At 59.2% G+C, this 50,600-nt stretch carries 46 protein-coding genes and 1 pseudogene; 22 read left to right on the top strand and 25 right to left on the bottom strand.

All coding sequences use genetic code 11. The annotated features are described in order from the left end of the window. Positions 1-154 precede the first annotated feature (154 nt). The 4 genes from KGA83_RS19790 to KGA83_RS19775 all read right to left on the bottom strand — a co-directional run bounded on the left by KGA83_RS19790 (position 155) and on the right by KGA83_RS19775 (position 6,799). Entirely contained in the window at positions 155-3,001 is a 2,847-nt protein-coding gene (locus KGA83_RS19790) for a valine--tRNA ligase (RefSeq protein WP_108214979.1), read from the bottom strand. Positions 3,002-3,169: 168 nt separating this feature from the next. Beyond that, the gene (locus KGA83_RS19785; RefSeq protein WP_223530594.1) at positions 3,170-4,486 is read right to left on the bottom strand and encodes an MFS transporter; all 1,317 of its coding nucleotides are present in this window, start codon (positions 4,484-4,486) and stop codon (positions 3,170-3,172) included. Positions 4,487-4,741: 255 nt separating this feature from the next. After that, positions 4,742-5,974: a transporter associated domain-containing protein gene (locus tag KGA83_RS19780; protein WP_108214981.1), complete on the bottom strand. Its 1,233-nt coding sequence runs from the start codon at positions 5,972-5,974 to the stop codon at positions 4,742-4,744. Between the two features lie 12 nt (positions 5,975-5,986). Beyond that, on the bottom strand, positions 5,987-6,799 hold the full coding sequence (locus KGA83_RS19775) for an inner membrane protein YpjD (RefSeq protein WP_108214982.1): 813 nt from the start codon (positions 6,797-6,799) through the stop codon (positions 5,987-5,989). A gap of 210 nt (positions 6,800-7,009) precedes the next feature. Between KGA83_RS19775 and ffh the strand changes: the two genes are divergently transcribed. The 11 genes from ffh (at position 7,010) to KGA83_RS19720 (ending at position 17,398) form a co-directional block, all read left to right on the top strand. Next, a complete protein-coding gene (gene ffh, locus KGA83_RS19770; protein ID WP_056726162.1) occupies positions 7,010-8,386 on the top strand; it encodes a signal recognition particle protein in 1,377 nt (458 codons plus the stop codon). Between the two features lie 250 nt (positions 8,387-8,636). Then, complete coding sequence (rpsP, locus tag KGA83_RS19765; RefSeq protein WP_108214983.1) at positions 8,637-8,888, top strand: 30S ribosomal protein S16; 252 nt, start codon at positions 8,637-8,639, stop codon at positions 8,886-8,888. Positions 8,889-8,893: 5 nt separating this feature from the next. After that, positions 8,894-9,430, top strand: coding sequence for a ribosome maturation factor RimM (gene rimM, locus KGA83_RS19760; RefSeq protein WP_046041991.1), 537 nt, complete (start codon positions 8,894-8,896; stop codon positions 9,428-9,430). Position 9,431: 1 nt separating this feature from the next. Next, positions 9,432-10,184 (top strand): tRNA (guanosine(37)-N1)-methyltransferase TrmD, encoded by a 753-nt coding sequence (gene trmD, locus KGA83_RS19755; protein WP_007941398.1) that lies wholly within the window; start codon positions 9,432-9,434, stop codon positions 10,182-10,184. Between the two features lie 45 nt (positions 10,185-10,229). Beyond that, on the top strand, positions 10,230-10,580 hold the full coding sequence (gene rplS, locus KGA83_RS19750) for a 50S ribosomal protein L19 (RefSeq protein WP_003175895.1): 351 nt from the start codon (positions 10,230-10,232) through the stop codon (positions 10,578-10,580). A 99-nt stretch (positions 10,581-10,679) separates the two neighbouring features. Further along, positions 10,680-11,576, top strand: coding sequence for a site-specific tyrosine recombinase XerD (gene xerD, locus KGA83_RS19745; protein WP_108214984.1), 897 nt, complete (start codon positions 10,680-10,682; stop codon positions 11,574-11,576). Between the two features lie 254 nt (positions 11,577-11,830). Beyond that, positions 11,831-12,562 (top strand): bifunctional protein-disulfide isomerase/oxidoreductase DsbC, encoded by a 732-nt coding sequence (gene dsbC / locus KGA83_RS19740; protein ID WP_108214985.1) that lies wholly within the window; start codon positions 11,831-11,833, stop codon positions 12,560-12,562. A 132-nt stretch (positions 12,563-12,694) separates the two neighbouring features. Beyond that, positions 12,695-13,999, top strand: coding sequence for a homoserine dehydrogenase (locus tag KGA83_RS19735; RefSeq protein ID WP_223530592.1), 1,305 nt, complete (start codon positions 12,695-12,697; stop codon positions 13,997-13,999). A 66-nt stretch (positions 14,000-14,065) separates the two neighbouring features. Next, entirely contained in the window at positions 14,066-15,475 is a 1,410-nt protein-coding gene (gene thrC, locus KGA83_RS19730) for a threonine synthase (protein WP_223530590.1), read from the top strand. Positions 15,476-15,594: 119 nt separating this feature from the next. Then, positions 15,595-16,950 (top strand): transporter substrate-binding domain-containing protein, encoded by a 1,356-nt coding sequence (locus tag KGA83_RS19725; protein ID WP_223530588.1) that lies wholly within the window; start codon positions 15,595-15,597, stop codon positions 16,948-16,950. 160 nt (positions 16,951-17,110) lie between these two features. Continuing rightward, positions 17,111-17,398, top strand: a complete 288-nt coding sequence (locus KGA83_RS19720; protein WP_223530587.1) for a DUF3509 domain-containing protein — start codon at positions 17,111-17,113, stop codon at positions 17,396-17,398. 170 nt (positions 17,399-17,568) lie between these two features. Here KGA83_RS19720 and KGA83_RS19715 read toward each other — a convergent pair. After that, a pseudogene (locus KGA83_RS19715) lies at positions 17,569-17,763 on the bottom strand (hypothetical protein); the annotation flags it as partial. A 4-nt stretch (positions 17,764-17,767) separates the two neighbouring features. Continuing rightward, entirely contained in the window at positions 17,768-18,967 is a 1,200-nt protein-coding gene (locus tag KGA83_RS19710; RefSeq protein WP_108215465.1) for a CaiB/BaiF CoA transferase family protein, read from the bottom strand. A gap of 147 nt (positions 18,968-19,114) precedes the next feature. Here KGA83_RS19710 and KGA83_RS19705 point away from each other — a divergent pair, with 147 nt between their 5' ends. From KGA83_RS19705 to KGA83_RS19695, 3 genes are all read left to right on the top strand, one after another. After that, a complete protein-coding gene (locus KGA83_RS19705; protein WP_108214990.1) occupies positions 19,115-19,657 on the top strand; it encodes a YaeQ family protein in 543 nt (180 codons plus the stop codon). A gap of 66 nt (positions 19,658-19,723) precedes the next feature. Then, entirely contained in the window at positions 19,724-21,433 is a 1,710-nt protein-coding gene (recJ, locus tag KGA83_RS19700; protein WP_115947387.1) for a single-stranded-DNA-specific exonuclease RecJ, read from the top strand. A 280-nt stretch (positions 21,434-21,713) separates the two neighbouring features. Then, positions 21,714-22,820: an NADH:flavin oxidoreductase/NADH oxidase gene (locus tag KGA83_RS19695; RefSeq protein ID WP_223530585.1), complete on the top strand. Its 1,107-nt coding sequence runs from the start codon at positions 21,714-21,716 to the stop codon at positions 22,818-22,820. Between the two features lie 66 nt (positions 22,821-22,886). Here KGA83_RS19695 and glpD read toward each other — a convergent pair whose 3' ends face one another. From glpD to KGA83_RS19675, 4 genes are all read right to left on the bottom strand, one after another. Then, positions 22,887-24,425, bottom strand: a complete 1,539-nt coding sequence (glpD, locus tag KGA83_RS19690) for a glycerol-3-phosphate dehydrogenase (RefSeq protein WP_223530583.1) — start codon at positions 24,423-24,425, stop codon at positions 22,887-22,889. A gap of 247 nt (positions 24,426-24,672) precedes the next feature. Beyond that, entirely contained in the window at positions 24,673-25,428 is a 756-nt protein-coding gene (locus KGA83_RS19685) for a DeoR/GlpR family transcriptional regulator (protein ID WP_108214993.1), read from the bottom strand. Positions 25,429-25,523: 95 nt separating this feature from the next. Then, a complete protein-coding gene (gene glpK / locus KGA83_RS19680) occupies positions 25,524-27,029 on the bottom strand; it encodes a glycerol kinase GlpK (protein ID WP_108214994.1) in 1,506 nt (501 codons plus the stop codon). A gap of 74 nt (positions 27,030-27,103) precedes the next feature. Further along, on the bottom strand, positions 27,104-27,955 hold the full coding sequence (locus KGA83_RS19675) for an MIP/aquaporin family protein (protein ID WP_108214995.1): 852 nt from the start codon (positions 27,953-27,955) through the stop codon (positions 27,104-27,106). Between the two features lie 348 nt (positions 27,956-28,303). On the opposite strand from KGA83_RS19675, the gene ybaK reads away from it, so the two are divergent. Further along, the gene (gene ybaK, locus KGA83_RS19670) at positions 28,304-28,774 is read left to right on the top strand and encodes a Cys-tRNA(Pro) deacylase (RefSeq protein ID WP_007971306.1); all 471 of its coding nucleotides are present in this window, start codon (positions 28,304-28,306) and stop codon (positions 28,772-28,774) included. A gap of 106 nt (positions 28,775-28,880) precedes the next feature. Continuing rightward, entirely contained in the window at positions 28,881-29,663 is a 783-nt protein-coding gene (locus KGA83_RS19665; RefSeq protein WP_108214996.1) for a PhzF family phenazine biosynthesis protein, read from the top strand. A 139-nt stretch (positions 29,664-29,802) separates the two neighbouring features. Here KGA83_RS19665 and KGA83_RS19660 read toward each other — a convergent pair whose 3' ends face one another. Beyond that, positions 29,803-30,912 carry an ABC transporter ATP-binding protein gene (locus KGA83_RS19660; RefSeq protein ID WP_108214997.1) on the bottom strand — a complete coding sequence of 370 codons (1,110 nt, stop codon included), beginning with the start codon at positions 30,910-30,912 and terminating at the stop codon, positions 29,803-29,805. Further along, positions 30,909-31,829, bottom strand: coding sequence for an ornithine carbamoyltransferase (argF, locus tag KGA83_RS19655; protein WP_108214998.1), 921 nt, complete (start codon positions 31,827-31,829; stop codon positions 30,909-30,911). The genes KGA83_RS19660 and argF overlap by 4 nt, the downstream gene beginning before the upstream one ends. Before the next feature lie 574 nt (positions 31,830-32,403). On the opposite strand from argF, the gene KGA83_RS19650 reads away from it, so the two are divergent. After that, complete coding sequence (locus KGA83_RS19650) at positions 32,404-34,512, top strand: molybdopterin oxidoreductase family protein (RefSeq protein ID WP_223530581.1); 2,109 nt, start codon at positions 32,404-32,406, stop codon at positions 34,510-34,512. Between the two features lie 97 nt (positions 34,513-34,609). Further along, positions 34,610-34,948: a Grx4 family monothiol glutaredoxin gene (gene grxD, locus KGA83_RS19645; RefSeq protein ID WP_108215000.1), complete on the top strand. Its 339-nt coding sequence runs from the start codon at positions 34,610-34,612 to the stop codon at positions 34,946-34,948. Positions 34,949-35,170: 222 nt separating this feature from the next. Here grxD and bfr read toward each other — a convergent pair whose 3' ends face one another. Both bfr and KGA83_RS19635 read right to left on the bottom strand, forming a co-directional pair. Continuing rightward, positions 35,171-35,644 (bottom strand): bacterioferritin, encoded by a 474-nt coding sequence (gene bfr / locus KGA83_RS19640; protein WP_108215001.1) that lies wholly within the window; start codon positions 35,642-35,644, stop codon positions 35,171-35,173. Between the two features lie 198 nt (positions 35,645-35,842). Next, the gene (locus tag KGA83_RS19635; protein ID WP_008053520.1) at positions 35,843-36,061 is read right to left on the bottom strand and encodes a bacterioferritin-associated ferredoxin; all 219 of its coding nucleotides are present in this window, start codon (positions 36,059-36,061) and stop codon (positions 35,843-35,845) included. Positions 36,062-36,372: 311 nt separating this feature from the next. On the opposite strand from KGA83_RS19635, the gene KGA83_RS19630 reads away from it, so the two are divergent. After that, positions 36,373-36,975 carry a peroxiredoxin gene (locus KGA83_RS19630; RefSeq protein WP_160385564.1) on the top strand — a complete coding sequence of 201 codons (603 nt, stop codon included), beginning with the start codon at positions 36,373-36,375 and terminating at the stop codon, positions 36,973-36,975. Positions 36,976-37,169: 194 nt separating this feature from the next. Here KGA83_RS19630 and rnt read toward each other — a convergent pair whose 3' ends face one another. Further along, positions 37,170-37,847: a ribonuclease T gene (rnt, locus tag KGA83_RS19625; RefSeq protein ID WP_046043606.1), complete on the bottom strand. Its 678-nt coding sequence runs from the start codon at positions 37,845-37,847 to the stop codon at positions 37,170-37,172. Continuing rightward, a complete protein-coding gene (gene pyrC / locus KGA83_RS19620; RefSeq protein ID WP_223530579.1) occupies positions 37,844-38,890 on the bottom strand; it encodes a dihydroorotase in 1,047 nt (348 codons plus the stop codon). Before pyrC ends, rnt begins: the two co-directional genes overlap by 4 nt. A 159-nt stretch (positions 38,891-39,049) precedes the next feature. On the opposite strand from pyrC, the gene KGA83_RS19615 reads away from it, so the two are divergent. Continuing rightward, positions 39,050-39,955 carry a flagellar protein MotY gene (locus tag KGA83_RS19615; protein ID WP_223530577.1) on the top strand — a complete coding sequence of 302 codons (906 nt, stop codon included), beginning with the start codon at positions 39,050-39,052 and terminating at the stop codon, positions 39,953-39,955. Between the two features lie 129 nt (positions 39,956-40,084). Further along, the gene (locus tag KGA83_RS19610; protein WP_108215004.1) at positions 40,085-41,302 is read left to right on the top strand and encodes an argininosuccinate synthase; all 1,218 of its coding nucleotides are present in this window, start codon (positions 40,085-40,087) and stop codon (positions 41,300-41,302) included. 149 nt (positions 41,303-41,451) lie between these two features. On the opposite strand, the gene KGA83_RS19605 is transcribed toward KGA83_RS19610, so the two are convergent. Then, positions 41,452-42,162 carry a hypothetical protein gene (locus KGA83_RS19605; protein ID WP_108215005.1) on the bottom strand — a complete coding sequence of 237 codons (711 nt, stop codon included), beginning with the start codon at positions 42,160-42,162 and terminating at the stop codon, positions 41,452-41,454. Between the two features lie 480 nt (positions 42,163-42,642). On the opposite strand from KGA83_RS19605, the gene KGA83_RS19600 reads away from it, so the two are divergent. Next, positions 42,643-43,269, top strand: coding sequence for a response regulator transcription factor (locus tag KGA83_RS19600; protein ID WP_008053528.1), 627 nt, complete (start codon positions 42,643-42,645; stop codon positions 43,267-43,269). A gap of 80 nt (positions 43,270-43,349) precedes the next feature. Here the strand turns inward: KGA83_RS19600 and KGA83_RS19595 are convergent, their stop codons facing one another. From KGA83_RS19595 to metG, 8 genes are all read right to left on the bottom strand, one after another. Beyond that, positions 43,350-43,529 (bottom strand): PA3496 family putative envelope integrity protein, encoded by a 180-nt coding sequence (locus KGA83_RS19595; protein ID WP_007972325.1) that lies wholly within the window; start codon positions 43,527-43,529, stop codon positions 43,350-43,352. Between the two features lie 106 nt (positions 43,530-43,635). Next, positions 43,636-44,274 carry an endonuclease III gene (nth, locus tag KGA83_RS19590; RefSeq protein ID WP_108215006.1) on the bottom strand — a complete coding sequence of 213 codons (639 nt, stop codon included), beginning with the start codon at positions 44,272-44,274 and terminating at the stop codon, positions 43,636-43,638. Positions 44,275-44,299: 25 nt separating this feature from the next. After that, entirely contained in the window at positions 44,300-44,884 is a 585-nt protein-coding gene (locus KGA83_RS19585) for an Rnf-Nqr domain containing protein (protein WP_223530575.1), read from the bottom strand. Further along, on the bottom strand, positions 44,877-45,488 hold the full coding sequence (locus KGA83_RS19580) for an RnfABCDGE type electron transport complex subunit G (RefSeq protein ID WP_108215008.1): 612 nt from the start codon (positions 45,486-45,488) through the stop codon (positions 44,877-44,879). Before KGA83_RS19580 ends, KGA83_RS19585 begins: the two co-directional genes overlap by 8 nt. After that, the gene (locus KGA83_RS19575) at positions 45,485-46,471 is read right to left on the bottom strand and encodes an RnfABCDGE type electron transport complex subunit D (protein WP_108215009.1); all 987 of its coding nucleotides are present in this window, start codon (positions 46,469-46,471) and stop codon (positions 45,485-45,487) included. Before KGA83_RS19575 ends, KGA83_RS19580 begins: the two co-directional genes overlap by 4 nt. Further along, positions 46,458-47,471 carry an electron transport complex subunit RsxB gene (gene rsxB, locus KGA83_RS19570; protein WP_108215010.1) on the bottom strand — a complete coding sequence of 338 codons (1,014 nt, stop codon included), beginning with the start codon at positions 47,469-47,471 and terminating at the stop codon, positions 46,458-46,460. Before rsxB ends, KGA83_RS19575 begins: the two co-directional genes overlap by 14 nt. Further along, on the bottom strand, positions 47,468-48,037 hold the full coding sequence (locus KGA83_RS19565) for an electron transport complex protein RnfA (protein WP_223530573.1): 570 nt from the start codon (positions 48,035-48,037) through the stop codon (positions 47,468-47,470). The genes rsxB and KGA83_RS19565 overlap by 4 nt, the downstream gene beginning before the upstream one ends. A 240-nt stretch (positions 48,038-48,277) precedes the next feature. Further along, complete coding sequence (gene metG, locus KGA83_RS19560; RefSeq protein WP_108215012.1) at positions 48,278-50,329, bottom strand: methionine--tRNA ligase; 2,052 nt, start codon at positions 50,327-50,329, stop codon at positions 48,278-48,280. Positions 50,330-50,600 lie beyond the last annotated feature (271 nt).

The raw sequence follows: 50,600 nt of genomic DNA, 5'->3' as shown, positions 1-50,600 counted from the left end.
CGTAGGAGCTGCCGCAGGCTGCGATCTTTTGATCCTGTTTTTTAAGCAAAGTCAAAAGATCGCAGCCTGCGGCAGCTCCTACAGGGGATTTGTTGTGTTTTTGGATAAAAAAAGGGAGACCACTTGGGTCTCCCTTCTTCATTGCGATCTGCCGTTACAGGCTGGCAATCCGCGCATGCTGCTCGGCCAGCTTGCCCAGGGCCTGTTCGGCCTCGGCCAGTTTGGCGCGTTCTTTGTCGATGACTTCGGCTGGCGCCTTGTCAACGAAGCCTGCATTGGACAGCTTGCCGCCGACACGTTGCACTTCACCTTGCAAACGCTGGATTTCCTTGTCCAGACGCGCCAGTTCCGCACCTTTGTCGATCAGACCGGCCATTGGCACCAGCACTTCCATCTCGCCGACCAGCGCGGTAGCGGACAGCGGCGCTTCTTCGCCAGCCGCCAGTACGGTGATCGATTCGAGGCGCGCCAGCTTCTTCAGCAAGGCTTCGTTCTCGGTCAGGCGACGCTGATCCTCGGCGCTGACGTTCTTCAGGAACAGCGGCAGGGGTTTGCCCGGGCCGATGTTCATTTCGCCACGGATGTTGCGGGTGCCGAGCATCAGGCCCTTGAGCCATTCGATGTCATCTTCGGCCGCCTGATCGATGCGTGTTTCATTGGCCACTGGCCAAGGTTGCAGCATGATCGTCTTGCCATCGATGCCGGCCAGCGGCGCAATGCGCTGCCAGATTTCTTCGGTGATGAACGGCATGAACGGATGCGCCAGACGCAGGGCGACTTCCAGTACACGCACCAGGGTGCGACGGGTGCCGCGCTGGCGTTCGACCGGTGCATTTTCGTCCCATAGCACAGGTTTGGACAGTTCCAGGTACCAGTCGCAATACTGGTTCCAGATGAACTCGTACAAGGCTTGCGCAGCCAGGTCGAAACGGAACTGGTCGAGCTGGCGGGTCACTTCGGCTTCGGTGCGTTGCAGCTGCGAAATGATCCAGCGATCGGCCAGCGACAGCTCGTAGGCTTCGCCGTTCTGGCCACAGTCTTCGCCCTTGTCCAGCACGTAGCGCGCCGCGTTCCAGATCTTGTTGCAGAAGTTGCGATAGCCTTCGACGCGGCCCATGTCGAACTTGATGTCTCGACCGGTGGACGCCAGCGAGCAGAAGGTGAAGCGCAGGGCGTCGGTGCCGTAGCTGGCGATGCCTTCGGCGAACTCGTCGCGGGTCTGCTTCTCGATCTTCTTCGCCAGTTTCGGCTGCATCATGCCGGAGGTGCGTTTCTGTACCAGCGCTTCGAGTTCGATGCCGTCGATGATGTCCAGCGGGTCGAGGACGTTGCCCTTGGACTTGGACATCTTCTGGCCCTGGCCGTCACGCACCAGGCCGTGAACGTACACGGTCTTGAATGGAACCTGCGGCGTGCCGTCTTCGTTTTTCACCAAATGCATGGTGAGCATGATCATCCGGGCAACCCAGAAGAAAATGATGTCGAAGCCAGTCACCAGGACGTCGGTGGAGTGGAACTTCTTCAGGAATTCGGTTTTTTCCGGCCAGCCGAGGGTGGAGAACGTCCACAGGCCCGAGCTGAACCAGGTGTCGAGAACGTCGTTGTCCTGTTGCAGCGCAACGTCCGGGCCGAGGTTGTGCTTGGCACGCACTTCGGCTTCGTCGCGACCGACATAGACCTTGCCCGACTCGTCGTACCAGGCCGGAATCCGGTGGCCCCACCACAGCTGGCGGCTGATGCACCAATCCTGGATGTCGCGCATCCACGAGAAGTACATGTTTTCGTACTGTTTCGGCACGAACTGGATACGGCCGTCTTCAACGGCGGCGATCGCAGGCTCGGCCAAAGGTTTGGTGGACACGTACCACTGGTCGGTCAGCCACGGCTCGATGACGGTGCCGGAGCGGTCGCCTTTCGGTACTTTCAGGGCGTGATCGTCAACGCTGACCAGCAGGCCGGCAGCGTCGAACGCGGCCACGATCTGCTTGCGCGCTTCGAAGCGGTCGAGGCCGGCGTATTCGGCCGGGATCTTGCCGTCGATGGTTTCGTTCAGTGTGCCGTCGAGGTTGAACACCTGGCACGCTGGAAGAACGGCTGCGTTCTTGTCGAAGATGTTCAGCAGCGGCAGGTTGTGGCGCTTGCCGACTTCGTAGTCGTTGAAGTCGTGGGCCGGGGTGATTTTCACGCAGCCGGTGCCGAATTCAGGGTCGCAGTAATCGTCGGCAACGATCGGGATGCGGCGGCCGACCAGCGGCAGCTCGACAAATTTGCCGATCAGGGCTTTGTAGCGTTCATCGTTCGGGTTAACGGCCACGGCGGAGTCGCCGAGCATGGTTTCCGGGCGAGTGGTCGCGACGATCAGGAAATCGTTGCCTTCAGCGGTCCTGGCGCCGTCGGCCAGTGGGTATTTCAGGTTCCACAGGAAACCTTTCTCGTCGTGGTTTTCCACTTCAAGGTCGGAAATCGCCGTGTGCAGCTTGGTGTCCCAGTTGACCAGGCGCTTGCCGCGGTAGATCAGGCCATCTTCGTGCAGGCGTACGAAAGCCTCTTTAACGGCTTCCGAGAGACCGTCGTCCATGGTGAAGCGCTCGCGGCTCCAATCTACGGACGAACCGAGGCGACGGATCTGACGGCTGATGTTGCCGCCAGATTCATCCTTCCACTCCCAGACTTTCTCGAGGAATTTCTCGCGGCCCAGGTCATGGCGGCTCTGGCCCTTGGCTTCGAGCTGACGCTCTACCAGCATCTGCGTGGCGATACCGGCGTGGTCGGTACCCGGCTGCCACAGGGTGTTGCGACCCTGCATGCGGCGGAAACGGATCAGGGCGTCCATGATCGCGTTGTTGAAACCGTGCCCCATGTGCAGGCTGCCGGTGACGTTCGGCGGCGGGATCATGATGGTGTAGGACTCGCCCGCGCCTTGCGGGGCGAAGTAATTCTCTGACTCCCAGGTGTTGTACCAGGAAGTTTCAATGGCGTGCGGCTGGTAGGTCTTATCCATGCGCGGCGGGACCCTATTGGCATTTATTCAGGAAAAGCCGGGAAGTATAGCGGGGATGAGCCGATGCGCGTAGAGCGAGGTGACAATGGGTGGAGGGAAAGTTGTGGCAAATCGACCCACAGGGATACATCTCCCTGTGGGAGCGAGCCTGCTCGCGATGGCGATCTGTCAGGCGACACGATTCAAATCGTTATGTCGAGTTTCTTTCAGACACAGCACGGCAATCAAACTCAACACCGCTGCCCCGGACACGTACCCGCCGACATAACTCAAACCACCCATTGCAACTAGCTTCTGCGCGAAGAACGGTGCCGCCGAAGCACCGACGATGCCGCCCAGGTTGTAGGCCGCCGAGGCGCCGGTGTAGCGCACGTGGGTGGGGAACAGCTCCGGCAGCAGCGCACCCATCGGCGCAAACGTCACGCCCATCAGAAACAGCTCGATGCACAGGAACAGTGCCACACCCCATGTCGAGCCTTGGGTCAGCAGCGGCTCCATGAGGAACCCTGACAGGATCGCCAGCACGCCACCGATGATCAGCACCGGTTTGCGCCCGTAACGGTCACTGGCCCAGGCCGACAGTGGGGTGGCGGCTGCCATGAACAGCACGGCGAAGCACAGCAGCCCGAGGAAGGTTTCACGGCTGTAGCCGAGCGTTGCCACGCCGTAACTCAAGGAAAACACGGTGGAGATGTAAAACAGCGCGTAACACACCACCATCGCGCCGGCTCCCAGCAAGACGGGAGCCCAGTATTGGCCGAACAATTCGAACAGGGGGATCTTCACCCGCTCCTGACGCGCCATGGCGTTGGCGAACACCGGGGTCTCATGCAGCTTGAGGCGCACGTACAGGCCGACCATCACCAGCGCGGCGCTGAGCAGGAATGGAATACGCCAGCCCCATGAGCGGAATTGTTCATCGTCCAACAGCACGGCCAAGGTCAGGAACAGACCGTTGGCCGCGAGAAAACCGATGGAAGGGCCGAGTTGCGGGAACATGCCGAACCACGCGCGCTTGTCTTTGGGTGCGTTCTCCGTGGCCAGCAACGCCGCGCCACCCCATTCGCCGCCCAGCCCCAAGCCTTGGCCGAAGCGCAGGACACACAGCAGGATCGGTGCCCAGGCCCCAATGCTGTCGTACCCGGGCAGTACGCCGATCAGTGTGGTGCACACGCCCATCAGCAGCAGCGAGGCAACCAGGGTCGATTTGCGACCGATACGGTCGCCAAAGTGGCCGAACAGTGCCGAGCCAAGTGGTCGTGCAAGGAACGCGATGCCGAACGTTAGAAACGCCGAAAGCATCTGGGCGGTGCCGGATGTCTGTGGAAAGAACACCGGGCCGATCACCAGCGCAGCGGCGGTGGCGTAAACGTAGAAGTCGTAGAACTCGATGGCTGTGCCGATAAAGCTCGCGGTAGCCACGCGGGTGGCGGAGTTCGTCGGTTGCGCAGGCGTGGAGTCGCTGTAAGTCGTGCTGGTCGTCATGCGGTTATCCCTGACAGTCATGTGCCCCAGTGGAGCGAATTATTATGGTCGAGAACCCAGGGATGTGGGTGAGGGCGCGGTCGCTGTTTCAGGTAGGAACAGTCGTCGGTTTGCTGCGGTTCTTGCCGATGGTCGGGCCGGAAGCTGCGAAGTGCGGGGTAAGCACGGGGCCGGCGAGGCTTGGGTAAGCGGTTCGATTATAGGAAGGTGGCTAACGATCGAACAAGAGGGCTTGCGAGGACATTGTGGCGAGTTTTAGATAACCACAGGCATCGAGCTGGTCTGCCAGATCAGCACCCGCGTGACACGGTTGTCCTCGGTCTCGAGAATTTCCAGGCGGTAGCGGCCGATCTTCAGGCACACCGCGCTTTCGGGAATGGTTTCCAAGGCCTCGGTGACCAAACCGTTCAGGGTTTTCGGGCCATCGCTGGGCAAGTGCCAGCCGAGGCTCTTGTTCAGATCGCGAATGGAGGCTGCTCCGTCGATCACCAGGCGTCCGTCGGTTTGCGGATGAATGTGCGGATTGTCCACGCTGTGCTGGCTTTCGAACTCACCGACGATTTCTTCGAGAATGTCTTCCAGGGTGACGATGCCCAGCACTTCGCCGTATTCGTCGACCACCATGCCCAGGCGCCGCTGCTGCTTATGGAAATTGAGCAGTTGCAACTGCAACGGGGTGCTTTCCGGCACGAAGTACGGCTCGTGACTGGCCGCCAGCAACGCTTCCCGGGTCAGGCTCGCATCGGGCAGCAAGTGCAGGATGTGCCGGGTGTTGAGGATGGCTTCGACCTGGTTGATATCACTGTGGAACACCGGCAGGCGAGTACGTCTGTTGTGGCGTAATTGCTCGATGATTTCTTCGATGGGGTCATCGAGATTGATGCCGTCCACATCGCTGCGCGGTACCAGGATGTCATTGACGGTAATGTTGTCCAGCGCGTGGATGCCTGGCAGCGGGTGAGAGCGGCTTACGGTTTCGGAGGGCGCATGCCGCTCCGTCAGCGCTTCGTCCTCACTTTGTTGCACTACTTTGGCTTTACGGGCGAATGGTCGCGCCAGCAACTGACTGATGCTATTGAGCAGCCATGCCGCGGGATAGATGATTTTCAGCGGCACCCGCAGCAGGTTGTTGCCCTGGGTCAGGATCGCATCCGGATAGCGAGCGGCGAGGGCGCGTGGCAAGTAATCGGAAAACACCAGCAAAATGGCACCCGCCCCGAGGCAAGCGAGCCACGGGCCGTTCTCGGCCCAGGTGAAAATGGCCAGCAAGGTGCTGATGACTACTACGAGTGCACGGCAGAGGGTATTGCAAAAAATCAGGCTGGCCAGGGGGAAGCTGAGTTTCGCCACCGGTTTGTCGCTGGAACGCGTTGCGATGCGCTGGGCCAGTAAGTGCTGGTGCGCCGCTTCGATGGCGGTAAACAGCCCCGACCATAAAATCAGCAGGGTCACTACCGCGAGCATCGGCCCTATGGGCAAGTCGTCCATTAATGCCGCCCGTCAGATATGCAGGATGTATTCACGAACCAGCTTGCTGCCGAAATACGCCAGCATCAGCAGGCAAAAACCGGCCAGGGTCCAGCGAATCGCTTTGTGTCCGCGCCAGCCGAGGCGATTGCGTCCCCACAGCAGCACGCTGAAAACGACCCAGGCCAGGCAGGCCAGCAGGGTTTTGTGTACCAGATGCTGGGCGAACAGGTTTTCGACGAACAGCCAGCCGGAAATCAGCGACAGCGACAACAGCGTCCAGCCGGCCCAGAGGAAGCCGAACAGCAGGCTTTCCATGGTTTGCAGTGGCGGGAAGTTCTTGATCAGCCCGGATGGATGCTTGTGCTTGAGCTGATGGTCTTGAACCAGCAGCAGCAAGGCCTGGAACACCGCGATAGTGAACATGCCGTAGGCCAGAATCGACAGCAGGATGTGGGCGAGGATGCCCGGCTCCTCATCGATGACCTGCACAGTACCGGCCGGCGCGAAATGCGCCAGCGACACGGTCAAGGCCCCAAGCGGGAACAGCAGGATCAGCAGGTTCTCTACCGGAATCCGCGAGCAGGCCAGCAGGGTCAATGCGATGACCGCTACGGCAATCAGGCTGGCGGCACTGAAGAAGTCCAGAGCCAGGCCGGTCGGGGTCAGCAGGTGGGTGAGCAGGCTGACGCTGTGGGCCAATACGGCGAGCACGCCGAGCATGACCAGCAGGCGTTTGTTGACCTTGGCGCCGGACGCCAGGCGAGTGCCCTGGTAAATGGTCGCAGCGGCGTACAAGCAGGCGGCGGCGAGGGTAGTTAGCAAGCTGGGTGACAAGGGGAGCATAAATCCTGTTAGGCAAGCCCGAAAGTCGCTGAGTTTGGCATAGAACCCCCGCCACACGAAAGTCCGCGCAACCCGACAGCGAGGTGTCCGCCGGCCACAGTCTTCGCTATAATCCGCGACCTGCCCACGCCGCAGGCTCGCCGAGCACACGTTTAGTCCGGTCCGGGCCGCCATTATCCCGGTCTACACAGGGCCTGAAAGGATCGCGCAATGTTTGAAAACTTAACCGACCGTCTCTCGCAGACGCTGCGCCATGTCACCGGCAAGGCCAAGCTGACTGAAGACAACATCAAAGACACCCTGCGCGAAGTGCGCATGGCGTTGCTCGAAGCCGACGTCGCCCTGCCGGTGGTCAAGGACTTCGTCAATTCGGTCAAGGAACGTGCCGTCGGTACCGAGGTGTCGCGCAGCCTGACGCCGGGCCAGGCCTTCGTGAAGATCGTCCAGGCCGAACTTGAAAGCCTGATGGGCGCGGCCAACGAAGACTTGAACCTGAGCGCCGTGCCGCCAGCGGTCATCCTGATGGCCGGTTTGCAGGGCGCTGGTAAAACCACCACCGCCGGCAAACTCGCGCGCTTCCTTAAAGAGCGCAAGAAAAAGTCGGTCATGGTCGTGTCCGCCGACGTTTACCGTCCCGCGGCGATCAAGCAGCTGGAAATGCTCGCCGGTGAAGTCGGCGTTACCTTCTTCCCGTCCGACCTGAGCCAGAAGCCGGTCGAGATCGCGCAAGCGGCTATCAAGGAAGCGAAACTCAAATTCATCGACGTGGTCATCGTCGATACCGCCGGTCGCCTGCACATCGATGAAGAGATGATGGGCGAGATCAAGGCACTGCATGCCGCGATCAACCCGGTCGAAACCCTGTTCGTAGTCGACGCCATGACCGGCCAGGACGCCGCCAATACGGCCAAGGCCTTTGGCGATGCTCTGCCGCTGACCGGTGTGATCCTGACCAAGGTCGACGGCGACGCACGTGGCGGTGCCGCTCTGTCGGTGCGTGCGATCACCGGCAAGCCGATCAAGTTCATCGGTATGGGCGAGAAGAGCGAAGCGCTCGATCCGTTCCACCCTGAGCGTATCGCCTCGCGCATCCTCGGCATGGGCGATGTGCTCAGCCTGATCGAGCAGGCGGAAGCGACGCTCGACAAGGACAAAGCCGACAAGCTTGCTAAAAAGTTGAAGAAGGGCAAGGGCTTCGATCTCGAAGACTTCCGCGATCAGCTGCAACAAATGAAGAACATGGGCGGCCTCGGCGGCCTGATGGACAAGCTGCCGAACATGGGCGGCGTGAATCTGGCGCAGATGGGCAACGCCCAGGGCGCGGCAGAGAAACAATTCAAGCAGATGGAAGCCATCATCAACTCCATGACCCCGGCCGAGCGCCGCGACCCTGAGATGATCAGCGGTTCGCGCAAGCGCCGGATCGCCATGGGTTCCGGCACCCAGGTGCAGGACATCGGCCGCTTGATCAAGCAGCACAAGCAGATGCAGAAGATGATGAAGAAATTCTCCGCGAAAGGCGGAATGGCCAAGATGATGCGCGGCATGGGCGGTATGTTGCCCGGCGGCGGCATGCCGAAAATGTAAAGAATCCGCGCCGGTCGTCGTACCGGCGCAGCCCCACACGGACGTGGGATACACAGCAAACCCGCACTTGGCGGGAGCTGATCGGCCGTTTTCAACGACGGCTCTATAGCAAATCTGCATGGCGGCCGATAGACCGCCGGAAAAAGTCATTTGCAAAAGTCCGGATATTCCTTAGAATATGCGGCCTTTCGGGCACCCATGCCCGCTGTGCCTTTAGATTTGCAGCACCGACTACAGGAACGATGTTCACATGCTAACAATCCGTCTTGCCCTTGGCGGCTCCAAAAAGCGCCCGTTTTACCACTTGACCGTAACCGACAGCCGCAACCCGCGCGACGGTTCGCACAAGGAACAGGTTGGCTACTTCAACCCTGTTGCTCGTGGTCAGGAAGTTCGTCTGTCCGTGAACCAAGAGCGCGTAGCCTACTGGCTGAGCGTTGGTGCACAACCTTCTGAGCGCGTTGCTCAGTTGTTGAAGGAAACTGCTAAGGCTGCGGCCTGAGCAATATGAACGCGACGCCAGCCATTGCTGATGATTTGATCGTTATCGGCAAGATTTATTCTGTTCACGGCGTTCGCGGCGAAGTGAAGGTGTACTCCTTTACTGATCCGATCAAGAACCTGCTGGATTACAAAACCTGGACGCTCAAGCGTGACGGCAATGTAAAGCAGGTAGAGCTGGTCAGCGGACGCGGGAACGACAAGTTCCTGGTCGCAAAGCTCAAGGATCTCGATGATCGTGAAGAGGCTCGTCTTCTGGCCGGTTATGAGATCTGCGTGCCGCGCAACCTGTTCCCTGAACTCACCGACGGCGAGTACTACTGGTACCAGCTGGAAGGTCTCAAGGTCATCGACACTCTCGGACAACTGTTCGGGAAAATCGATCACCTGCTGGAGACCGGCTCGAACGATGTCATGGTGGTCAAGCCTTGCGCTGGCAGCCTGGATGATCGCGAACGCCTGTTGCCCTATACCGAGCAATGCGTGTTGGCCATCGACCTGGCAGCAGGCGAGATGAAGGTGGATTGGGACGCGGATTTCTAACGTGGCTAACTTGCGCGTAGAAGTGATCAGTCTGTTTCCCGAGATGTTCTCTGCCATCAGCGAGTACGGCATCACCAGTCGGGCGGTGAAACAGGGGCTCTTGCAGCTCACCTGTTGGAATCCGCGAGACTACACGACGGATCGACATCACACTGTGGACGATCGCCCGTTTGGCGGTGGTCCGGGCATGGTGATGAAGATCAAGCCCCTGGAAGATGCTCTGGTTCAGGCCAAGGCAGCAGCCGGGGAGGCGGCGAAGGTAATTTACCTGTCCCCCCAAGGCCGTCAACTGACTCAGTCGGCGGTACGCGAGTTGGCGAATCTGGATGCATTGATCCTGATTGCCGGCCGCTATGAAGGCATTGACGAGCGTTTTATTGATGCTCATGTCGATGAAGAGTGGTCGATTGGCGACTATGTACTGTCTGGCGGCGAGCTGCCGGCGATGGTCCTGATCGATGCGGTTACACGACTGCTGCCTGGAGCTTTAGGGCATGCGGACTCCGCGGAGGAAGATTCCTTTACGGATGGTTTGCTGGATTGCCCGCACTACACCCGACCGGAGGTGTATGCGGATCAGCGTGTTCCCGACGTATTGCTAAGTGGCAATCACGCGCACATCCGGCGTTGGCGTTTGCAGCAGTCCCTTGGTCGGACCTATGAACGACGCGCCGATCTTCTGGAAAGCCGCTCGCTTTCTGGAGAAGAGAAGAAGCTGCTCGAGGAATACATCCGCGAGCGGGACGATAGTTAACAACGTATCGATGGTAGATCCGACGATTTACCTTAGGAGCACAGCATGACTAACAAAATCATCCTTGCACTCGAAGCAGAGCAGATGACCAAAGAGATCCCTACCTTTGCCCCGGGCGACACCATTGTCGTTCAGGTGAAAGTGAAGGAAGGCGACCGTTCGCGTCTGCAAGCGTTCGAAGGTGTTGTTATCGCCAAGCGTAACCGCGGCGTAAACAGTGCATTCACCGTTCGTAAAATCTCCAACGGTGTTGGCGTAGAGCGTACTTTCCAGACCTACTCCCCGCAAATCGACAGCATGGCTGTCAAGCGTCGCGGTGACGTACGTAAAGCCAAGCTGTACTACCTGCGCGACCTGTCGGGTAAAGCAGCTCGCATCAAGGAAAAACTGGCTTAAGTCCAGCTTCCGATGCAAAAAAAGGCAGCCTGCGGGCTGCTTTTTTGTTGCCCGCGATTTATCTTCCCTGGCCGTATTGCCGGTCTTGCCTGAGCCTTTATGCCTGCCATTGATCATCCCCTGATTGACCAGTTTCTCGATGCTCTTTGGCTGGAGAAAGGTCTCTCCGATAACACTCGAGATGCCTATCGCAGTGACCTCGCGCTGTTCAACGGTTGGTTGCAGGAGAATGGGCTGGAGTTGATCAGCGCCGGGCGCGAGTTGATTCTCGACCACCTGGCCTGGCGCCTGGAGCAAAACTACAAGCCCCGTTCCACTGCGCGATTTCTCTCGGGTGTGCGTGGCTTTTATCGCTACTTGCTACGGGAAAAGTTGATTGCAGTCGATCCGACGTTACGCGTCGATATGCCGCAACTTGGCAGGCCGTTGCCAAAATCCTTGTCGGAAGCAGACGTGGAAGCGCTGCTGAAGGCGCCGGATCTGAGCGAAGCCATCGGTCAGCGCGACCGCGCCATGCTCGAAGTGCTTTACGCTTGCGGCTTGCGGGTGACCGAGCTGATCAGCCTCACCCTGGAACAGGTCAATTTGCGCCAGGGCGTGTTGCGAGTGATGGGCAAGGGCAGCAAGGAGCGACTGGTGCCAATGGGCGAGGAGGCGATTGTCTGGGTCGAGCGCTACATGCGTGATGCGCGCGGTGAACTGCTGGGCGGGCGTCCCAGCGATGTGTTGTTTCCGAGTCAGCGTGGCGAACAGATGACCAGGCAAACCTTCTGGCACCGGATCAAGCACCAGGCCAAGGTGGCCGGGATCGGCAAGTCGCTGTCGCCGCACACCTTGCGTCATGCCTTCGCCACACACCTGCTCAACCACGGTGCAGACCTGCGAGTGGTGCAGATGCTGTTGGGGCATAGCGACTTGTCGACGACCCAGATCTACACCCATGTTGCCCGTGCACGGTTGCAGGATCTGCATGCCAGGCACCATCCCAGAGGCTAACGCAAAACCTGTGGGAGCGAGCCTGCTCGCGAAGAGGCCGGCATATCCAATATTAATGACGCCTGACACACCGCATTCGCGAGCAGGCTCGCTCCCACAGGGGATTGTGTCGCGACAAATGTCTTGCATCAGGTGCATTCGGCCATGCGGACCTTATGTGATAGGCTGGACCGGTTTGCACGATGGGCGGTTATGACCCGGTGTTTCGGCACGGGCGTTCTGATCGTCCCATATGTTCGCCTTCAGGAGTTCTCATGCGTCTGACCCAGATTTTCGCCGCCGCAGCCATTGCGTTGGTCAGCACCTTTGCCGTCGCCGATGACGCGGCAGACAAAGCCATTCGTAAAAGCCTGGAAAGCCTCCAGCTCGAAGTGCCAGTGGAAAGCATCACCGCCAGCCCGTTGCCCGGCCTGTACGAAGTCAAGCTCAAAGGCAGCCGCGTGCTGTATGCCAGTGCCGACGGCCAGTACGTGGTTCAGGGCTACCTGTTCGATCTCAAGGACGGCAAGCCGGTCAACCTGACCGAGAAGACCGAGCGCCTGGGGATCTCCAAGTTGATCAACGACATCCCGGTTGCCGAAACCGTTGTCTACCCGGCCATTGGTGAAACCAAGTCGCACATCACCGTATTCACCGACACCACCTGCCCGTACTGCCACAAGCTCCACGCCGAAGTGCCTGAGCTGAACAAGCGCGGCATCGAAGTGCGTTACGTCGCGTTCCCGCGCCAGGGCCTGGGCTCGCCGGGTGACGAACAGCTGCAAGCGGTGTGGTGCTCGAAAGACAAGAAAGCGGCCATGGACAAAATGGTCGACGGCAAGGAAATCAAGGCCGCCAAGTGCGATAACCCGGTTTCCAAACAGTTCGCGCTCGGCCAGTCGATCGGCGTGAACGGCACACCGGCCATCGTTTTGGCCGACGGTCAGGTCATTCCGGGCTACCAGCCTGCGCCACAAGTCGCCAAACTGGCACTGGGCGTGAAGTAATTCGCATCGTCACGGCAAGCCTTGACGATCATGGTCCGGTAGCGACATTCGCCGGGCCATCAATAGAGAGCCGCGAGTCTGCGGTTGTTTTCACGGCCGGCCTCGAGTCGGCCGTTTTATGGGGAGTTCACAGTGAATCCGGTCAAAGTAGGCATCTGTGGGTTAGGGACCGTCGGTGGCGGTACCTTCAACGTACTTCAGCGCAACGCCGAGGAAATTGCTCGTCGTGCCGGGCGTGGGATCGAAGTGGCACAAATTGCCATGCGCACGCCAAAGCCTCAGTTCCAAACGACCGGTATTGCGATTACCAACGATGTCTTCGAAGTGGCCACGAACCCTGAGATCGACATCGTCATAGAGCTGATGGGCGGCTACACCGTTGCCCGCGAGCTGGTACTCAAGGCCATCGAGAATGGCAAGCATGTGGTCACCGCGAACAAGGCACTTATCGCCGTTCACGGTAATGAAATTTTCGCCAAGGCCCGCGAGAAGGGCGTGATCGTTGCGTTCGAAGCAGCGGTAGCCGGTGGTATTCCAGTGATCAAGGCGATCCGCGAAGGCCTGTCGGCCAACCGCATCAACTGGGTGGCCGGCATCATCAACGGCACCGGCAACTTCATCCTGACGGAAATGCGCGAGAAGGGTCGTACCTTCGAAGACGTATTGGCCGAAGCCCAGGCACTGGGTTACGCCGAAGCCGATCCGACCTTCGACGTCGAGGGTATCGACGCCGCTCACAAGCTGACGATCCTGGCGTCCATCGCGTTCGGTATCCCGCTGCAATTCGACAAGGCCTACACCGAAGGCATCACCAAGCTGACCACCGCCGACGTCGACTACGCCGAAGCGCTGGGCTACCGCATCAAGCACCTGGGCGTGGCGCGCAGCACCGCGGCCGGTATCGAACTGCGCGTGCACCCGACGCTGATCCCGGCCGATCGCCTGATCGCCAACGTCAACGGCGTGATGAACGCGGTGATGGTCAACGGCGATGCTGCCGGTTCGACCCTGTTCTACGGCGCTGGCGCCGGCATGGAGCCGACCGCTTCGTCGGTGATCGCCGACCTGGTGGACGTGGTCCGCGCCATGACTTCCGACCCGGAAAACCGCGTACCGCACCTGGCGTTCCAGCCGGATTCGCTGTCGGCTCACCCGATCCTGCCGATCGAAGCCTGCGAAAGCGCCTACTACCTGCGTATTCAGGCCAAGGACCATCCGGGCGTACTGGCTCAGGTCGCGAGCATCCTCTCGGAGCGCGGCATCAACATCGAGTCGATCATGCAGAAGGAAGCCGAGGAGCACGACGGCCTGGTGCCGATGATCCTGCTGACCCACCGTGTGCTGGAGCAGCACATCAACGATGCCATCGCTGCTTTGGAAGCCTTGGCGGGTGTGGTCGGTCCGGTTGTACGGATCCGTGTCGAGCACCTGAACTAAGCCGATATCGTTGACCGGGCTCGCTTGCGGGCCCGGCACTACGAACACTGTCCATTGGAGTCAGTCATGCGTTACATCAGTACCCGCGGCCAGGCACCGGCCCTGAATTTCGAAGACGTCCTGCTGGCAGGTCTTGCCACCGACGGCGGTCTGTACGTCCCGGAAAACCTGCCACGATTCACCCAGGAAGAAATCGCTTCCTGGGCCGGCCTGCTGTATCACGAACTGGCTTTTCGCGTCATGCGCCCGTTCGTCACCGGCAGCATTCCGGATGCCGAGTTCAAGAAAATCCTTGAAGAAACCTACGGCGTATTTGCCCACAGCGCCGTTGCGCCGCTGCGTCAGCTGAACGGCAATGAATGGGTGCTGGAGCTGTTCCACGGCCCGACCCTGGCGTTCAAGGACTTCGCCCTGCAACTGCTCGGTCGTTTGCTCGACTACGTGCTGGAAAAGCGCGGCGAGCGCGTGGTGATCGTCGGCGCCACCTCCGGTGACACCGGCTCGGCCGCCATCGAAGGCTGCAAGCACTGCGAAAACGTCGACATCTTCATCCTGCACCCGCACAACCGGGTGTCCGAAGTGCAGCGTCGGCAGATGACCACCATCTTCGGTGAGAACATCCACAACATCGCCATCGAAGGCAACTTCGATGACTGCCAGGAAATGGTCAAGGCGAGCTTCGCCGACCAGGGTTTCCTCAAGGGCACGCGCCTGGTGGCGGTGAATTCGATCAACTGGGCGCGGATCATGGCCCAGATCGTTTACTACTTCCACGCATCTCTGCAACTGGGCGGCCCGGCACGTTCGGTGTCGTTCTCGGTGCCGACTGGCAACTTCGGCGACATCTTCGCCGGTTACCTGGCGCGCAACATGGGCCTGCCGATCAACCAGTTGATCGTCGCCACCAACCGCAACGACATCCTGCACCGCTTCATGAGCGGCAATCAGTACGTCAAGGAAACCCTGCACGCCACGCTGTCGCCGTCCATGGACATCATGGTGTCGTCGAACTTCGAGCGCTTGCTGTTCGACCTGCATGGTCGCAACGGCGCGTCCATCGCCGGGCTGATGGATTCGTTCAAGCAGGGCGGCGGTTTCAGCGTCGAGCCAGAGCGCTGGACCGAAGCCCGCAAGTTGTTCGACTCGCTGGCCGTGGATGACGCGCAAACCTGCGAAACCATCGCCGAAGTCTACGAGCAGACTGGCGAAGTGCTGGATCCACACACGGCCATCGGCGTGAAAGCTGCGCGGGAATGCCGTCGCAGCCTGGACATTCCAATGGTGATCCTGGGCACCGCCCATCCGGTTAAATTCCCGGACGCCGTGGAAAAAGCCGGCGTAGGAAAAGAGCTCGAGCTGCCTGCACATCTTTCTGATTTGTTTGAACGAGACGAACGTTGCACCGTATTGCCAAATGACCTGAAGGCCGTGCAGGCCTTTGTCAGTCAGCATGGCAATCGCGGCAAGCCGCTGTAACCGGTCAGCGCTGTAACATTTTGAAGCCCGTCTCCTGACGGGCTTTTTCATTTCTGCGTGCACACTTGTCGTGTTATCGCCGCGAAGGGACAGGCGAATGGATCACCAAGGACGTGGGAATGCTGTTTACAAGTGTGTTCAAGCCAGCCGCACGCTGGCTGTTTTTATTCGGCATGCTGGGAATCGCCGAATGGGGAGGGGCGAACCCTGCATCGATTCCGGAACGCGGGATGTCTGCCCCCCGCTCAAAGGTCGTGCTCAATGACCAGGAGTTGCAATGGATGGCCAGCCATCCACGGGTCGTGGTCACGGCACTGGAATATCCGTTGTACCTGTTCAAGGATGAACATGGCCAATGGACGGGCTTGAACAGTGACCTGCTCAAGCGCATCAGTGACATGACGGGGTTGCAGTTCGTTTACGAACAGTCTTTTTCCACCGATCAGATGCTGGCCCATCTGGAAAGCGGCGCGGCGAATTTGAGTACGACCCTGGCGATGAATGACGAACGCAAGGTATTTCTCGATTTCAGCCATGCGTTCGGCGGTGCCGGATGGGTCTTTGTCGGGCAGGCTGGGACGCCGCCGGTGCAGTCGCTGGAGGATATGGCGAAGCGGGTACTGGTGCTGCCGACCCGGCATGCACTGGAAGCGGTGATCCGTCGTGATTATCCGTCCATCGAATTGCGTTCGGTTAAAACCTACGCCGAAGCCCGTGCCTGGGTTGAAAGCGACGAAGCCTACGTCACCATCGAAAACGAAATCGGCGCCCAGCATTTTCCGTCGGGTCGGCTGCAGATCGGGGCTGTGGTGCCGGGCAAATGGGATGCGGATTATCTGACGTTGCGCAAAGGTCAGCCACAGTTGCTGAGTATCCTCAACAAGGCACTTGAGGCGTTTCCTGCGCAGGAGCTGCGCGACCTTCGCCTGAAGTGGTTCGGCGGCGCTACCGTGTCACAGCCGCCAGGCCTCTGGCAGCGGATTGACCAGTGGGTCTGCTGGGGGATGTTTGTGCTCAGCCTGTTCGGCCTGTTGTCCCTGCTCTGGAATCGGCGGTTGGCGGTGGTGGTCAGGCAGCGGGTCGAGGCCCAAAGCAGTCTTCGCGATCAGCTCGCCTTCCAGCATGCCCTGATGGATGCCATGCCTGACCCGATGTTTGTCCGTGATCTGCAAGGGCGCTTGATCATGTGCAACAAAAGTTATGAGGACGCTTTGTCGACACGTTTTGACCGGATGCAGGGGCGGCAGTTGATCGAGGTCGACGTCATGCCCAGGCAAACCGCGGAACTGCTGCACGCCGAGTTTCTGGCGCAGTTGAGTACGCGCAGGACGCGCTTCTTCGAGCGTCAATTGATGTTCAAGGACGGCGTCAGGGATATCTACCAGTGGACGGTGCCGTTTTACACGGCGGATGGCCAGCTACGAGGATTGTTGGGGGGCTGGGCCGACATCGCCCGACGTACTCGACAGACGTGATGGTTGCGTTTTTTCTCTGTCATGTTCGACGTGCATGCTCTCTTGACTGGGCTGCAGGTTCGCTTGCGGTCAGTATCCAGAACTTTCTTCTCGGGCCAGCGGTCATCTTTTTCAGGCATGCCCCAGGCACGTTGTTTCGGACTATTGAGTGGTGATCGGGATGGAAAGTATCAGTTTGTTGCTCGGTGAGGCGCTGAGCCCGTATCAGGTCACGTTGACCCCGTCAGGCATTCGTGGCGAATGTCGGGTAACCCTGAAGAATGCTATCGGCGCGACGGTGGTCGAGCGCGAGGTCAATCAGGTCCAATTGGATGACAAACGGCTACTGACGGATGTGGTCGACGGTTTGCATCGCGACGTGCTGATCGCTGAAGGACGCCTTGAGCCTTGTGTCATCGCGGCATTGCGTAATGCGGCGCAGGACAAGCTTCTGGCCAGCCGCAATTGAAGGGATTTTTGTGGGAACCTTCCCGCGCCCAGGTCAGTCAGACTTTATAACAGCAGGATCAAGCATTGTGCTCCGGTGCTTGTAGCTTGCTGCTACTGGTCTCCAGGTAGACCACGTTTAACCCCGGGTCGTCTCCCCACTTCCCGGGGTTTCTTTTTGCCCGGGATTTGTCAGGGTTGCGCCAGATTGTCAAAAAACGCCTTGGTGTCTTTCAGGTAATCGCTGCGACTCTCTGGATCCAGCCAGGCGGCGTAGGCCTCGTCAAGGCGTTCACGGGGAAGGGGGCGCAGCACCTGGTTGATCTCGACAATGGCCTGCCGGCCCTTTGGCGTGTCGGTGCAGCCGATATAACCGGACAGGTATTGCAGTTCAGATGGCTCCGTCTTTGCGCAACTCTGCGATCTGTACCGCGTCATAGCCAAGTTCCTGGAGTACCTGTGCGTTGTGCTCACCCAGTTGTGGCCCGACCCATTCACATTCACCGGGTGTCTCCGAGAGTTTCGGCACAATGCCCGGCATCTTGAAGTCTTTGCCATCCGGCAGCTTGGCCTGCAGGAACATTTCCCGCGCCAGGTACTGAGGGTCATTGAACATGTCTTCGGCGCTGAAGATCCGGCTGGCCGGCACCTCGGCCTGATTGAGCCGCGCCAGCACCGTGTCCAGCGGCAACGAGTTGACCCAGCGATCGATGACGCCATAAATCTCGTCGCGTCGGGCATCGCGGCCATCGTTGCTGGCCAGCAGAGGATCGTTGGCCAGGTCTTCCCGGTCAATGATGAACATGAAACGTTTGAAAATCGCGTCGCCATTGGCGCCGATCTGCACGTGCTTGCCATCGGCGCTGGTGTGGATCGAGGAGGGGGTGATGCCCGGCATGATGTTGCCCGTGCGTTCGCGAATGAAGCCGAACACGTCGAACTCAGGGACCATGCTTTCCATCATCGCGAAGATGGCTTCGTACAGCGCCACGTCCACCACTTGCCCCTGGCCACCGTTGACCTCGCGATGACGCAGGGCCATCAGTGCGCCGATCACGCCCCAGAGCGCGGCAATCGAGTCGCCGATGGAAATGCCGGTGCGCACCGGTGGCCGGTCTTCGAAGCCGGTGATGTAGCGCAGACCGCCCATGGATTCACCGACCGCACCAAAGCCGGGCTGATCTTTCATCGGACCGGTCTGGCCGAAACCCGACAGCCGCACCATGACCAGTTTCGGGTTCAAGGCGTGCAGGACGTCCCAGCCCAGGCCGAGTTTCTCCAGGACGCCGGGACGAAAGTTTTCGATCAGAATGTCTGCTTCACCCAGCAGCTGTTTCAGGATCGCCTGACCGTCGGGGTGTTTGAGATTGAGGGTCAGGGACTTTTTATTGCGGGCCTGGACGAACCACCACAACGAAGTGCCTTCATACAACTTGCGCCATTTGCGCAATGGGTCACCGCCGTCCGGAGACTCAACCTTGATCACATCGGCACCGAATTCAGCGCAGATACGCGAAGCAAACGGGCCGGCAATCAAGGTACCCAATTCGATGACTTTCAGACCGGAAAGCGGTTTGGCGGTGAGCGGCATGCGGGATCCTGCAGGACAAAGGATGAGCGAGTACAGCGTTTTAACATAGCCGACTGTCAGGCGCTTCAGGTTGATCACCTTCAATTCGTGGATTGCCTTGCGCATCGGTTAGACTTGCCGCCTTTCCTCGTATCAAGAAGCCCGTTCATGGCCCAGCCGTCCACGACCTACAAGTTTGAACTGAACCTCACCGACCTTGACCGCAGCGTCTATGAGAGCGTGAAGCAGACCATCGCCCGTCACCCTTCGGAAACCGAAGAGCGCATGACCGTGCGCCTGCTAGCCTACGCCCTCTGGTACAACGAGCAGCTGTCGTTTGGCCGTGGTCTGTCGGAAGTGGATGAACCTGCCTTGTGGGAAAAAAGCCTGGATGACCGCGTCCTGCACTGGATCGAAGTCGGCCAGCCCGATGCCGAGCGCCTGACCTGGTGCTCGCGCCGCACTGAACGTACCAGCCTGCTGGCCTATGGCAGCCTGCGCGTGTGGGAAGGCAAAGTGGTGCCGGCGGTGAAAAACCTGAAGAACGTCAACATCGCTGCCGTGCCCCAGGAAGTCCTGGAAATCCTGGCCAAAGACATGCCCCGCGTTATCAAGTGGGACGTGATGATCAGCGAAGGGACGATCTTCGTCACCGACGACCGTGGACAGCACGAAGTCCAGTTGCAGTGGCTGGCCGGTGAGCGCGGCTGATTTTTCGCCGCTTTAGCGCATCACCCGGTTTTATCCTACGTATTGAAGAGAAGCATCTTTCACCCCATGCGCATCGAACCTCGCCTGCTGCCCGACACCCTGCCATTCCTCGGTGATATTCCGCCCCTGCTGACCCGCCTGTACGCGGCGCGGGGTGTGCAATCCGAGGCAGAACTGGACAAGAGCCTGGCGCGGTTGATTCCGTTCCAGCAGCTCAAGGGCATCGATGCCGCCGTGGATCTGCTGGTGGCGGCGCTCGAACAGCGTCAGCGCATTCTGATCGTCGGCGACTTCGATGCCGACGGCGCGACGGCCAGTACCGTGGGCACGCTGGGCCTGCGTTTGCTGGGCGCGGCGCATGTCGATTATCTGGTGCCAAACCGTTTCGACTACGGCTACGGCCTGACACCGGAGATCGTCGAAGTGGCGCTTGAGCGTCAGCCGCATTTGCTGATCACCGTCGACAACGGCATCTCCAGCGTCGAAGGCGTGGCTGCGGCGAAAAAGGCCGGGCTCAAGGTGCTCGTCACCGACCACCACTTGCCCGGTGACGAGCTGCCGCTGGCCGATGCCATCGTCAATCCGAACCAGCCCGGTTGCGAGTTTCCGAGCAAGGCGCTGGCCGGTGTCGGGGTGATTTTCTATGTGCTGATGGCCCTGCGTGCGCGGTTGCGCGAACTTGGCTGGTACACGAGCAAGCCGCAGCCGAATATCGGCGAACTGCTCGATCTGGTGGCCTTGGGCAGCGTGGCCGACGTGGTGCCGCTGGATGCCAACAACCGGATTCTGGTGCATCAGGGCCTGGAACGGATTCGCGCCGGACGTGCCCGACCGGGGATCAAAGCGATCCTCGAAGTGGCCAAGCGTGACCACACACGCATCACTTCCACCGACCTGGGCTTCATCGTCGGCCCGCGCCTGAACGCGGCGGGGCGCCTGGATGACATGAGTCTGGGCATCGAATGCCTGCTGACCGACGACGCCGGTCTGGCCCGTGAAATGGCTGCTCAATTGGACGGCATGAACCAGGATCGCAAATCCATCGAGCAGGGCATGCAGCGCGAAGCGCTGGCGCAGCTCAAGGATCTGCCGGTGGAGTCGATGCCGTTCGGCTTGTGCCTGTTCGATCCCGAGTGGCATCAGGGCGTCATCGGTATCCTCGCATCACGGATGAAGGAGCGCTATTTCCGCCCGACCATCGCCTTTGCCGATGCCGGAGATGGCCTGCTCAAGGGCTCGGGGCGTTCGGTCCAGGGCTTTCACATCCGCGACGCCCTGAGCGTGGTGGCGGCGCAGCATCCGAATCTGATCACCAAGTACGGCGGCCACGCGATGGCGGCCGGCCTGACGCTGCCGGAAGCGAATTTCCCCTTGTTCGCCGAAGCCTTTGACGCTGAAGTGCGCCGGCAGATGCGCGAAGAAGACCTGACTGGCCGCCTGTTGTCGGACGGCACCCTGGCGGTGGAAGAGTTCCACCTGGAACTGGCCCGTGCCCTGCGGCATGCCGGTCCTTGGGGGCAGCACTTCCCGGAACCGTTGTTTCATGGGGTGTTCCAGTTGGTCGAGCAGCGGGTCGTGGGCGAACGGCACCTTAAAGTCGTGCTGAAAAGTGAATGTGGTTCGGTGAAACTCGACGGCATTGCCTTCGGGATCGACCGCGACATCTGGCCGAATCCGACCATCAAGTGGGTGGAACTGGCCTACAAGCTCGACCTCAACGAGTTTCGTGGCAACGAGACGGTCCAGCTGATGATTGCCCACATCGAACCGCGTTGATCCGACACCTGTAGGAGCGAGCTCGCTCGCGATGGGCGTGAACGATGGCGCTGGGGACCTGATACCCCGCGGTGTCCTGTCGTCCATCGCGAGCGAGCTCGCTCCTACAAGGGGGCGACATCTCTCGATGTCGACTAGGCTCTAAACACTGCTTGATTTTAGCCTTGTGACGTCTTGTCGAATTTTTTGCCCGCGGGGGCGGGTGCTGTACCTTTTTCCTGTCACTCGTCGACTATTCAAACAGAACCTGGAGCCTGCCCACTGATTCGAGAGGTGCCCCATGAGTCTGCTGCTTGAACCCTTTACCCTTCGCCAATTGACCCTGCCCAACCGCATCGCGGTATCGCCGATGTGCCAGTACTCCAGCACCGACGGTCTGGCCAATGACTGGCACCTGGTCCACCTCGGCAGCCGTGCTGTCGGCGGGGCCGGGCTGGTGTTTACCGAAGCCACGGCGGTCACCGCCGACGGGCGTATCACCGCTCAGGACCTCGGTCTGTGGAATGACGAGCAGATCGAACCCCTGCAACGCATCACCCGCTTCATCAACGCCCAGGGCGCCGTTGCCGGCATTCAACTGGCCCATGCCGGGCGCAAGGCCAGTACCTATCGGCCATGGCTGGGCAAGCATGGCAGCGTCAAACCCGACGAGGGCGGCTGGGTGCCGGTCGGACCTTCACCGATTGCATTCGACCCACAGCACACCCAACCCAGACAACTCGATGACGGCGAGATCGCCAAGGTCATCCAGGCCTTTGTCGATGCGGCAAAGCGCTCGCTAAAGGCCGGTTTCAAGGTGGTAGAAGTGCACGCCGCCCATGGTTACCTGCTGCATCAGTTCCTGTCGCCATTGAGCAATCAGCGGCGCGATCAATATGGCGGTTCATTCGAAAATCGCATTCGGCTGGTGTTGCAGGTCACCGAAGCGGTGCGTGCGGTGTGGCCTGAAGAATTTCCGGTGTTTGTCCGGGTATCGGCCACCGACTGGGTGGAGGACGGCTGGAACCCCGATGAAACCGTGGAACTCGCCCGTCGCCTCAAGGCCCAGGGAGTGGACCTGATCGACGTCTCGTCGGGCGGGACGGCGGTGAATGCCGAAATTCCCACAGGCCCTGGTTACCAGACCCGCTTCGCCGAACGTGTGCGCAAGGAGTCGGGCATGGCCACCGGCACGGTTGGCATGATCACCGAGCCGGCACAGGCCGAGCACATCCTGCGCACCTGTCAGGCGGACATCATCTTCCTGGCCCGTGAGTTGTTGCGCGACCCGTACTGGGCGCTGCATGCAGATGACGATCTGGGCGGGCACAAGGCCGTGTGGCCGGCGCAGTATCAGCGGGCGACTCACCGTGAGCAGCCGATTCACGAATCGGATTTGCGTGACTGAAATCCATCGATACGAAAAAGCCCCTGAATCGCGAGATTCAGGGGCTTTTGTTTGTGCCGTGATCGATCAGGCCGCTTCGATCTTGCTGCGGTTCTGTTCGACCTTGTTCAGGTAGTCCTTGAGCTTTTCCTGTTCGGCCGCCGTCGTGAACAAGCCGAGCTTGCTGCGACGCCAGAGGATGTCGTGGGCGCTGGTGGCCCATTCTTCGCTGCACAGATAGTCGACTTCACGGGTGTAGAGACCGCCGCCGATGTGCTCGCCCATATCGCTGAGGTCCTGTACGCCTTCGAGCATGCGCCAGGTGCGGCTGCCGTAGGTGGTGGCCCAGCGGCGAGCGATCTCGCTCGGTACCCAGTCGAATATGTCGCGGATACGCGAGCTCAAGGCCAGCGGGGTGGTCATGTCTTCACCGCCCGGCAGCGTGGCGCTGGCGGTCCAGCTTGGCTTGATGTGCTTGAAGTACGGTGCCAGTTGTGTCAGTGCCGACTCGGCCAGTTTGCGATAGGTGGTGAGCTTGCCGCCGAACACCGACAGCAACGGCGCCTCTTCGCCGGTGCCAGACAGCGCCAGGGTGTAATCACGGGTCACGGCGGACGGGTTGTCGGATTCGTCGTTGCACAGTGGGCGCACGCCGGAATAGCTGTGCAGGATGTCGTCGCGACTGATTTGCTTTTTGAAATGGGCGTTGACCACGTTCAACAGGTAATCGGTTTCGCCGTCGGTAATTGCCACCTTCGCCGGATCGCCGGTGTACTCGCGGTCGGTGGTACCGATCAGGGTGAAGTGATTCAGATACGGAATGGTGAACACGATGCGCTGATCTTCGTTCTGCAGGATGTGCGCGTGCTCTCCTTCGTACAGTTTCGGCACGATCAGGTGGCTGCCCTGGATCAGGCGGATGCCGTATGGCGATTCCATCTTCAGGTCATCGCGAATGAACCTGGCGACCCATGGCCCGGCCGCGTTCACCAATGCTTTGGCGCGGATCGAAAACAGGCTGCCATTGGCGCGCTCCAGATGCAGGTGCCACAGGCCCTTGGTACGGCGAGCGCTGACGCAGCGGGTCTGGGTGTGAACGTGGGCGCCTTGTTCCCGGGCGGCCATGGCGTTCAACACCACCAGGCGCGCGTCGTCGACCCAGCAATCGGAGTATTCGAAGCCCTTGGTGATCTCGCTTTTGAGCGCGCTGTCGGGGCCGAACTTCAGGCTTTTCGAACCTTCCAGCTGCTCGCGCTTGCCCAGGTTGTCATAGAGAAACAGGCCGGCGCGAATCATCCACGCCGGGCGCAGGTGCGGGCGGTGCGGCAATACGAAACGCATTTGCTTGACGATGTGCGGAGCCTTGGCCAGCAGTACTTCACGTTCGGCCAAGGCTTCACGCACCAGGCGGAATTCGTAATGTTCGAGGTAGCGCAGGCCACCGTGAATCAGCTTGCTGCTGGCCGACGAGGTATGGCTGGCCAGGTCATCCTTTTCGCAAAGGAACACCGAGAGACCGCGACCGGCGGCATCCGCGGCAATTCCCACGCCATTGATCCCGCCACCGATGACGGCGATATCGTAAACCTCGGCGAGAGGGGGCATGGACAAGTTGGAATTGGGCATCGGCTCGGCCTCGGAATTCTTTGAAGTTCTGTATTTGAATTCGAACATTAATGTTCATTTTCGAAAATACTAGCCCATAAAGAAGCGCACAGCCAGTCAGCTTCGATTGAAAATACTCATCGAAGGGCCGTTAAAGGAAAATATACGAACATAAAAGCAAAAGATCGCAGCCTTCGGCAGCTCCTACGGATGCACTCAAACCTGTAGGAGCTGCCGAAGGCTGCGATCTTTTAAGACTGGAAAGGGCTTAAACGACTTCCAGCCGAACCTTGTGCTGGTTCAGCAGTTGCGCCAGCGCCGGGGAAGGCTGCTGATCGGTGACCAGGCAATCGACGAGGCTGATCGGCCCCAGGCGAATCATGGCGTTGCGTCCGAATTTGCTGGAGTCGGCCGCGAGGATCACTTGTCGGGCATTGGCGATGATCGCCTGGGATACCCGCACTTCCTGATAATCGAAGTCCAGCAGGCTGCCGTCCTCATCGATACCACTGATGCCGACCAGGGCGAAATCGACCTTGAACTGGTTGATGAAGTCGACACTGGCCTGACCGACCACGCCGCCGTCACGCCGTACATTGCCACCGGTCAGCAGCACGTCGAAGTCGTCCTTGGCGCTGAGCATCGAAGCCACATGCAGGTTGTTGGTGATGATTTTCAGGTGACTGTGGTTGAGCAGTGCCCGGGCAATGGATTCGGTGGTCGTGCCGATGTTGATGAACAACGAGGCATGGTCGGGAATCTGTGCGGCAATGGCTTCGCCGATACGCTGTTTTTCGTCGCGCATCTGATCGGCGCGCATGGCGTAGGCGGTGTTTTCGACACTGGAATCATAGGCGGCGCCACCGTGGTAGCGACGCAACAAGTTGGCTTCAGCGAGCTGATTGATGTCGCGGCGGATGGTCTGCGGGGTAACTACGAACAGAGCGGCCATTTCCTCGATACTGACATAGCCACGTTCGCGGACCAGTTCGAGGATTTGCTGCTGACGGGGAGGCAGATTCATGGGGCGTCCTTTGGGCTGCCGTGCAAAATTTGCCCATGATGCCGCAGGAATCCGCTCCCTACCAGTTACATACAGATACGGGGACTGGAGTTAGCTTATTCAGCCTCGTCCTCAGCCGCCCAATCGCGGGTGCGACTGACCGCTTTTTTCCAGCCAGCGTAGAGTTTTTCCTTTGCGGCTTCGTCCAGTGTCGGCTCGAACTGGCGTTCGATCACGGCCTTGCCACGCAACTCTTCCAGGCTGCCCCAGAAGCCACAGGCCAGGCCTGCCAGGTAAGCCGCACCCAGCGCCGTGGTTTCGCGCATTTGCGGACGCTCGACCTGGGTGCCGAGGATGTCGGCCTGGAACTGCATGAGGAAATTGTTGGCCACTGCGCCGCCGTCCACACGCAGAGCTTTCAGACGCTCCCCAGAGTCTTGCTGCATGGCGTCCAGCACGTCGCGGGTCTGGTAGGCAATCGATTCCAGCGCGGCCCGAATGATGTGATCCACGCGTACGCCGCGGGTCAGGCCGAACAAGGCGCCACGGGCGTACGGGTCCCAGTAGGGGGCGCCAAGACCGGTAAAGGCCGGCACCAGGTACACGCCGTTGCTGTCCTTGACCTTGTTGGCGAAGTATTCGGTGTCGTGGGCGTCGTTGATGATCTTCAGTTCGTCACGCAGCCATTGCACGGTGGAGCCGCCGTTGAACACCGCACCTTCCAGGGCATAGGCCACTTCGCCACGCGGGCCGCAGGCGATGGTGGTCAGCATGCCGTGTCGGGATTTCACGGCTTTGTCGCCAGTGTTCATCAACAGGAAGCAGCCAGTGCCGTAGGTGTTTTTCGCCTGGCCTGGCTCGACACACATCTGGCCGAACAGAGCGGCTTGCTGGTCACCGGCAATGCCGCCGATGGCGATGCCGCTTTTGGTGTGGCCGTAGATCTCGGACGACGATTTGACTTGCGGGAGCATCTCACGCGGGATGTCGAGGACTTCCAGCATCTTCGCGTCCCACTCCAGGGTGTGGATGTTGAAGAGCATGGTGCGCGAAGCGTTGGTGTAGTCGGTGACATGCACCTTGCCGCCGGTAAATTTCCAGATCAACCAGCTGTCGACGGTGCCGAACAGCAGCTCACCGTTGCGCGCGCGTTCGCGGCTGCCTTCGACGTTGTCGAGGATCCACTTGAGCTTGGTGCCGGAGAAGTACGGGTCGGTGACCAGACCGGTGGTGTCGCTGATGTATTGCTCGTGGCCATCGCGCTTGAGTTGCTGGCAGATCTCGGTGCTGCGTCGGCATTGCCAGACGATGGCGTTGTAGATCGGGCGGCCGGTGTTCTTGTCCCAGACCACAGTGGTTTCGCGCTGGTTGGTGATGCCGATGGCTGCTACCTGGTCGTGGTGCAGGCCGGCTTGTGCCAGGGCCTCGACCATCACGGCGCTTTGGGTGGCGAAGATCTCCATCGGGTCATGCTCGACCCAACCGGCTTGCGGGTAGTGCTGTGCGAACTCCCGTTGGGCGGTGCAGACCACGTTCGCGTCGCGGTCGAAAATGATCGCGCGGGAGCTGGTCGTACCCTGATCGAGGGCAATGATGTAGTTCTTATTCTGTGTGTCGGTCATGTCGATTGCCTTGGACGAAATAAGGGAGTGAGGTCTGGCGCGTGATCAAAGGGCAGGGGCACGCGCCAACGGTATCAAGAAGTTCTGGGTTTGCCGTCAATGGCAGCTGTTGCATCCTTTGTAGCAGGTACAGCGCCGTGCAGATGGCGGGCAATCAGCCCGCGATAGGCAGCGGCGCCGAGGCAGGCACCGACAATCGGTGCAAAAACAGGAATCAGGAAATACGGAATATCGCGTCCGCCGGTGAAGGAAATTTCACCCCAGCCAGCGAAGAAAGTCATCAGTTTAGGGCCGAAGTCCCGCGCAGGGTTCATGGCAAAACCGGTCAGCGGTCCCATTGAGCTGCCGATTACCGCAATCAGCAGGCCGATCAGCAGCGGTGCCAACGGGCCTTTGGGCAGGCCGTTGTTGTCATCGGTCAGGGACATGATCACGCCCATCAGGATGGCCGTGATGATCACCTCGACCAGAAACGCCTGGGCAGTGGTCAGTACAGGATTCGGGAAGGTAGAGAACACCGATGCGAGTTCAAGGCTGGCTTGAGTGCCACGCACCATATGATGAGTTTGTTCGAATTCGAAGAATAGATTGCTGTAAAGCGTGTAAACCAACAACGCTCCACAGAAGGCACCTGCCACCTGGGCGAGTACGTAGAAAGGCAATTTACGTTTTTCGAAGTCCGCGAAAATGCTCAGGGCAATGCTGACGGCAGGGTTCAGATGAGCTCCGGAAACTCCGGCGGTGAGGTAGATCGCCATGCTGACACCGACGCCCCAGATAATGCTGATTTCCCACAAGCCAAAACTGGCACCCGCGACTTTGAGCGCGGCAACACAACCTGTACCAAAAAAGATCAGCAGCGCCGTACCCAGAAACTCGGCCATGCATTGGCTCGAGAGCGACGGTTGTTGTAAAGCAGTTGTCATTGAAACCTCATTTTTTTTGTTGTGTGGCGCTTTTTCCCATCATGGTCGGAGCGCGGTTTTCGCCGAGGCAGGATCCCCATCCTGGTCGCGGTTTTCTGCTGGGTGCAGCGGTAGGACGTTTCGTGCAGTTTCAGAAACGAAAAAATATAGACAAGAAACGCTGATGTCAAAGGTCGAAAGTGAACCATCGGTCACAAAAAAACTATTCGTTGCATGAATGAACGAGTCATTGCGCAATGGGATGGCCAGGCAATGGCGTTATGGATGCGCTGCCCTGGAGCCTTTTAGCGATCAATGTCCTAGAATCCGGCGCAGTATTTTTCTTCTGTCGCCCAGTCTGGAGCTGTCATGACCCCCGCATTGGATTTGTTGAAAAAGGTTCGGGCCGAACATCGCGTACACAGTTACGAACATGACCCGAAGGCTGCCTCCTACGGGCTGGAAGCGGCGGAAAAGCTCGGGCTCGATCCGGCGCAGGTGTTCAAGACCCTGCTGGCGGCCAGCGAAAAGGGCGAGTTGCTGGTGGCCGTGGTGCCGGTTGTCGGCAGCCTGGACTTGAAGGGACTGGCCCACGCCGCGGGCGTGAAAAAGGTCGAAATGGCCGACCCGGCGGCAGCGCAGCGCTCTACTGGCTATTTGTTGGGCGGGATCAGTCCGCTGGGGCAGAAAAAGCGTTTGCGTACCTTCATTGATAATTCGGCCCAGCCCTTCGCCAGCATTTTTGTCAGTGCGGGTCGACGTGGGCTGGAAGTTGAGCTGGCACCGGCGGTGCTGGCCGAACACACCCAAGCGAAGTTTGCCGATATCGGTCGGGCGTGAGCATCGAAGCAAGTGCAGCGCTGTATGGTGAAAATCAGCCCGCTCTGTCACTGGCGGTGGTTCGGCCGGCACTGCATGCTCAGCGGACAAACCAAGGGAGAAGGTTATGCAGCTAGAGTTTCATCAGGTCGACGCGTTCAGCAATCAGCCATTCAGTGGTAACCCGGCGATGGTCTATCGGCTCGATACCTGGCTCGCCGATGAATTGATGCAGAAGATTGCCGCCGAGCACAACCTCGCCGAAACGGCATTTGTCGTGCGCGAAGGGCAGGGCTGGCACATCCGCTGGTTTACGCCGACCACCGAGGTGCCATTGTGCGGTCACGCGACACTGGCCAGTGCCTATGTGTTGTTTGAGATCTATAAAGAGCCCGTCGAGCGACTGGACTTCACCTGCAAATCCGGCCCGTTGAGCGTGACCCGTGAGGGTGGGCGCCTGTGGCTGGATTTCCCGGCGATCACTGCGTCGCCGGTGAACCTGATCCCGGACATCGAGCGTGCACTGGGCGTGAAGCCTGTCGAGGTACTGGGTTCGAATGAGCTGTTCGTGGTGCTGGAGTCGGAGCAAGCCGTGCTCGACTGCAAACCGGACATGGTGGCCCTGGCGAAACTGCCATGGTTGGGCGCCATCGTGACGGCGCGTGGCAGCCAGCACGATTTCGTTTCCCGCTACTTCGCCCCGGCAATCGGCATCAATGAAGACCCGGTAACCGGATCGACCCATTGCCTTCTGATTCCGTACTGGTCAAAGCAATTGGGCAAGTCGAGCCTGACGGCTTTTCAGCGTTCGGCGCGGGGTGGGGAATTGTTCTGTCGACTGGAAGGCGATCGGGTGAAGATCGGCGGGAATGCGACCTTGGTTGCCAGCGGCACACTGATGCTGGGATGACGCAAATCCAGTGTAGGAGCGAGCTTGCTCCGGGCGGCGACCCGACGATGGACGACAACGATAACGCGTGCAACCGGAAGGAACGCGTTATCCAGACGTTTTTCGCGAGCAAGCTCGCTCCTACAGGGTTTTTTGTGTATCAGCTAGCGGTGCTGTACCGCCGGACACCGGATTCAACAGCAGGAATCTGCGCCGCCGTGCTGCCGGACGCCTGGAACAGCACCAGGTGTTCAGCCGCGACACGAATACCCACATCCGCCCCGACCAGGCAATCGACATGGCTCGGGAAGATTGATTCCAGTTGTGCGCCTGTCGGCAGCTGCAAGCGATAGAGGGTCGACGCACCCAGGAACGTCTTGCCGGCAATTCGCGCCTTCAGTGCGCTGTCCGGCGCGTAGACGATGTCGTCCGGGCGCAGCAGCACGTCCACGGCACCGCCTACCGGCCAGGTGTAGGCCCGGTTGCCGCGCAATTCGCCGAGCTCGGTTTGCACCGACTCCGGGCTGCTCAACTGACCGCGAATGAAATAACCCTGGCCGATGAAACTCGCCACGAAGGGTGTCAGCGGTTCGTGATACAGGTTGTAGGGCGTATCCCACTGTTCCAGGCGACCTTCCTTGAATACGCCAACGTGGTCACTGACTGCGAAGGCTTCCTCCTGGTCGTGAGTCACCAGAATCGCGCTGGTGCCTCGGGCCTTGAGGATGTCGCGTACTTCGTGGCTGAGCTTGCGGCGCAATTCACCATCGAGGTTGGAGAACGGCTCGTCGAGCAACAGCAATTGCGGATCCGGTGCCAGCGCGCGGGCCAGGGCGACACGTTGTTGCTGGCCACCTGAAAGTTCGTGGGGGAAGCGCTTGCCGAGGTTCTTCAGGTTGACCAGTTCCAGCAGTTCTTCGGTAACGCGATCCATTTGCGGATGCTTGCGAATGCCGAAGGCGATGTTGTCGGCCACGCTCAAATGCGGAAACAGCGCGTAGTCCTGGAACACCATGCCAATGCGACGTTTCTCCGGCGCGAGGGTGAAGCCGGCGCTGGAGATGGTTTCGCCCGCCAGCTGGATTTCGCCTTCATGTACCGGTTCAAAGCCGGCTATCGCCCGTAGCGTGGTGGTCTTGCCGCAGCCTGAAGAGCCGAGCAGGCAACCAATGTCACCAGCGTTCAGATGCAGGTTCAGGTTCTGTACTACACGCTGGTCCTGATAGCCGCAGGCGAGGTTGCGCAGGTTAAGCAGTAAAGGCTGGCTCATGCGTGGTGATACGCCGGTTCGACGAGAAACTCGAGCAGGGCCTTTTGCGCGTGCAGGCGGTTTTCGGCTTGATCCCAGGCCACCGAACGTTTGTCGTCGAGCAGGTCGACGCTGATTTCTTCGCCGCGGTGCGCCGGCAGGCAATGCATGAACAATACCTCTTCAGCGGCCAGGTCAAGCAGGGCGCGGTTGACCTGGTACGGTGCGAACAGCTTCAGACGCTTGGCGGTTTCTTCTTCCTGACCCATGGAGGTCCAGACGTCGGTGCTCACCAGGTGTGCACCGCGCACGGCTTCTTTCGGGTCGCGAACGATGGTGACCCGATCGCCGGCCTTGGCCACGAATTCAGGATTGGGCTCATAGCCTTCCGGGCAGGCCACGCGCAACTGGAAGTCGAACTGGATCGCCGCTTCTATATAACTGTTGCACATGTTGTTGCCGTCGCCGATCCAGGCCACGGTCTTGCCCTGGATGGAGCCGCGGTGTTCGAGGAAGGTCTGCATGTCCGCCAGCAACTGGCACGGATGCAGGTCATCGGACAGGCCGTTGATCACCGGCACGCGAGAGTTGGCGGCGAATTCGGTCAGGTTGCTGTGGGCAAAAGTACGGATCATCACTGCGTCGAGCATGCTCGACATGACGATGGCGCAGTCGCCGATCGGCTCGCCACGGCCCAGTTGGGTGTCACGTGGCGACAGGAAGATCGCCTGGCCGCCGAGCTGGATCATGCCAGCCTCGAAGGAGATCCGGGTACGGGTCGAGGATTTCTCGAAAATCATCCCCAGGACGCGGTTTTTCAGAGGCTCGAACAGTACGCCGCGGTTACGCAGGTCCTTGAGCTCAACGCCTCGACGGATCACGCTGACCAGCTCTTCGGGCGTGCAATCCATCAGGGAGAGAAAGTGCCTTGCGCTCATCATTGACTACCTTTTTGCTACAAACCGCAGATGCTCAAAGCCTTGTTTAACGGAACAACGGGCGAGACCTGCGGCGTAAGCCGCACGGGGCGACGAAATAGGGGAAGGCGCGATCTTATAATTAAATGTCGCGTCTTACCAATAGGGCTACAGTTTTTAGGGAGTTTCAGAGGTGCTACGGGTTCACCGAAGTAGCGCTTTGAAGCCTGATTCCTTATAGCAGCGGCTCATTTGTACACCGGCCTCTCGGGGCTTGGCAATCAAACGGGGCGGCAACGGTACGCTGACAGTCGGTTTCTGACCTGTCATTCATCAGCGCCGGGCTCGACGAACACGGTAGCCTGATCGGCGAGCTGACCGGCGTACATGGCCCTCACAGGCCGATTGAAACCCTTCAGGAAATCCACTTGCAGGCGCCGCTCAGGCTGCCTCCGAACTGATGCCCGACGGCCATCGGCTGGCCTGATAACCCTCGATTCACAAGACGAACGTCGCTGGCGTGGCGGCGGGTCTGGCGCCATAGTTTTGTTTCCGTGGCCAACGTTGCCCGCCCATAACAAGACAGAGACTGGCCATGACCAAGACTCTCCATCACCGTGCTTGCCATTTGTGTGAAGCCATCTGTGGCCTGACCATCGAAACCACCGAGGTCGATGGCGCAAACGTCCAGATCACTTCGATCAAGGGCGACCCCCATGACACGTTCAGTCGTGGGCACATCTGCCCCAAGGCCGTGGCGTTGCAAGACATTCAGAACGATCCGGATCGACTGCATCAGCCGATGCAGCGGGTGGGCAATGAGTGGCAGCCCATCGAGTGGGAAGCGGCATTCAATCTGGTCGCCGAACGCCTCGCCGCCATTCAGGAGCGTCACGGGCAAAACGCAGTGGCGGCCTATCAGGGCAACCCGAGCGTGCACAATTACGGGCTGATGACCCACAGCAACTACTTCCTCGGCCTGCTGAAAACCCGCAACCGGTTTTCCGCCACTTCGGTCGATCAATTGCCCCATCACCTGACCAGCCATTTGATGTACGGCCACGGTTTGTTGCTGCCGATCCCCGACATCGATCACACCGATTTCATGCTGATCCTGGGTGGCAACCCACTGGCTTCGAACGGCAGCATCATGACCGTGCCGGATGTGGAAAAACGCTTGAAGGCGATACAGGCCCGGGGTGGCAAAGTGGTGGTGGTCGACCCTCGTCGTAGTGAAACGGCGGCGATTGCCGATCAGCATCTGTTCGTGCGCCCGGGCAGTGATGCCGCGCTGTTGTTCGGGCTGCTCAACACCTTGTTCGTAGAAGGTCTGACCCGCGACAGCCATCTGCCGGTGGACGGCCTGGAGGACGTGCGGGAGGCCGTCGCGCGGTTCACTGCCGAAGCCATGAGCCCGTTGTGCGCCGTACCGGCCGAACAGATCCGCCAATTGGCGCGGGACTTCGCCGCGGCACCGAGTGCAGTCTGCTATGGCCGCATGGGCGTTTCGACCCAGGCCTTCGGTACGCTGTGCCACTGGGTGGTGCAGTTGATCAATCTGGTCACCGGCAATCTCGATCGCGTGGGTGGTGCCTTGTGCACCGAGCCGGCGGTGGACCTGGTGGCGTCGACCTCGGGCGGGCATTTCAATCTGTGGCAGAGCCGGGTTTCCGGGCGCCCGGAATACGCCGGAGAACTGCCAGTGTCGGCGCTGGCCGAGGAGATGCTCACCGAGGGGGAAGGGCAGGCGCGGGCGCTGATCACGGTGGCGGGCAATCCGGTGCTGTCCACGCCTAATGGCCGAAAGCTCGAGCAGGCGCTGGACGGGCTGGAATTCATGGTCAGTATCGACCTGTACATCAATGAAACCACGCGTTACGCCGACTTGATCCTGCCGTCCACATCGGCGCTGGAAAACGATCATTACGACACCACATTCAACTTGTTTGCGGTGCGCAACGTCAGTCGTTTCAATCGCGCCATCCTCGCCAAGCCCGAAGGTGCATTGCACGACTGGGAGATCTTCGTCGGGTTGGCCAAGGCATTTGCCGCCAGGACCGGCAAAGAGTTGAAGCCCACCATCGCCCCGGCGCAAATGATCGATCGCGGCTTGCGCATGGGGATGTACGGCGACAATTCAGAGCACAAGCTGTCGCTGGCGACCTTGTTCGATCATCCCCATGGCGTCGATCTGGGCGCGCTCAAGCCTAACCTGACGCCACGCCTGAAGACTGCCAATCAACGCATCCAGGCCGCACCGGCCGCGATTCTCGCTGACCTGACGCGCTTTGCAGCCTTGAAGGCACCGCCCGCCGACGAGTTGTTGATGATTGGCCGCCGGCATGTGCGCAGCAACAACTCATGGATGCATAATTATCATCGGTTGGTGAAGGGCAAGCCGCGTCATCAGTTACTGATGCATCCGGACGACCTGGCCAGTCGTGGTCTCAGCGACGGACAGCGTGTGCGGGTCAGCTCGCGGGTGGGGGAGATCGAAGTCGAAGTGCTTGGCAGTCTGGACATGATGAAGGGCGTGGTCAGCCTGCCTCACGGCTGGGGTCACGCGCGGCCCGGCGTGCAAATGTCGATTGCCAGCAGTCAGCCGGGTTCAAGCGCCAACGACCTGACCGACGAACGCCAGATTGACGAACTCTCGGGAAATGCCGCGTTCAATGGCGTGCCAGTGACTGTGGCGGCGGCTTGAATCATACTGACGGAGAGACCGAGCAGGGCGCTCGGCTTTCCGTTACAATGCGCCACCGTGCCGACCCATGAGTCGGAAAGTTCAGCCGAGGTGCTCCATGGATATCATCGAAACGATTAAAGAGCAGATTGCCAACAACACCATTCTGCTTTACATGAAAGGCTCGCCGAATGCCCCGCAGTGCGGCTTCTCCGCAAAAGCCGCGCAGGCCGTGATGGCGTGTGGCGAAAAGTTTGCGTACGTGGACATCCTGCAGAACCCGGAAATCCGCGCCAACCTGCCAAAATACGCCAACTGGCCAACCTTCCCGCAACTGTGGGTCGGTGGTGAGCTGGTCGGCGGCAGCGACATCATGACTGAAATGGCGGCTGACGGTTCGCTGCAAGCCACCATCAAGGCTGCCGTCGAAGCCGCTGCTCCAAAGACCGAAGCCTGATTCGCTGTATGTAGGAGCGAGCTTGCTCGCGATGGACTAAAAAACGCCGCGGGTTGTCAGGCTTGCCGCGTAATCGTTAACGACCATCGCGAGCAAGCTCGCTCCTACAGGAGGCAATAAAAAGCCCCGCCACTCGAAAGAGGGCGGGGCTTTTTATTGTGTCTGGATAGTTACTGCAAAGTTGCCGCTGCAATCCCCCAGGATCGCAGCCTGCGGCAGCTCCTACTCTTCGCCCATCTGCGATTGCAGATAGTTCTCGAGCCCGATTTTATCGATCAGGCCCAACTGGGTTTCCAACCAGTCGATATGTTCTTCTTCGGACTCGAGGATATCTTCAAGCAGCTCACGGCTACCGAAGTCGCCGACTGTTTCGCAATGAGCGATAGCCACCTTGAGATCCGCGTGACCGATGCGTTCGATACGCAGGTCGCACTCCAGCATTTCCTTGGTGTGCTCACCGATGTGCAGCTTGCCCAGGTCCTGGACGTTCGGCAGGCCTTCAAGGAACAGGATTCGCTTGATCAGCTTGTCCGCGTGCTTCATCTCGTCGATGGATTCGTGGTACTCGTGCTTGCCGAGCTTGTTCAGGCCCCAATCTTCATACATGCGCGCATGCAGGAAGTATTGATTGATCGCGACCAGCTCATTGGCGAGGATCTTGTTGAGATGCTGGATGACTGTAACGTCGCCTTTCATGGTGGGGTCCTGCCCTTTATTAGCTGTCAATAGGGCAGAGTTTGAGCCGCGTATTTAAGGGTGTCAAACCTAAGTTATTGAAACTTAAATGAAAATTAATCGGAATAAGAATGTTTGTGTTCCGCGTCTAGAGCATAACTAGTTGATTTTGAGGCATAAAAAAACCGGACATATGTCCGGTTCTTTGAAATTCGATAGTTAAGCGGCAGTAAATTCCGCTGGAAAAGGAATTGCAGCCTGGGCCGTTTGCAGTTTGGTCAGGGTCTCGCGGACCACTTCCTTGGCGAGGCAGGCACATTTACCGCATTGACTGGCAACGCCGGTGGCCACTCGGACTTCCTTGTAGCTGCAGCATCCTTCATAGATCGCATCGCGGATTTGACCGTCGGTGACGCCAGTGCAGAGGCAAACATACATAAGGAAGGACCGTCGCTGATTGTGACTCAATTGCGATGGATCTTAATGTTAACGAGAATGATTGTCAAAGTGGTTTCGGTGCGCTTTTCGTCATAAGTGGGGATGGCTGACGAACGGTCTGCCTGGCAAATCGGTGATATGAAACCGATGAGGATTTCATCGTGCCGGGAAAAAACAGCTAAGCCAGCTCAAACACGCGGTGTATGATGGACGGTCTTTTGCGACCGGGGATCGTGTCACAGGGCTGTCGCCTCAGGGTGGCAGGCTGATTCGAACCCTGTTTCTCACGCTATTACACCAGGAGATATCCAATGAGCGTACTCGTAGGCAAACAAGCCCCTGACTTCACCGTACCGGCCGTACTCGGCAATGGCGAGATCGTTGACAGCTTCACCCTGTCTTCGGCGATCAAAGGCAAATACGGCCTGGTGTTCTTCTACCCACTGGACTTCACCTTCGTATGCCCGTCCGAGCTGATCGCTCTGGACAACCGCATGTCCGAGTTCAAGTCGCGTAACGTTGAAGTGGTCGCTGTGTCGATCGACTCGCACTTCACCCACAACGCATGGCGCAACACGCCGGTCAACAATGGCGGTATCGGCGAAGTTCGCTACACCATGGCTGCCGATATCAAGCAGGAAATCATGAAAGCCTATGACGTTCAGTCCGCTGACGGCGTGGCTTTCCGTGGCGCGTTCCTGATCGACGACAAAGGCGTTGTCCGTTCGCAGATCATCAACGACCTGCCGCTGGGCCGTAACATGGAAGAGCTGCTGCGTCTGGTCGACGCTCTGCAATTCCACGAAGAGCACGGCGAAGTCTGCCCTGCCAACTGGAAAAAAGGCGACAAAGGCATGAACGCTTCGCCAGAAGGCGTTGCGGCTTACCTGACCGAGCACGCTGCCGCTCTGTAAGGCGCAGGCTCCAGCTATAAAAATCAGGTACAAAAAAACCGGCCTTCGAGGCCGGTTTTTTTATGGGCGGGATAACGCCGGGACTGTGTAGGAGCGAGCTTGCTCGCGATGGACGTGAACGATAACGCTGGGAGTCTGACACCCCGCGGCGTTCTCAAGTCCATCGCGAGCGAGCTCGCTCCTACAAAGAACAATCAATCGTCGAAGTCTTCCCAACCGCCCATTTGTTTCCAGCGATTGACGATGCCGCAGAACAGCTCAGCGGTCTTCTCGGTGTCGTAACGGGCCGAGTGAGCCTCGCGGCCATCGAAATCGATGTCCGCTGCCTGACAAGCCTTGGCCAGCACGGTTTGACCGTAGGCCAGGCCAGCGAGCGTTGCGGTATCGAAACTGGAGAACGGATGGAACGGGTTGCGCTTCATGTCCAGCCGCGCAACCGCAGCATTCAGGAAGCCCAGGTCGAAGCTGCTGTTGTGCCCAACCAAAATCGCCCGTTTGCAGCCGTTGGCCTTTAGCGCCTTGCGCACGCCGCGGAAAATATCGTTCAGGGCCGACTCTTCACTCACCGCCATGCGCAGCGGGTGATCGAGCTTGATCCCGGTGAACTCCAGGGCCGCCGCTTCGATGTTCGCGCCTTCGAACGGCTCGACACGGAAGAAGTAGGTGTGATCCGGGTAAACAAAACCCTTTTCATCCATGGCGATGGTGGTCGCGGCGATCTCCAGAAGGGCATCGGTGGCCGAATTGAAGCCACCGGTTTCTACGTCGACGACAACCGGCAGGTAACCACGGAACCTGGCCGCCATTGGATGACGAGGGCCACCTCCGCCGCCGTTGCCTTCCAGTTCGTCGTCGAAATGGTCTTCACTCACGCGTGTTCCTCCAGCAGGCGCCAGCGCAGTTTTTCACCGGCGCGCAGCGGGATAACGGTCAGCTCGCCAAATGGCAGGCTGGTCGGGGCGGTCCATTCTTCGCGGACCAGGGTGATGTGATCGGTGTTGGCCGGCAGACCATAGAACCGAGGGCCGTAGAGGCTGGCGAAGGCCTCGAGCTTGTCCAGCGCATTGCGCTGTTCGAAGGCTTCGGCGTACATCTCGATGGCCGCATAGGCGGTGTAGCAACCGGCGCAGCCGCAGGCCGCTTCCTTGGCGTGCTGGGCGTGGGGCGCCGAGTCAGTGCCGAGGAAGAACTTCTCGCTGCCGCTGGTGGCGGCGTCGAGCAGGGCTTCCTGGTGGGTATTGCGCTTGAGGATCGGCAGGCAATAGAAGTGCGGCCGAATCCCGCCCACCAGCATGTGATTGCGGTTGTACAGCAGGTGATGCGCGGTGATGGTTGCGCCAACGTTGGCCGAAGCCGAGTTGACGAACTGCACGGCGTCGGCGGTGGTGATGTGTTCGAAGACCACTTTGAGGGTCGGGAAACGCTCGACCACACGACGCATGTGCTCGTCGATGAAGATTTTTTCGCGGTCGAACACGTCGACATCGCCACGGGTGACTTCGCCATGAACCAACAAGGGCATCCCGACTTCGGCCATGGCCTCGAGTGCAGGGAAGATCTTGTCGATGCTGGTGACGCCAGAGTCCGAGTTGGTGGTCGCGCCGGCCGGGTACAGCTTGGCGGCGTGCACGAATCCACTGGCCTTGGCCTCGCGAATTTCTTCAGGCTGGGTGCGGTCGGTCAGGTACAGGACCATCAGTGGCTCGAACGGGCTGCCGGCCGGGCGGGCAGCGAGAATCCGCTGGCGATAGCCGTCGGCTTCGGCCGCGGTGCGCACCGGTGGAACCAGGTTGGGCATGATGATGGCGCGGCCAAAGGTGCGCGCGACATCCGCGACGGTATTGGTCAACACGGCACCATCGCGAAGATGAATGTGCCAGTCGTCGGGACGCAGCAGGGTCAGGCGGTCGGACATGAGGGGATTCCAGGCGGGTCAAACTGAGGGGAATGCTACCGGAAAAGACACTTGCAGGCACTCGCTATCAAGTTTTGCTGGAAGCTTCCGATATCCAACAGGTATGCCGTAAACATGTGTGTGTCGGTCTTTTTGTTGTAGAAGCCAGTGGAGCCTCCCGTGCGCCAGCGTTATTTAGCCTTGCTCAGTGTGTTTGCCAGCCTTCCCGCGATGGCGCTCACTTTCCAGACTCGTCTGGAGAGCATTGAGTGGGCGGTCGAAGGTGACAAGTTCGAGTGCCGCCTGACTCAGCCGATTACCGACTTCGGTTCGGGCGAGTTCGTGCGTCGTGCCGGCGAGCAGGCGACTTTTCGTCTGAAAACCTACAATCCGATGATCGGCGGCGGTTCAGCGACCTTGCTGGCCGCTGCGGCACCCTGGCAACCGGGGCGTGATGATATCAACCTGGGTACGGTGAGAATCGGTAGCGGTAACGTGTTGTTCAACAGCTCGCAGGTTCAGGCCGGGCGCCTGATCAGCGGACTGATGGACGGTCGCAGCCCGGTGGTTCGCCATTCCGCGGGGGATGGCCGGGTGTCGGAAGTGCGCTTGCTGCCGGTCAGGTTCACCAAGGCGTTTGCCGATTATCAAGGCTGCGTGGCCAAACTGTTGCCGCAGAACTTCGAGCAGGTGAAGCAATCCGACATCGGCTTCCCCGGCGGCGGAATCGAACTCGACAGTGCCGCGAAGGCCAAGCTGCAGGTGATGCTGGAATACATGAAGGCCGATCCGACGGTCAATCACATCGAGCTCGACGGTCACTCTGACAACAGCGGCAACCGCCTGACCAACCGTGACCTGTCGCGGCGCCGGGCCCTGGCAGTGATGGAGTTCTTCAAGGCCAACGGCATCCAGGAGTCGCAAATTACCGTGCGTTTCCATGGCGAGCGTTATCCGCTGGCGCCTAATACCAACAGTGCCAACCGCGCGAAGAACCGTCGGGTAGCGGTACGCCTGGAGCGCGGAGCACCAGTGGAACAAGTCGCCCCGCAAGCGACGAAAGCGGCCGTTTCGGCAACTTCCTGACTATTTGGTCATCGTCGCTCCCTCGACATAATCTGTCGCTTCGTCGTCATAAGCTGTCGCGCCACTGTAAATTATTCTGTATGAGCGGTAGACTTCCCGGCTTTCCGTAGAACCCCGTGGAGTGATGGCATGGCGGACGTAAACAAGGTCGTTCTGGCGTATTCCGGCGGCCTGGACACTTCGGTGATCCTCAAGTGGCTGCAGGATACTTATAACTGTGAAGTGGTGACCTTCACCGCTGACCTGGGTCAGGGCGAAGAGGTCGAACCTGCACGCGCCAAGGCTCAGGCCATGGGCGTTAAAGAGATCTACATCGACGACTTGCGCGAAGAGTTCGTGCGCGACTTCGTTTTCCCGATGTTCCGCGCCAACACCGTTTACGAAGGCGAGTACCTGCTGGGTACTTCCATCGCTCGTCCGCTGATCGCCAAGCGCCTGATCGAAATCGCCAACGAAACCGGTGCAGACGCCATTTCCCATGGCGCCACCGGCAAGGGTAACGACCAGGTTCGTTTCGAGCTCGGTGCGTACGCCTTGAAGCCAGGTGTGAAAGTGATCGCCCCTTGGCGCGAGTGGGACCTGCTGTCCCGTGAAAAGCTGATGGACTACGCCGATAAGCACGCGATCCCGATCGAGCGCCACGGCAAGAAGAAGTCCCCGTATTCCATGGATGCCAACCTGCTGCACATCTCCTATGAAGGCGGCGTGCTGGAAGACACCTGGACCGAGCACGAAGAAGACATGTGGAAATGGACCGTCTCCCCGGAGAACGCTCCAGACAAACCGCAATACCTGGAACTGACCTACCGCAACGGCGACATCGTCGCGCTGGACGGCGTCGAAATGACTCCGGCCACCGTGCTGGCGACCCTGAACCGTATCGGTGGTGAACACGGTATCGGTCGTCTCGACATCGTCGAGAACCGTTATGTGGGCATGAAGTCCCGTGGCTGCTACGAAACCCCTGGCGGCACCATCATGCTGCGCGCTCACCGTGCGATCGAATCGATCACCCTGGACCGCGAAGTGGCTCACCTCAAGGACGAGCTGATGCCGAAATATGCCAGCCTGATCTACACCGGTTACTGGTGGAGCCCTGAGCGTCTGATGCTGCAACAAATGATCGATGCGTCCCAGGCCCACGTGAACGGTGTTGTTCGCCTGAAGCTGTACAAGGGCAATGTGATCGTTACGGGTCGCAAGTCTGACGAATCGTTGTTCGACGCCAACATCGCGACCTTCGAAGAAGATGGTGGCGCGTACAACCAGGCGGATGCAGCGGGCTTCATCAAGCTCAACGCCTTGCGCATGCGCATTGCAGCGAACAAAGGCCGGAAGCTGTTCTGAGACCTTTGAGATCGTGATGGGTACCTGACCTCGTCCTCGACGAGGTCAGGTACCTGAAAACGGGGTGTGACGCCAGTTACTACGTTGTCGTGTGTTTGCGTTTGCGCTGACGATTTCCTGTTTTTCTCCTTCCAGTGGTCTGTCCTGTTCTACGTGTTGTTGTCTGCTGGTTGTCCGGCTTGATCAATGACCGACAACCTGTGCGAATCCAGATTGTAGGCCACATAAAAGGCGGCACTGCGCTTCCTGGTCTGCTTTGAATATTTAAGCGCGCTGGCTTTCAGTAAAGCCTCCGAAACGGCACACGTGACAAACAGAATCACGTACGCCGTCTTTTCCCGCGGCCTCTGGATTTTTTCCAGCAGCGCTCCAAACTCGACCTCCTTGCTCATCCAGCGTGCATCCACGATGTACAGGTCTTTTATAAACTCCGGTAACTGAAGTTGATGCTGAACAAATACGGTGGATTGCAGGCCAATCCCCGTTGGCGGGCCCTGTGCGCCGCAGGGCGTCCGAGCTGACTGCCGGTCATCCGTTGACGTTTCCAGAGCGGAACTCCCAGAGGACTTCCCGGCCGCCTTTTTTTCCGGCCGCCCGGCATCATCCATGACTTTCATGAAGTGTTTGCCCTTTTCAAAGTCGGAAGGCGCATACAGTGATCTGTAGTTGAAGTTGAGTGTCGCGAAAAAAAGCAAAAGTAAATAAAACGGAAAGCTGATCAGAAACCAGACATAGAGTTCTCTTTCCTCTTGGTCAAGGAAGGGTAGAGAAACGGCTGCCGAAGTCTCAGAGAGCGCTGCGAATATCGCGATAATTGTCATCGGGTTGTTAATTCGTTTTTTATCATGTTCTATATTCATGCTCTATTGTCTTTTCTCGAATGGTTTATGGGGATGGTTTGATGTAGTAGTTGTTGTATTTTCTTCGGTTTTTTAAGTGTTGGTGGTGCTTTAATGATTGCTCAAAAAATATTATTTGCTGTAAGAGTAATTGGATGCTTGGTGTGTGATATTTCTGGTGTGAATGTTGAGTGCGAAAATATCAGTTACGTTTTAACGAAGGAGTAGAGGCTTATGTTTGTCAGGGCGCGACTGTTCAGGCCGGATCTCGGAAAATTTTGGTCGTAAATCGATAGAGGCAGCTGCTGGAAAGTGCGACACACTGACGCTGACACAGTTTTCAACTCATTCCGTTCGAGGGATTTTTGTAGGAGAAATCCGTGTTGTTTGTAGGGGATGTCTCTTGGTGTGGGTGGCCGGAAGGGGCGACATGCCATGGGTGAAACGACTAGGCTATTGTGCGGGCTCTAAAAATTCGAACAGCGAAAATTGGACTTGCCCATGAATAAAGTGCTGATCGTGGATGATCACCCCGTCATTCGTCTTGCGGTACGTATGCTAATGGAACGTCATGGCTACGAAGTTATTGCAGAAACCGATAATGGTGTGGATGCACTGCAACTGGCCCGCGAACTTATGCCGGATATTGTCATTCTGGATATCGGGATTCCGAAGCTGGACGGATTGGAAGTCATCGCGCGTTTGTCTTCGACCTCAATGCCGATGAAAGTGCTGATTCTGACTTCCCAGGCGCCGGGGCATTTTTCGATGCGTTGCATGCAATCCGGGGCGGCCGGTTATGTCTGCAAACAACAAGACCTGACGGAGTTGCTCAGTGCGATAAAGGCCGTGTTGTCAGGCTACAGTTACTTTCCTAATCAAGCCTTGCATACCGTGCGTTGCAGTTTGGGGAATGCCAGTGAGGCCGATATGGTTGATCGATTGTCGGGGCGGGAAATGATGGTCCTGCAACAGTTGGCCCGAGGAAAGACCAATAAAGAGATTGCCGATGGAATGTTTCTCAGCAATAAAACAGTCAGTACTTACAAGACCCGTCTGTTGCTCAAACTGAATGCGAGGTCTCTGGTCGATTTGATCGAGTTGGCACAACGCAATGGTCTGGTGTGATGACGTAACTGTGCGACAAGGGGCGTCTACCAGAGTATGGCACTTAAAAAAAAGCCTCCGTTTCGGGAGGCTTTCAGGTGTCATAAGTCAAAATCGTAATCGGCCAATTGCTTTTGCAGTCGGCGCTCCTCCAGCAGGTTGTCGATGGTGCGGCGTTTGCTCAGATTAGTTTTCGCTACTTCAACCACCGGCTCAGCGTCATCGGTTTCGGCGGTGGTGAAATCGTCTTCTACGTCCAATTGCTCTTTGCCAGTACTCATTTAGTTGCTCCAGGCTAAGAAGGCCTTTGGCGCTCCTTATAGCGACAATCTCCCGGCGGGTAAAAAAGATTTTTTCAATCGGCAAATCAAAAAACCTAATAGCGCCTCAATCGTCGGAGGTTTTGTGCTTGTATTCGCACAAGTCCTCGATCCGGCAGCTCCCGCATCGGGGCTTGCGGGCCAGGCAAACATAGCGGCCGTGAAGGATCAGCCAGTGATGGGAGTCGAGCAGGTACTCCCGGGGCACGAATTTCATCAGTTTTTTCTCGACTTCAATCACATTCTTGCCAGGCGCAATGCCAGTCCGGTTGCTGACCCTGAAAATGTGCGTGTCGACGGCCATGGTCAACTGACGGAATGCCGTATTGAGTACCACATTGGCGGTCTTGCGGCCGACGCCGGGCAGTGCTTCCAGCTCTTCGCGGGTTTGTGGCACCTCACCGGCGTGGCGCTCGATCAGCAGACGGCAGGTTTCGATCACGTTTTTTGCTTTGCTGTTGTACAGACCGATGGTCTTGATGTACTCCGACAGTCCTTCGACACCCAGGGCATGGATCGCTGCCGGGGTATTGGCGACCGGGAACAGCTTGGCTGTGGCCTTGTTGACGCCGACATCGGTCGACTGCGCCGAGAGAATCACGGCAATCAGCAATTCGAACGGTGAGGAATAGGCCAGTTCGGTCTTTGGTTCCGGGTTGTCCTCGTGCAGCCTGCGGAAAATTTCCAGACGTTTTGCGGCATTCATGGGCAGTGCGTTTCCTCGAAGACGATCAATGTGTGGGCCTGGGTCGCCAGGCCTGCCAGGCGGCGATCAGCAGTCCGAGCAGAATGAACCCGCCAGGGACCAATGTGGCCAGGTGCAGACCGCCATCGGCCATCAGTATCCAACCTTGCCAGTCAGTTTGCGTTGCACTGGACAGCCACGGTAGATGATTTCCAAGTGTTCCGTTGCCGATGAGTTCGCGCAGCAGGCCCAGCGCGATCATCAGCGTGGCAAACAGGCCGTTGAGTCGCAGGCGTTGACGCCAATCGCTCTGAAAGAACTCGGTGTGTTCCAGTACGACGCATTGCAAGGCGATCAAAGCGCCATAAAACCCCAAATGCTGCTGCCATTGCAGCGACCAGGCCTGTGCCATGAGTTCCGCACAACTGGTGAGCGTGGCCGCCAACAGGATGCTGGCGAGCAAGCGGGTCGCGGGGACCAGTCGGGATCGCAGGGCGCCCATGGCCAGGCTGAACAACTGGGTCACCACCATGAACATCAGGCACAGGCCAAGTGCGGCCATCAGCGACTCGGTAGCGCCGATCAGCGGCGTCAGCATCAAGGCGTTGCGCAGGGTTGATGAGTTATCCATTGGCAGGGTTTCCGAGCAGTTGTTGCCGGTGTTCATCGAAGTAGCGCAACGCATCGTGGATGGCATTGATCACCGCCCTTGAGGTGATAGTCGCACCTGCGATCTGATCGAACTGTCCCTGATCCTTTTTCAATGCCCAGCCACTGTCGCCCGGTTCTGTTCGAGACCTGCCGGAAAAAACCTGAAGCCAGGCATTGGGCCAGTCGGCGATCCGCGCACCCAGTCCTGGGGTTTCCGACTGTTTGAGGGTTTTGACGCCCAGCAACCTGCCATTGGCATTGACAGCAATCATCAGGTCGATGGCACCGGCGTAGCCAAGAGTTTGACTGCGCAGCAGTACCGCGACGGGTTGATCGGCCCGGGTCGCCAGATAACCACCCAGCAAGGTGCTATTGGCCAGGGCGGTTGATTCGACCCTGATGGGGTGTTCGAGTGGTTGATTGTCGTAGCTGCCTGACGCGATCAGGTCCAGCAGGTTTCGGCTGTCGATCGTTCGCTGTTCGGCAGCAATGCGCGGCGCACTGCTGAGCTGCAGGAAGTACGTCACGCCAATGCCCGTCGCGGCCAGAAGCACTAGAAGCGTGATGCTTGATGACCGGCTCATGGCGCCTCCGGCAGTTGCCTGGCCACTACGAACCGTTCCAGCGCTGGCACGCACAGGTTCATCAACAACACAGCAAAGGCGATGCCGTCCGGATAGCCGCCCCAGGTACGAATCAGATAAGTCAGCAGTCCGACGCCAGCGCCGAACAGCAGTCGCGCGCCAGGGCTTCTGGCGCCGGATACCGGTTCGGTGATGATGAAGAACGCCCCCAGCATGGTCGCGCCGCTAAGCAGATGAAACAGCGGTGAACCATGGGAGTCGGAGCCCGACCCGTTCCAGCACAGCAAGCTGATGATGAACAGGCTGGCCAGCATGCCGACCGGGGCGTGCCAACTGATCACCCGCCGTTGCAGGAGAAACAATCCACCTGCCAGAAACGCCAGGCTCATCCATTCCACTCCCCGACCGCCAAAGTGGCCGAATGCCGGGTTGCCGGCAAACAGTTCATCCATGGTCAGGCTTTTATTGATCCGCAGACTGTCCAGTGCCGTAGCCTGCACCCATGCATCCGGCGCCTGGCCGACACCGAACACTTGCTGCAAGCCACTCAGCAGATCCATGCCATGGGACGAGGGCCAATGGGTCATTGATTGGGGAAAGGTCACCAGCACCAAAGCAAAGCCGAGCATCGCCGGGTTGAAGGGATTCGAGCCGACACCGCCATACAAGTGCTTGCCAAACACCATGGCAAAAGCGGCAGCACTGAGGGGCAGCCACCATGGGCAGTAAGGTGGTAGCGCCAGAGCCAGCAAGGTGGCACTGACCAGCGCGCTACCGTCACTCAGGGTTGGTCGCAGCGGCCGCTTGCGCCATTGCACAACGGCGGCCTCGACGGCCAGCGCAGCAGCGGCCGCCAGAACCAGGTTGATCAACACGCCCCAGCCGTATAGCCAGAACGCCGCCAGCATTCCCGGCAGCGTGGCCAGCAGCACCAGTTTCATCGCCTGTTGCAGGCGATCATCAACCGCTTCAAGGGCTGGCATGGGCGTCCACCAGGCGTTCGGCTTCGCCGAGTGCGCGCTCCAGGGCTTCGATTTGTTCTGCCGGTGCTTCGTTGGCCTGAGCCTTTTTCAGTTCGGCGCGGCGCATGGCCAACTGGATCTTGGCCCGTTTCAGATCGGCATCATTTGACGACACAGCGGTGATCGTTGGCGCGGGGGCAGGTGGTGCGACGCTTTCCAGTTGCGCCAGGTTTTGCTCGGCGGCTTCATACTGATGTTGCAGGACAATCAGCTGCGATTGCTGTTCGAAGGTTGGCGGATGTCCGAAGGCCTTCAGCGATTTGTGCAGTTGCGCCCGACTCATCGCCACCTCGATTTTCGCCTTTTTCAGCGCGGCATCGGCATTGGCGGCTTTCTGTGCGCGAACACGCTCGAGGGCGGACTGAACCGGGTCGACAGACGCCTCGGCGGGTTGCGCGGCGCGTTGCCGGGCCTGGCGTTCGGCGATTTTCTGTTGTTCTTCGCGCTGCAAGCGGGCATTGCGTTGTTCGAAGCGGCGCCGTGCGTGATCGCGCTTGAGGGTGCGGGCCTGCCGCGCTTGCGGTGTGAGGGCCAGCCCCCCGACAACCGGCAATACAGTGTCCAGTGGCAGCGGGCGCATTTCGATGCAGTCCACCGGGCATGGTGCTACGCAGAGATCGCAACCGGTGCACTCATCGATGATCACCGTGTGCATCAGTTTGGCCGCGCCGACGATGGCATCGACCGGACAGGCCTGAATGCACTTGGTGCAACCAATACACTCGGCTTCGCGGATATAGGCGATCTGCGCAGGTGCCGAGCCGCGAGTGATGTCCAGTTCCAGCACCGGCACCTTCAGCAACTCGGCCAGGGCCGCGATGGTTTCCTTGCCACCGGGTGGACACTTGTTGATCGGCTCACCGCTGGCGATGCCTTCGGCGTACGGCTTGCACCCGGGGTGGCCGCATTTGCCGCATTGGGTTTGCGGCAAGAGTGCGTCGATGCGTTGAATCAGACTCATGTTTTGATCAGTCCGCTGAATCCGAGAAAAGCCACAGCGATCAGGCCGGCACCAATCAGGTCGATCGGCAGGCCGCGAAAGGGCAGGGGAACATCGTTGTCGGCCGTATGTTCACGCAAATCAGTGAACAGGCTCAACACCAGCCAGAAGCCCAGCCCTGCACCAAGGCTCAAGGCTGTGGCGTGAAAGAAGCCCTTGTCTTGCTGAACGTTGAGCAAGGCCACGCCGAGCACGCCAGCATTGCCCAGCAGCAACGGCCAGAGGTCCTCGAACGGCAATGTCGAAAACACCCGGGCCAGCAACTTCAACAACGGGCTGATCAGCAGCACGCTCAATGGCAGAAACACAAACAGACGCAGCGGCGTCAATTGCAGCGGCACCAGCAGCCAGTGATAGAGCGCGTAGCCGAGCATGCCCACGACCAGCATCAGGCACGTGGTCGCAATGCCCAAGGCATGGACCTGCCCGCGCTGGCTGCCCAACAGCGGATCGACGCCCAGCGGCCAGTGCAACACGAGGTTGTTGATCAGGGCGGTGCTGATAAGCGTAAGCAGGATCTCGGTCATTGTTGGTGCCGGCAGGAACGGTAGTTTTTGTAGGAGCGAGCTTGCTCGCGATGGACTCAAGAGCGCCACGTTCAACCTGTGGGCACGCATTATCGTTAACGACCATCGCGAGCGAGCTCGCTCCTACAGGAGATGGTCTGAAAAGCTTAGGCATTATCCGGCAAGGCGGGAGGGTGGGCCAGACATGAAAATCCCACAGTCGCGCCAGGCACGACTGTGGGATCGGTTCAGTGCAGAAATTTACTTGATGCGCTGACCTGGCTTGGCGCCGCTGTCAGGGCTGAGCAGGTAGATTTCTTCACCGCCAGGACCCGCCGCCATCACCATGCCTTCGGAAATGCCGAACTTCATTTTCCGTGGCTTGAGGTTGGCGATCATCATGGTCAGGCGACCATTGAGCTTGGACGGGTCCGGGTAGGCACTCTTGATCCCGGAGAACACGTTGCGTTGCTCGTCACCGATGTCCAGGGTCAGGCGCAACAGCTTGTCGGCGCCTTCCACGTGTTCTGCCTTGACGATCAGGGCGACTCGCAGGTCGACGGCGGCAAAGGTGTCGAACTCGATTTCCGGCGACAGCGGATCCTTGGCCAGTTCGCCATTGCCGGCAGGCGCGGCGTCGCCGGTGTCGGTCTGGCTGGCGGTCAGGTCTTCTTTCGAGGCGTCTGTCATGGCTTGCACCTTGACCGGGTCGATTCGGGTCATCAGCGGCTTGAACTCGTTCAACTGATGGTTGCTGAGCAAGGTCGCGTGGTCGTTCCAGGTCAGCGGCGCGACGTTCAGGAACGCCTCGGCGTCGGCGGCCAGCAGCGGCAGCACAGGTTTGAGGAAAATCACCAGTTGGCGGAACAGGTTGACGCCGGTGGCGCAGATGGCCTGGACTTCATCCTGCTTGCCTTCCTGTTTGTTCAGCGACCACGGTGCCTTGTCGGCGATCCAGGCGTTGGCGCGGTCGGCCAGGCCCATGATCTCGCGCATGGCGCGGGCGAAGTCGCGGGCTTCATAGGCGTCGGCAATGCCTGGGGCGGCGGCCAGGAAGGCTTCGGTCAGTTCAGGCGCGGCGTTGGTGTCGACCATCACGCCGGCATTGCCCTTGTTGATGAAACCGGCGCAACGGCTGGCGATGTTGACGACTTTGCCCACCAGGTCGGAGTTGACCTTCTGCACGAAGTCTTCGAGGTTCAGGTCGAGGTCGTCGACGCCACGGCCCAGCTTGGCCGCGTAGTAATAGCGCAGGTATTCCGGCGACAGGTGGTCCAGGTAGGTCCGGGCCTTGATGAAGGTGCCACGGGACTTGGACATCTTCTGACCGTTGACGGTCAGGTAGCCGTGTACGTTGATCCCGGTCGGCTTGCGGTAGCCCGCGCCTTCGAGCATGGCTGGCCAGAACAGGGCGTGGAAGTTGACGATGTCCTTGCCGATGAAGTGGTACAGCTCGGCAGTGGAGTCCTTGCCCCAGAACGCGTCGAAGTCCAGCTCTGGCGTACGGTTACACAGGTTCTTGAAGCTGGCCATGTAGCCGATCGGTGCATCCAGCCACACGTAGAAGTATTTGCCCGGCTCGTCGGGGATTTCAAAACCGAAGTACGGCGCATCGCGGGAGATGTCCCACTGTTGCAGGCCGGCGTCCAGCCATTCGGCGATCTTGTTGGCTACGGCATCCTGCAGGGTGCCGCTGCGGGTCCAGGTCTGCAGCATGGCCTGGAAGTCTGGCAGCTTGAAGAAGAAGTGCTGGGAATCCTTGAGCACCGGGGTGGCGCCGGAGATCGCCGACTTCGGATCCTTCAGGTCGGTTGGCGCGTAGGTCGCGCCGCATTTTTCGCAGTTGTCGCCGTACTGGTCTTCGGTGCCGCATTTCGGGCAGGTGCCCTTGATGAAGCGGTCGGCCAGGAACATTTTCTTTTCCGGGTCGAAATACTGGGTGATCGAGCGCGTGGCGATGTGCCCGGCGTCACGCAGCTTCAGGTAGATCTGGCTCGACAGCTCACGGTTTTCTTCGGCGTGAGTGGAGTGGAAATTATCGAAATCCACCAGGAAGTCGGCAAAGTCGGCGCTGTGTTCAGCCTGGACGTTGGCGATCAGTTGTTCCGGGGTGATGCCTTCCTTTTCCGCGCGCAGCATGATCGCCGAACCGTGGGCGTCGTCGGCGCAGACATAGATGCATTGATTGCCGCGGTGCTTCTGGAAGCGCACCCACATATCGGTCTGGATGTATTCCAGCATATGGCCGAGGTGAATCGAACCATTGGCATAGGGCAGGGCGCTGGTGACGAGGATCTTGCGTGGCTCGGACATGGGGCTCGGCTACTTGATGAAACGGAGGTCGGCCACTATAAAGCGCCGGCGCATATTTTTCACCTTGTGAGCCTGTTTCATTGGATGTGCGGACAGAAAAGATCGCAGCCTGCGGCAGCTCCTACAGGGAATCGGCGTACATCTGTAGGAGGGGCCGCCTCGTCTTCGACGCCGCGCTGTCGCGCAGCAAACTGAGGGAGCTAGAGTTGAAGAGCGTGCGCGGGGCAGAGACCGTCATTAGCACTGGTGTGACAGCACCCGAGTAGGAGAG

Origin of the sequence: Pseudomonas sp. GL-R-19 (genome assembly GCF_019956375.1) — a bacterium.
Taxonomy (GTDB): domain Bacteria; phylum Pseudomonadota; class Gammaproteobacteria; order Pseudomonadales; family Pseudomonadaceae; genus Aquipseudomonas.
The sequence above is the reverse complement of the archived record's forward strand: the minus strand, read 5'-3'. Positions and strand labels throughout refer to the sequence as shown.

Bases quoted from the DNA above. Each gene is read 5' to 3' on its own strand.
- rplS (WP_003175895.1), top strand. From the start codon at position 10,230: ATGACTAACAAAATCATCCTTGCACTCGAAGCAGAGCAGATGACCAAA.
- KGA83_RS19605 (WP_108215005.1), bottom strand. From the start codon at position 42,162: ATGAATATAGAACATGATAAAAAACGAATTAACAACCCGATGACAATT.
- KGA83_RS19610 (WP_108215004.1), top strand. From the start codon at position 40,085: ATGGCGGACGTAAACAAGGTCGTTCTGGCGTATTCCGGCGGCCTGGAC.
- KGA83_RS19705 (WP_108214990.1), top strand. From the start codon at position 19,115: ATGGCCCAGCCGTCCACGACCTACAAGTTTGAACTGAACCTCACCGAC.
- bfr (WP_108215001.1), bottom strand. From the start codon at position 35,644: ATGAAAGGCGACGTTACAGTCATCCAGCATCTCAACAAGATCCTCGCC.
- KGA83_RS19580 (WP_108215008.1), bottom strand. From the start codon at position 45,488: ATGAGCCGGTCATCAAGCATCACGCTTCTAGTGCTTCTGGCCGCGACG.
- nth (WP_108215006.1), bottom strand. From the start codon at position 44,274: ATGAATGCCGCAAAACGTCTGGAAATTTTCCGCAGGCTGCACGAGGAC.
- xerD (WP_108214984.1), top strand. From the start codon at position 10,680: ATGCCTGCCATTGATCATCCCCTGATTGACCAGTTTCTCGATGCTCTT.
- KGA83_RS19675 (WP_108214995.1), bottom strand. From the start codon at position 27,955: ATGACAACTGCTTTACAACAACCGTCGCTCTCGAGCCAATGCATGGCC.
- KGA83_RS19565 (WP_223530573.1), bottom strand. From the start codon at position 48,037: ATGACCGAGATCCTGCTTACGCTTATCAGCACCGCCCTGATCAACAAC.
- KGA83_RS19635 (WP_008053520.1), bottom strand. From the start codon at position 36,061: ATGTATGTTTGCCTCTGCACTGGCGTCACCGACGGTCAAATCCGCGAT.
- ffh (WP_056726162.1), top strand. From the start codon at position 7,010: ATGTTTGAAAACTTAACCGACCGTCTCTCGCAGACGCTGCGCCATGTC.
- KGA83_RS19650 (WP_223530581.1), top strand. From the start codon at position 32,404: ATGACCAAGACTCTCCATCACCGTGCTTGCCATTTGTGTGAAGCCATC.
- KGA83_RS19595 (WP_007972325.1), bottom strand. From the start codon at position 43,529: ATGAGTACTGGCAAAGAGCAATTGGACGTAGAAGACGATTTCACCACC.
- ybaK (WP_007971306.1), top strand. From the start codon at position 28,304: ATGACCCCCGCATTGGATTTGTTGAAAAAGGTTCGGGCCGAACATCGC.
- KGA83_RS19710 (WP_108215465.1), bottom strand. From the start codon at position 18,967: ATGCCGCTCACCGCCAAACCGCTTTCCGGTCTGAAAGTCATCGAATTG.
- KGA83_RS19660 (WP_108214997.1), bottom strand. From the start codon at position 30,912: ATGAGCCAGCCTTTACTGCTTAACCTGCGCAACCTCGCCTGCGGCTAT.
- rsxB (WP_108215010.1), bottom strand. From the start codon at position 47,471: ATGAGTCTGATTCAACGCATCGACGCACTCTTGCCGCAAACCCAATGC.
- KGA83_RS19790 (WP_108214979.1), bottom strand. From the start codon at position 3,001: ATGGATAAGACCTACCAGCCGCACGCCATTGAAACTTCCTGGTACAAC.
- KGA83_RS19720 (WP_223530587.1), top strand. From the start codon at position 17,111: ATGGAAAGTATCAGTTTGTTGCTCGGTGAGGCGCTGAGCCCGTATCAG.
- dsbC (WP_108214985.1), top strand. From the start codon at position 11,831: ATGCGTCTGACCCAGATTTTCGCCGCCGCAGCCATTGCGTTGGTCAGC.
- KGA83_RS19630 (WP_160385564.1), top strand. From the start codon at position 36,373: ATGAGCGTACTCGTAGGCAAACAAGCCCCTGACTTCACCGTACCGGCC.
- metG (WP_108215012.1), bottom strand. From the start codon at position 50,329: ATGTCCGAGCCACGCAAGATCCTCGTCACCAGCGCCCTGCCCTATGCC.
- KGA83_RS19780 (WP_108214981.1), bottom strand. From the start codon at position 5,974: ATGGACGACTTGCCCATAGGGCCGATGCTCGCGGTAGTGACCCTGCTG.
- glpK (WP_108214994.1), bottom strand. From the start codon at position 27,029: ATGACCGACACACAGAATAAGAACTACATCATTGCCCTCGATCAGGGT.
- KGA83_RS19585 (WP_223530575.1), bottom strand. From the start codon at position 44,884: ATGGATAACTCATCAACCCTGCGCAACGCCTTGATGCTGACGCCGCTG.
- KGA83_RS19685 (WP_108214993.1), bottom strand. From the start codon at position 25,428: ATGAATCTGCCTCCCCGTCAGCAGCAAATCCTCGAACTGGTCCGCGAA.
- KGA83_RS19775 (WP_108214982.1), bottom strand. From the start codon at position 6,799: ATGCTCCCCTTGTCACCCAGCTTGCTAACTACCCTCGCCGCCGCCTGC.
- KGA83_RS19695 (WP_223530585.1), top strand. From the start codon at position 21,714: ATGAGTCTGCTGCTTGAACCCTTTACCCTTCGCCAATTGACCCTGCCC.
- KGA83_RS19785 (WP_223530594.1), bottom strand. From the start codon at position 4,486: ATGACGACCAGCACGACTTACAGCGACTCCACGCCTGCGCAACCGACG.
- KGA83_RS19665 (WP_108214996.1), top strand. From the start codon at position 28,881: ATGCAGCTAGAGTTTCATCAGGTCGACGCGTTCAGCAATCAGCCATTC.
- glpD (WP_223530583.1), bottom strand. From the start codon at position 24,425: ATGCCCAATTCCAACTTGTCCATGCCCCCTCTCGCCGAGGTTTACGAT.
- rimM (WP_046041991.1), top strand. From the start codon at position 8,894: ATGAACGCGACGCCAGCCATTGCTGATGATTTGATCGTTATCGGCAAG.
- grxD (WP_108215000.1), top strand. From the start codon at position 34,610: ATGGATATCATCGAAACGATTAAAGAGCAGATTGCCAACAACACCATT.
- argF (WP_108214998.1), bottom strand. From the start codon at position 31,829: ATGAGCGCAAGGCACTTTCTCTCCCTGATGGATTGCACGCCCGAAGAG.
- KGA83_RS19725 (WP_223530588.1), top strand. From the start codon at position 15,595: ATGCTGTTTACAAGTGTGTTCAAGCCAGCCGCACGCTGGCTGTTTTTA.
- pyrC (WP_223530579.1), bottom strand. From the start codon at position 38,890: ATGTCCGACCGCCTGACCCTGCTGCGTCCCGACGACTGGCACATTCAT.
- rpsP (WP_108214983.1), top strand. From the start codon at position 8,637: ATGCTAACAATCCGTCTTGCCCTTGGCGGCTCCAAAAAGCGCCCGTTT.
- KGA83_RS19600 (WP_008053528.1), top strand. From the start codon at position 42,643: ATGAATAAAGTGCTGATCGTGGATGATCACCCCGTCATTCGTCTTGCG.
- thrC (WP_223530590.1), top strand. From the start codon at position 14,066: ATGCGTTACATCAGTACCCGCGGCCAGGCACCGGCCCTGAATTTCGAA.
- recJ (WP_115947387.1), top strand. From the start codon at position 19,724: ATGCGCATCGAACCTCGCCTGCTGCCCGACACCCTGCCATTCCTCGGT.
- KGA83_RS19575 (WP_108215009.1), bottom strand. From the start codon at position 46,471: ATGCCAGCCCTTGAAGCGGTTGATGATCGCCTGCAACAGGCGATGAAA.